General features: G+C 45.5%; 51 protein-coding genes and 1 pseudogene (1 of these 52 running past the window's edge). 34 read left to right on the forward strand and 18 right to left on the reverse strand.

The genetic code is table 11. The features are described from left to right. Positions 1-75: 75 nt before the first annotated feature. From E5342_RS09800 to E5342_RS09810, 4 genes are all read right to left on the reverse strand, one after another. Positions 76-564, reverse strand: a complete 489-nt coding sequence (locus tag E5342_RS09800; RefSeq protein ID WP_349237389.1) for a DinB family protein — start codon at positions 562-564, stop codon at positions 76-78. Continuing rightward, positions 495-758 (reverse strand): hypothetical protein, encoded by a 264-nt coding sequence (locus E5342_RS19690; protein ID WP_246867087.1) that lies wholly within the window; start codon positions 756-758, stop codon positions 495-497. Before E5342_RS19690 ends, E5342_RS09800 begins: the two co-directional genes overlap by 70 nt. An 8-nt stretch (positions 759-766) precedes the next feature. Beyond that, positions 767-1,087 carry a YbjQ family protein gene (locus E5342_RS09805; RefSeq protein WP_005860908.1) on the reverse strand — a complete coding sequence of 107 codons (321 nt, stop codon included), beginning with the start codon at positions 1,085-1,087 and terminating at the stop codon, positions 767-769. 94 nt (positions 1,088-1,181) lie between these two features. Beyond that, positions 1,182-3,440, reverse strand: a complete 2,259-nt coding sequence (locus tag E5342_RS09810; protein ID WP_121735495.1) for a GH92 family glycosyl hydrolase — start codon at positions 3,438-3,440, stop codon at positions 1,182-1,184. Between the two features lie 139 nt (positions 3,441-3,579). Between E5342_RS09810 and E5342_RS09815 the strand changes: the two genes are divergently transcribed. From E5342_RS09815 to E5342_RS09830, 4 genes are read left to right on the forward strand one after another with little or no spacing between them, the layout of a single operon-like run. Beyond that, positions 3,580-3,837, forward strand: coding sequence for an RNA polymerase sigma factor (locus E5342_RS09815; RefSeq protein ID WP_121735494.1), 258 nt, complete (start codon positions 3,580-3,582; stop codon positions 3,835-3,837). Positions 3,838-3,855: 18 nt separating this feature from the next. Then, positions 3,856-4,518 (forward strand): hypothetical protein, encoded by a 663-nt coding sequence (locus E5342_RS09820; protein WP_121735493.1) that lies wholly within the window; start codon positions 3,856-3,858, stop codon positions 4,516-4,518. A gap of 54 nt (positions 4,519-4,572) precedes the next feature. Further along, positions 4,573-4,851 (forward strand): LysO family transporter, encoded by a 279-nt coding sequence (locus tag E5342_RS09825; protein ID WP_121735492.1) that lies wholly within the window; start codon positions 4,573-4,575, stop codon positions 4,849-4,851. Continuing rightward, positions 4,848-5,474, forward strand: a complete 627-nt coding sequence (locus tag E5342_RS09830; RefSeq protein WP_121735491.1) for a lysine exporter LysO family protein — start codon at positions 4,848-4,850, stop codon at positions 5,472-5,474. Before E5342_RS09825 ends, E5342_RS09830 begins: the two co-directional genes overlap by 4 nt. 68 nt (positions 5,475-5,542) lie before the next feature. Here the strand turns inward: E5342_RS09830 and E5342_RS09835 are convergent, their stop codons facing one another. Next, a complete protein-coding gene (locus tag E5342_RS09835) occupies positions 5,543-8,734 on the reverse strand; it encodes a S41 family peptidase (RefSeq protein ID WP_121735490.1) in 3,192 nt (1,063 codons plus the stop codon). A 762-nt stretch (positions 8,735-9,496) separates the two neighbouring features. Between E5342_RS09835 and E5342_RS09840 the strand changes: the two genes are divergently transcribed. Continuing rightward, positions 9,497-12,925 carry a DUF6383 domain-containing protein gene (locus E5342_RS09840; RefSeq protein ID WP_135959306.1) on the forward strand — a complete coding sequence of 1,143 codons (3,429 nt, stop codon included), beginning with the start codon at positions 9,497-9,499 and terminating at the stop codon, positions 12,923-12,925. Positions 12,926-13,158: 233 nt separating this feature from the next. Here E5342_RS09840 and E5342_RS09845 read toward each other — a convergent pair whose 3' ends face one another. After that, complete coding sequence (locus tag E5342_RS09845; protein ID WP_121735488.1) at positions 13,159-13,782, reverse strand: lysine exporter LysO family protein; 624 nt, start codon at positions 13,780-13,782, stop codon at positions 13,159-13,161. Next, positions 13,772-14,056 carry a LysO family transporter gene (locus E5342_RS09850; protein WP_135959307.1) on the reverse strand — a complete coding sequence of 95 codons (285 nt, stop codon included), beginning with the start codon at positions 14,054-14,056 and terminating at the stop codon, positions 13,772-13,774. Before E5342_RS09850 ends, E5342_RS09845 begins: the two co-directional genes overlap by 11 nt. Positions 14,057-14,456: 400 nt before the next feature. Here E5342_RS09850 and E5342_RS09855 point away from each other — a divergent pair, with 400 nt between their 5' ends. From E5342_RS09855 to E5342_RS09865, 3 genes are all read left to right on the forward strand, one after another. Beyond that, positions 14,457-15,365, forward strand: coding sequence for an Rpn family recombination-promoting nuclease/putative transposase (locus tag E5342_RS09855; protein ID WP_135959308.1), 909 nt, complete (start codon positions 14,457-14,459; stop codon positions 15,363-15,365). A 19-nt stretch (positions 15,366-15,384) separates the two neighbouring features. After that, positions 15,385-18,618, forward strand: a complete 3,234-nt coding sequence (locus tag E5342_RS09860) for a S41 family peptidase (RefSeq protein ID WP_121735485.1) — start codon at positions 15,385-15,387, stop codon at positions 18,616-18,618. Positions 18,619-18,698: 80 nt separating this feature from the next. Next, entirely contained in the window at positions 18,699-19,244 is a 546-nt protein-coding gene (locus tag E5342_RS09865; protein ID WP_121735484.1) for a 3'-5' exonuclease, read from the forward strand. Here the strand turns inward: E5342_RS09865 and E5342_RS09870 are convergent, their stop codons facing one another. The 3 genes from E5342_RS09870 to E5342_RS09880 form a co-directional block, all read right to left on the reverse strand. Continuing rightward, positions 19,245-20,417 (reverse strand): dicarboxylate/amino acid:cation symporter, encoded by a 1,173-nt coding sequence (locus E5342_RS09870; protein WP_121735483.1) that lies wholly within the window; start codon positions 20,415-20,417, stop codon positions 19,245-19,247. It abuts the gene before it with no gap. Beyond that, a complete protein-coding gene (gene nhaC, locus E5342_RS09875) occupies positions 20,386-21,852 on the reverse strand; it encodes a Na+/H+ antiporter NhaC (protein WP_036611667.1) in 1,467 nt (488 codons plus the stop codon). Before nhaC ends, E5342_RS09870 begins: the two co-directional genes overlap by 32 nt. Before the next feature lie 83 nt (positions 21,853-21,935). Further along, positions 21,936-23,378 (reverse strand): Na+/H+ antiporter NhaC family protein, encoded by a 1,443-nt coding sequence (locus tag E5342_RS09880; RefSeq protein WP_135959309.1) that lies wholly within the window; start codon positions 23,376-23,378, stop codon positions 21,936-21,938. Positions 23,379-23,510: 132 nt separating this feature from the next. Here E5342_RS09880 and E5342_RS09885 point away from each other — a divergent pair, with 132 nt between their 5' ends. Continuing rightward, positions 23,511-24,470, forward strand: a complete 960-nt coding sequence (locus E5342_RS09885) for a PCMD domain-containing protein (RefSeq protein ID WP_121735481.1) — start codon at positions 23,511-23,513, stop codon at positions 24,468-24,470. Positions 24,471-24,622: 152 nt separating this feature from the next. Here the strand turns inward: E5342_RS09885 and E5342_RS09890 are convergent, their stop codons facing one another. Beyond that, on the reverse strand, positions 24,623-25,312 hold the full coding sequence (locus tag E5342_RS09890; protein ID WP_121735480.1) for an SIR2 family NAD-dependent protein deacylase: 690 nt from the start codon (positions 25,310-25,312) through the stop codon (positions 24,623-24,625). Positions 25,313-25,478: 166 nt separating this feature from the next. Here E5342_RS09890 and E5342_RS09895 point away from each other — a divergent pair, with 166 nt between their 5' ends. The 20 genes from E5342_RS09895 to E5342_RS09990 all read left to right on the forward strand — a co-directional run bounded on the left by E5342_RS09895 (position 25,479) and on the right by E5342_RS09990 (position 44,773). Beyond that, on the forward strand, positions 25,479-26,066 hold the full coding sequence (locus tag E5342_RS09895) for an FKBP-type peptidyl-prolyl cis-trans isomerase (protein WP_135959310.1): 588 nt from the start codon (positions 25,479-25,481) through the stop codon (positions 26,064-26,066). Between the two features lie 20 nt (positions 26,067-26,086). Then, positions 26,087-26,797, forward strand: a complete 711-nt coding sequence (locus E5342_RS09900; protein ID WP_121735478.1) for an FKBP-type peptidyl-prolyl cis-trans isomerase — start codon at positions 26,087-26,089, stop codon at positions 26,795-26,797. A 184-nt stretch (positions 26,798-26,981) separates the two neighbouring features. Beyond that, positions 26,982-27,449 (forward strand): Lrp/AsnC family transcriptional regulator, encoded by a 468-nt coding sequence (locus tag E5342_RS09905; protein ID WP_005860962.1) that lies wholly within the window; start codon positions 26,982-26,984, stop codon positions 27,447-27,449. 63 nt (positions 27,450-27,512) lie between these two features. Next, positions 27,513-28,895, forward strand: coding sequence for a S8 family serine peptidase (locus tag E5342_RS09910; protein WP_135959311.1), 1,383 nt, complete (start codon positions 27,513-27,515; stop codon positions 28,893-28,895). Then, complete coding sequence (gene xseA / locus E5342_RS09915; protein WP_121735476.1) at positions 28,876-30,222, forward strand: exodeoxyribonuclease VII large subunit; 1,347 nt, start codon at positions 28,876-28,878, stop codon at positions 30,220-30,222. Before E5342_RS09910 ends, xseA begins: the two co-directional genes overlap by 20 nt. Before the next feature lie 108 nt (positions 30,223-30,330). Continuing rightward, positions 30,331-30,528, forward strand: a complete 198-nt coding sequence (gene xseB / locus E5342_RS09920; protein ID WP_121735475.1) for an exodeoxyribonuclease VII small subunit — start codon at positions 30,331-30,333, stop codon at positions 30,526-30,528. Beyond that, positions 30,528-31,229 carry a 2-C-methyl-D-erythritol 4-phosphate cytidylyltransferase gene (locus tag E5342_RS09925; RefSeq protein WP_121735474.1) on the forward strand — a complete coding sequence of 234 codons (702 nt, stop codon included), beginning with the start codon at positions 30,528-30,530 and terminating at the stop codon, positions 31,227-31,229. Before xseB ends, E5342_RS09925 begins: the two co-directional genes overlap by 1 nt. Before the next feature lie 109 nt (positions 31,230-31,338). Next, positions 31,339-32,907, forward strand: a complete 1,569-nt coding sequence (locus E5342_RS09930) for an ATP-binding protein (RefSeq protein ID WP_121735473.1) — start codon at positions 31,339-31,341, stop codon at positions 32,905-32,907. A gap of 875 nt (positions 32,908-33,782) precedes the next feature. Further along, a complete protein-coding gene (locus E5342_RS09935) occupies positions 33,783-34,016 on the forward strand; it encodes a hypothetical protein (protein ID WP_121735500.1) in 234 nt (77 codons plus the stop codon). Between the two features lie 4 nt (positions 34,017-34,020). Beyond that, positions 34,021-35,154 carry a 6-bladed beta-propeller gene (locus E5342_RS09940; protein WP_121735472.1) on the forward strand — a complete coding sequence of 378 codons (1,134 nt, stop codon included), beginning with the start codon at positions 34,021-34,023 and terminating at the stop codon, positions 35,152-35,154. After that, positions 35,151-35,744 carry a hypothetical protein gene (locus E5342_RS09945; RefSeq protein ID WP_121735471.1) on the forward strand — a complete coding sequence of 198 codons (594 nt, stop codon included), beginning with the start codon at positions 35,151-35,153 and terminating at the stop codon, positions 35,742-35,744. The genes E5342_RS09940 and E5342_RS09945 overlap by 4 nt, the downstream gene beginning before the upstream one ends. 174 nt (positions 35,745-35,918) lie before the next feature. Further along, positions 35,919-38,015, forward strand: a complete 2,097-nt coding sequence (recG, locus tag E5342_RS09950) for an ATP-dependent DNA helicase RecG (protein WP_135959312.1) — start codon at positions 35,919-35,921, stop codon at positions 38,013-38,015. A gap of 208 nt (positions 38,016-38,223) precedes the next feature. Further along, a complete protein-coding gene (locus E5342_RS09955; protein ID WP_135959313.1) occupies positions 38,224-39,471 on the forward strand; it encodes a M23 family metallopeptidase in 1,248 nt (415 codons plus the stop codon). A gap of 158 nt (positions 39,472-39,629) precedes the next feature. Continuing rightward, a complete protein-coding gene (locus E5342_RS09960) occupies positions 39,630-40,175 on the forward strand; it encodes a DUF1599 domain-containing protein (RefSeq protein ID WP_121735469.1) in 546 nt (181 codons plus the stop codon). 5 nt (positions 40,176-40,180) lie between these two features. Then, positions 40,181-41,464 (forward strand): BT_3928 family protein, encoded by a 1,284-nt coding sequence (locus E5342_RS09965; protein ID WP_135959314.1) that lies wholly within the window; start codon positions 40,181-40,183, stop codon positions 41,462-41,464. A 36-nt stretch (positions 41,465-41,500) separates the two neighbouring features. Next, positions 41,501-42,256, forward strand: coding sequence for a triose-phosphate isomerase (gene tpiA / locus E5342_RS09970; RefSeq protein WP_121735467.1), 756 nt, complete (start codon positions 41,501-41,503; stop codon positions 42,254-42,256). A 71-nt stretch (positions 42,257-42,327) separates the two neighbouring features. Then, positions 42,328-42,834 (forward strand): SPOR domain-containing protein, encoded by a 507-nt coding sequence (locus E5342_RS09975; RefSeq protein WP_121735466.1) that lies wholly within the window; start codon positions 42,328-42,330, stop codon positions 42,832-42,834. Between the two features lie 5 nt (positions 42,835-42,839). Continuing rightward, the gene (gene folE / locus E5342_RS09980) at positions 42,840-43,430 is read left to right on the forward strand and encodes a GTP cyclohydrolase I FolE (RefSeq protein WP_183128537.1); all 591 of its coding nucleotides are present in this window, start codon (positions 42,840-42,842) and stop codon (positions 43,428-43,430) included. 390 nt (positions 43,431-43,820) lie between these two features. Beyond that, positions 43,821-43,964, forward strand: a complete 144-nt coding sequence (locus tag E5342_RS19695) for a hypothetical protein (RefSeq protein ID WP_236651379.1) — start codon at positions 43,821-43,823, stop codon at positions 43,962-43,964. A 611-nt stretch (positions 43,965-44,575) separates the two neighbouring features. Then, entirely contained in the window at positions 44,576-44,773 is a 198-nt protein-coding gene (locus E5342_RS09990; protein WP_236651378.1) for a hypothetical protein, read from the forward strand. A 47-nt stretch (positions 44,774-44,820) separates the two neighbouring features. Here the strand turns inward: E5342_RS09990 and E5342_RS09995 are convergent, their stop codons facing one another. From E5342_RS09995 to E5342_RS10020, 6 genes are all read right to left on the reverse strand, one after another. Further along, on the reverse strand, positions 44,821-46,014 hold the full coding sequence (locus E5342_RS09995) for an esterase (protein WP_121735464.1): 1,194 nt from the start codon (positions 46,012-46,014) through the stop codon (positions 44,821-44,823). 64 nt (positions 46,015-46,078) lie between these two features. Continuing rightward, the gene (locus E5342_RS10000; RefSeq protein WP_121735463.1) at positions 46,079-47,287 is read right to left on the reverse strand and encodes a hypothetical protein; all 1,209 of its coding nucleotides are present in this window, start codon (positions 47,285-47,287) and stop codon (positions 46,079-46,081) included. 63 nt (positions 47,288-47,350) lie between these two features. After that, the gene (locus E5342_RS10005; RefSeq protein ID WP_121735462.1) at positions 47,351-49,204 is read right to left on the reverse strand and encodes a DUF349 domain-containing protein; all 1,854 of its coding nucleotides are present in this window, start codon (positions 49,202-49,204) and stop codon (positions 47,351-47,353) included. A gap of 218 nt (positions 49,205-49,422) precedes the next feature. Then, a complete protein-coding gene (locus E5342_RS10010; protein ID WP_121735461.1) occupies positions 49,423-50,658 on the reverse strand; it encodes a sodium ion-translocating decarboxylase subunit beta in 1,236 nt (411 codons plus the stop codon). Further along, positions 50,658-52,583 carry a biotin/lipoyl-containing protein gene (locus E5342_RS10015; protein WP_121735460.1) on the reverse strand — a complete coding sequence of 642 codons (1,926 nt, stop codon included), beginning with the start codon at positions 52,581-52,583 and terminating at the stop codon, positions 50,658-50,660. The genes E5342_RS10010 and E5342_RS10015 overlap by 1 nt, the downstream gene beginning before the upstream one ends. 19 nt (positions 52,584-52,602) lie before the next feature. Continuing rightward, positions 52,603-52,899, reverse strand: coding sequence for an OadG family protein (locus E5342_RS10020; protein ID WP_121735459.1), 297 nt, complete (start codon positions 52,897-52,899; stop codon positions 52,603-52,605). A 333-nt stretch (positions 52,900-53,232) separates the two neighbouring features. Between E5342_RS10020 and E5342_RS10025 the strand changes: the two genes are divergently transcribed. Beyond that, on the forward strand, positions 53,233-54,198 hold the full coding sequence (locus E5342_RS10025; RefSeq protein WP_121735457.1) for a tetratricopeptide repeat protein: 966 nt from the start codon (positions 53,233-53,235) through the stop codon (positions 54,196-54,198). Between the two features lie 74 nt (positions 54,199-54,272). Here the strand turns inward: E5342_RS10025 and E5342_RS10030 are convergent. Next, positions 54,273-54,591 (reverse strand): annotated as a pseudogene (locus tag E5342_RS10030) (PD-(D/E)XK nuclease family transposase); the annotation flags it as partial. 167 nt (positions 54,592-54,758) lie between these two features. Between E5342_RS10030 and E5342_RS10035 the strand changes: the two are divergent. The 4 genes from E5342_RS10035 to E5342_RS10050 form a co-directional block, all read left to right on the forward strand. Further along, the gene (locus E5342_RS10035) at positions 54,759-56,048 is read left to right on the forward strand and encodes a hypothetical protein (protein WP_121735455.1); all 1,290 of its coding nucleotides are present in this window, start codon (positions 54,759-54,761) and stop codon (positions 56,046-56,048) included. Positions 56,049-56,162: 114 nt separating this feature from the next. Beyond that, a complete protein-coding gene (rpmH, locus tag E5342_RS10040) occupies positions 56,163-56,315 on the forward strand; it encodes a 50S ribosomal protein L34 (RefSeq protein WP_005633099.1) in 153 nt (50 codons plus the stop codon). Positions 56,316-56,465: 150 nt separating this feature from the next. Continuing rightward, positions 56,466-57,092 (forward strand): PASTA domain-containing protein, encoded by a 627-nt coding sequence (locus E5342_RS10045; RefSeq protein WP_121735454.1) that lies wholly within the window; start codon positions 56,466-56,468, stop codon positions 57,090-57,092. Between the two features lie 4 nt (positions 57,093-57,096). Then, positions 57,097-57,671: the 5' portion of an RluA family pseudouridine synthase gene (locus E5342_RS10050; protein ID WP_121735453.1), read on the forward strand. The gene runs 505 nt beyond the window's last position; 575 of the gene's 1,080 nt are visible here — the first part of the coding sequence; it begins with the start codon at positions 57,097-57,099; the stop codon falls past the right edge of the window.

Raw genomic sequence — 57,671 nt, forward strand, 5'->3', positions numbered from 1 at the left:
AGCCGCCGTCTTAGGTGAAGGAGCCAGTCGAAAGAGTGGCTCCTTTTTTTGTTATATACACCGGCCGTTTAATCTTCAATGATGTCTGCCTCTTATAGCTAGCTTCCATTTACAACAGCCATTTAGATGTAACATGACATGTCTGGTAGGAGGCATTAATAAAATACCGGCTATATCTTTTTTAGCCCAGAAATCAAGCAACCAAATCGAATCTTCATGATTTGTGGTTCCACCTTCTTCTAATATCCGGCTTATTCTTTGAGCTGGGATTTTGCGGCGTATGTCATCGGGAGATAAGGTTCGGATGATTTCTCTGCTTTTTCGTCCTACTTTATTCCTGTATTCTAAGAGTTCTTGAATACGTAGACTTTTGCTTAGCTGAATAATCTGGTTATCAGATAAGGCATTTCCTGTGTCTCTGATAGGGGAATTCATTCGGGTTTGCCAGTCTTCATTGAAGATCTGCTTTTCCCCGTTAACTAATATATTCATGGTCAGATCCTCAATTCTGCTGATATGCCATAATACCCAAGCGATGGTTTCATCTTTCGCTGTAGGTATAATGGCATATTCATCTTCCTTAAATCTCCGACAAGCTCATCGACCTCGTTTCTCTCATTACCGGACACCACAGAGAGGTGTAATTTCCCATGAATCTCAAGAAAGAGCTCCTTGGTATGCTCTATTAATTCCGGTTTACGGATAATGCGGTTTAATTCTTTATGTGATTCGCTTAATCCGGCTCCAAAGTATTTCATATTGGAGATTATTGGTAGCGTACGGCTGTCCCGGCGGCGGTAACCATCAGCATGCTTCCACTTCCTCCTACGGTCTCGTAGTCCAGATCCACGGCGATTACTGCATTTGCGCCCATTCGTGCCGCATGATCGCTCATTTCTTTCAAGGCCGTTTCTTTCGCTTCGCGTAAGACGCTCTCGTAAGAACCTGCACGTCCTCCGACAATATCCCGTATGCCTGCGAAGAAATCTTTGAATACATTCGCTCCGATGATCGTTTCACCGGATACGATTCCGAAGTACTGGGTAATTTCTTTTCCTTCGATCGTGTTAGTTGTTGTGAGTAACATAGCTTTTCAATTTAATCGTTTGAGGGCAAATATAAGATAAAGGGCGAACCAGTGTACTGATTCGCCCTTTGTTTTTATGTTTCTTTATATGAATTTATTTTACCGGTTGATCGGTCATGATAAACTCAAGCTTACCTCCATTTATGATATCGGAGTGGCTGATGAAAGGAGTTTCTAGGACTTTACCGTTTAGCTTGACTTCTTTAACGTATTTATTAGCGGGACTATTGTTGGTCGCCACGATCTCGAAAATACCGCCTTTTACATACATAGAAGCCTTATTTACCATCGGACGGCCCAATGTGTAAACCGGAATACCCGGACTTACCTGATAGAAACCTAGGGCGCTCATGACATACCAGGCAGACATCTGTCCGCAATCCTCATTACCGATGATACCATCCGGTTCATTCGTGTAGAAATTCTGCATGATATAATCTAAATACCCTTGGCCTTTCCATGGAGAATCTGTCCAGTTATAAAGATAGGCCATATGGTGGCTCGGCTCGTTTCCATGAGCGTATTGGCCGATCAATCCGGTAATATCTCCGGAGGCTTCCGCTCCGTCAATCTGCGAAGAGGTGGTGAATAGGGTGTCCAAACGTGTTTCCAGCTCTTTCTTGCCACCGATAGCAGTGATGAAGTTATCCATATCATGTGGTGCGAAGAAACTCCATTGGAAGGCATTTCCTTCGGTATAGTCGCTCTTCATATGTGAAGAATAGCGGGGATTGAATGGGATGCGGAAAGAACCGTCGCCCATTACCGGACGCATCATCTTCGTCTCGGGATCTAAATAGCGTTTGTAGTATTCAGCTTTCTTGGCATACTCATTCGCCAATTCCATGTTGCCTGCCTTCTTGGCGATTTGGGAGATACACCAATCCTCGTATGCCATCTCCAATCCCCACGATACGGATTCGGGAACAGAGTCGGCGGGGACGAAACCATATTTCTCCTTATAGTAAGGGTGCATCGTGATTAGATCCAGCTCACGGGTTCCTTTGAACTTCTCGGCAAGATCCTCACGGTAAACGGAAGAACGTGCGCCGGCTTCCGCCCACGTGCTCATATCACCTTCCGCTAAATCTTTCGCTACAAGGTCGGCGAGGACCGAGACGGCCGGGTATCCTACCATACAACCTGTATAACTAGAGGCTAAAGGCCATTTGGGTAATATTCCACCTTCTTTATAACCTTGCACGAGTACCTTGCCCCAATCTGTCGCTAAGTCCGGATTAATGATCGTCATTAACGGATGAAGCGCACGGAACGTATCCCATAAGGAGAATACGGAATAATTTACGTAACCCGGTTCGGCGGTATGTACTTTCTTGTCCATGCCCAGATAACGTCCGTCCACGTCTTGATAAGCGAAGGGGGCGATCATGGTATGGTAGAGTGCCGTATAGAAATTGACCATGACTTTCGGATCCGCCTCGATCTGGATCAAGTTTAACGCCTCGTTCCAAATATGCGTTGATTCCTCACGGGTCTTATCGAAATCCCATCCGGGCAATTCTGCCTCGAGATTCTTCTCGGCACCTTCCGGATCGATTACGGACAAGGCTACTTTTACGTAAAGCGGTTGTGCCTTTTCCGCAAATTTGTAATGGAACTTCAAATCTTCTGCCGTATTCAAGCGCAAGAACAAGGAGTCTTTACGTAATTTCCCGTCCATGTATTGGTATACGGTCTCGATCGGTTCCGAGAAAGTAATCCGATATGACATGGAATGGAAATGTGCCCAACCTTGTGTCTTCACGGTTCCTTCCACGGTGGAGTCATTTACGAGTAAATATTGGTTACCGACCAACTTATGTCCCCAGTTCGGTTGAAGGATATGCCCTAAGTCAAGCAGGACACGACGTTCTTTGGGATTGTCGTATGTATATTTATGGAAACCTACACGATCCGTAGAAGTCAATTCCACGTTGATACCAAAGTTATCTAAGCGTACGGCATAATACCCCGGTGTCGCTTTCTCGGTCTCTTTCTTGAAGGTAGCTACCGGTTTGATGGAATCTCCACCAGAGAAAGGCAATAAAGCTACGTCACCCAGATCGCCGATACCCGTACCGGAAAGATGCGTGTGGCTGAATCCATAGATATGGTCGTCGTCATAATGGTAGCCGCTGCTCGCGTCCCATCCCAAGATATGGGTATCCGGGCTTAGTTGTATCATCGCGTACGGACGGGTAGCTCCGGGGAATGTGTGTCCATGGAATCCGGTTCCGATGAATGGGTCTACATACCTCACCTCGTCTTGTAGTTGCGGCGACTCCGGCGCTTGCTTGCATCCTACCAGCAGGCAGGCAAGAGCGGCCTGAAAAAATAAGATCGTTCTTTTCACTGTTATTATTGATTTAGTTTGTAATAAGCGAATTATCAATCATCTGTCACAAAGATAATGGCTTTGGGGGAATATTGGAAATTTCCTTTTAAAATCTGCAACCTTTTTCGGGGTTGGCTCGTCTTATAGATAAAAAAGTATGGGAACAAACGAATTTACAACAAAGATATTGCCGCTGAAGAATAACCTTTTCCGGGTTGTTTTCCGGATTACCGGAGACGTGGAGCAGTCTGAGCAGATCGTTCAGGAAGCCCTGCTTAAGGTTTGGGAAGACCGGGATAGCTGGATTGTCATTGAGAGCTTACCTTCCTATTGCATGATGGTAGCACGTAATCTGGCATTGAGGGAAACGTATTCCGGAGATAAGGAAAGGATGGAGCGGTATGCGGTAAGGTAATCTGTTTATGGAGCGTGTATGGACTATCAACGAATAAATAAGTTGCTGGATAAATATTGGGAATGTGCCACATCCGTGGAGGAAGAGCGGGAATTACGCCAGTTTTTCTCCTCAGCGGTGGTACCTCCCGACTTATTACCTTATAAGGCTTGGTTCGTATCTCATGAGGCCGAGGCATTACCCCCTTTGGGGAAAGAATTTGATGCTCGTATATTAGAACATATCTCGGAAGATCGAAAATTAATCACTACATTTGGAACGTTATTTAAATCTATTACTCATTTAATACATAAGACTATGGGAACGAACATGAAGAAAGCCTTTACCACCCTTTTATGCCTTTTGTTTTGTATCACGATCTCGGCACAGGATAAAGCCGCAGATCTCAGTAAGCTCGTAGGCGATTGGTCCTTCTCTGCCCCCGACGCTCCGTATGGATATCAAGATGGCAGTTTTCAGATAAAGCAAGAGAACGGTAAGTTGACCGCTAAAGTGAATATACAAGGTAATACATTGGAGATAAATGATGTCAAGGCGAAAGGAGATACCTATACCAGTTCTTTTTATGTGGATGGAACGCCTGTAGACTTAACTATGACCCAGAGAGGGAATAAGTTAGAGGGAATGGCCGACGCCGGAGGTATGCGGATTCCCGTGAAATTCAAGAAAACGAAGAAGTAGCCGCTTTGTGGTGCTCTGAGTTTCTGTTAACTTTGCGGCAAAAACTACAAAAGGATGTTTACAGTAATCGGAATCATGTTCTGCGGCATTGCCCTCGGATATCTCTTTCGTAAAGTAGAATGGCTGCAAAAGATCGGTAAGCCTATTTCTTATACGATTCTGCTTCTTCTGTTCCTGCTGGGAATTTCGGTAGGGGCCAATGAGTCTATCGTGAATAATCTTACGACGTTGGGCGGGCAAGCCTTGTTGATCGCCTCGGCCGGTACGTTGGGAAGTGTCTTGGCGGCGTGGGGAGTTTATCATTTCTTTTTTAAGGAAAGGAGCCGGGGATGAAAGGGAGTTTGATCGTCGTGGGCTTCTTTGCCTTGGGATGCTTGTTGGGATGGAGCGGCTATCTGCCCGGGATTATTATTGAGAATGATATAACGGTTTATGTACTTTACCTCTTGATGTTTCAAGTAGGGATTAGCATTGGAAGTGATAAGAAACTGAAAGAGATTTTGTCGAGTATACGGCCTAAATTGCTGCTGGTGCCGTTGGCTACGATTGTCGGGACGTTGACATTCTCCGCTTTGATTAGCCTTGCGCTTACGAAATGGAGCGTATTCGATTGTTTGGCGGTCGGAAGCGGTTTCGCTTATTATTCATTATCATCCATCTTGATAACAGAGCTAAAAGAACCTACGTTGGGGGCGCAATTGGCGGCGGAGTTAGGAACGATCGCCTTGATCGCTAATATTATCCGTGAGATATTCACTTTGCTGGGCGCTCCGTTGTTCGTTAGATATTTCGGAAGGCTATCTCCGATCTGTGCGGGAGGAGCCACTACGATGGATACGACATTACCGATCATCACTCGTTATTGCGGAAAGGATTTGGTCTTTGTCTCCATTTTTCATGGGATCTTGGTTGACTTCACGGTTCCGTTTTTCGTATCTTTCTTCTGTTCGATGTAAAAAACAGCCTTGCGAGGGTTTGCAAGGCTGTTTTCAAGGGTACGAGGCCGTTTGCGAAGATTTATAGGCTATCGTATGCTTTGCAGCATCACTTCTACCGCTTTTCTTAATTGCGCGTCCTCACCGCTTAACTGCGCCTCGGGTGTATTGTACACCTCGACATCCGGTTGCAGTTGTTGGTTTTCCAGATAATTGCCTTGCATATCTTTCACGCCTACTTGCGGGATACCGAATACCAAGGTCGGATCGATTTGTGTTTCCCACCATACGGCTGTCATGGTTCCCGGAACCGGGGCACCGATCAGCTTGCCGATACCTAAGGTCTTGTAAACCCAAGGGAAGCCATGAGCGTTCGAGTAATTATCCTCGCACATCAAGACACAGGACGGTTTGGTCCACTTATTGTAAGGATCGCTACCGATGTATTGCCCGCGAGGCTCGAAGCGCTGATACTCCTTGCCGCTTAATAAGGTTGCCAGATCATCATGCAACCAGCCACCTCCGTTATGGCGGGTATCCACGATCACGGCTTTCTTATTCCGGCAACGGCCTAATAAGGCGGAATAAACCTCACGGAAACTTTCGCTATTCATACCTCTCACATGTACGTACCCGATTTGCCCGTTCGATAATTTATCGACGGTTTCTTGGCAATTCTCGATCCATCTTTTGTAGAGAAGGTTTGATTGCTCCCCGTTACTGATCGCTTTTACCTGTTCCTCGAAACGTTGTTTGCTGATAGGATCATAGACAGAAAGCATTACTTTCTTACCGACTTTACCGCTTAGCAGCGGATAATAATCGGCGTCTTTCTTTATCGGTGTTCCGTCTATTTTCTCGATGATACAGCCTTTCTTTATCTGGCTGTCGGCCAATGTCAGCGGGCCCTTGGCTATGATTTCCTCGATCTTCAATCCGTCTCCCGTGTATGCGTTATCGAAGAAAGCACCTAGGCTGGCGGTTTCCGGCCCGGTTAGTCCCGGATTATAGCGAGCGCCCGTATGGGAGCCGTTCAACTCGCCCAATAGCTCGGAAAGCATCTCTTGGAAGTCAAAATTATTGTTGATATGCGGAAGGAAACGGGCGTAAGCGGTCTCATACCCTTTCCAATCCATGCTTCGGAGTGTCGGATCATAGAACTTATCCAAGACTTGACGCCAAGCGTGATGGAAGATATAAGCACGCTCCTCTGCTGGGCGATAAGCGAACTCGGCCTTGAAAGCGATCGGCTTTTCCTTGCTATCCTTCAACTCTATCTTTTTCAGTTTACCGCCGGCGGTAAGATAGAGGTTCTCTACTTTCTTATCGGCGAATAAAGTGCCTCGACCGACATTCTTGAGCAGTAATTTAGTGGACTTTTCCTTCAAGTCGTGTTCCCATAAATCAAAGCCTTTCTCGAAAGCGGCGCAATAATATAGTTTATCTCCTTTCGGGGCGAGTACGGCGTCTCCCAACGAGGATGAATGAGCGGTCAGGCGAATAATCCGGTCCTTGCGGTTCTCCAAATCAAACTTCAAGGGGGCTACAGGCTTATCCTTATCCTCGTCCTTATCTTTGTTCTCATCCGTTTCTACCAAGGCCAGTTCTTCTTTACTGAGGCGGAATTTATCGTAAGCCTCACCGTCGAAGAACATGATGTACACGTCCCGTTCGGCTCCCCAGCTACCGTGGCTGCGGAAACCGGCACGGTCGGAAGACCAGATCATGGCCTTGCCGTCTAATACCCATTTTGCGTCGCCATCCGAATAACCGCTTTCCGTCAGGTTCGTTACCTCGCCGCTACCGTCCGCTTTCACGAGGGCGATATCCGTATTGTTCCATCCTCCGACGGAGATGTAATCTACCAAGAACCATTTGCTGTCTGGCGACCATTGGAAATGCTGGTCTCCATCGCTATACGAGTAGAGATATTTCCCGTCTAATACAGTACGGACCTGCTTGGTCTTTCGGTTGATAACACGTAAGGTGGTGCGGTTCTCAAGGAAAGCCACCTCGTTACCATCCGGAGAGTATAAGGGTTGGAACGAGGTTTGTCCGGATACGACAAGAGGCTCCTCTTTCAATTCCGGGGCGTACGTGAATTGCTTATCTTCGTCACGTGTAAGTTTACTTTCGTAGATTCCCCATGTTCCTTCCCGTTCGGCGGAATATACCAATGAACGTCCGTCGGGGCTGAAATCTATATTGCGCTCTTGTTGCGGCGTGTTCGTGATTTGACGGGTCGTCTCGTATTCAATAGAAGTTACGTAGACATCGCCACGAGTAATAAACGCTACCTCTTTCCCATTCGGGGAAACGGCGATATCCGTAGCTCCAGCGGTCAAGAGACGCTGGATCACGTCGTTTTCGATCTTATCGGCGACGATCTGGATATTCACCTTGGCAGGTTTCTGTCCCTCCTTAACGGTATAGATCTCGCCGTCGTAGCTATAGCATAGAGTCCCGGAATTATCGGAGGTAAGGAAACGCACGGGGTGGGTGGTATGCGTCGTGATTTGTTTCTCGCTGTTACCTGCCAAATCCTTCTTGAAGATGTTAAAGCTTCCTTTCTCCTCGCTGAGGTAATAGAAGGACGTTCCGTCCGCGGCCCATACAGGATTGCGATCCTCACCGCCAAAAGTGGTTACTTTCCGGAAAGAGCGGTCTTTGCCAAGCGTACATAACCATATATCACGGGTGATAGAAGACTGATGATGCTTGCGCCAAGGGTCCTCGTAACCTTTATAGTCATTGTATAATAACTTACTGCCATCCTTGCTGAGGGCTATATTCTCCATGTATAACGAAGAATACAAATCCGGCCTTCCTCCATCCGTGCTTATCTCATAGACTTGCATAAAGCGGGTGCCGGGGAATTGGATATCCTTAGCGTCTTGCAGTATGTTGGCCAGATACAAGATGTGTCCGTTATCTTTAAAGGTCGTGGGATATTCGTTCGTGGAGTGGGTGGTGAGCCGCCTGGGTTCCCCTCCCTCCTTATTCATGAGGAATACATCGAAGTTACCGTTACGGTTGGAGGCAAAGGCTATTTTCTGTCCGTCGGGCGACCAGACCGGACGGGTGTCATGCGCCGGATGTGTTGTCAACTGCCGGGCTTTCCCTCCGGAAGAAGGAACCGTGTAGATATCCCCTTGGTAAGAAAATGCGATCGTCTGCCCATCCGGGGAGATCGCGCAGTAACGCATCCATAACGGACTGTCGTCTGCTTGCGCCGCCGCCGATAAAAATAACGCCAGCGCAGGAATCATCAAGTTTTTCATGTGTACTCTAATTTTAGATTTACAAATGTAATCAGACTCGTGGATATATGAAAGTAATGTAGTCGTTTTACTATACATAGAAAATACGATTAGTATTATATAGTATAGTCAAGCTTCACATGTTCTGATCTTTTCACACCCGTGAAGAGATCTTTTCACCCAGGTGATACAATCGTTTCATGTATGTGAAAAGATTGTATCACAGACGTGAAACGATCTTTACATGTAGATGGATAAGCTACTGCCGATACTACTTTTATCTAATAGAAAGGCTCGCCCGTAACAGATCCTCGTAAGTGTCTCCGCACTTCCTTTCACAATCCTTACGGCATATCGCTGACATAAAGCTGGTTGGTCGACATGAAACGTGCGATAAATAAATTATGTGTAGATAAATGTATATTGTATTATGCGGTTATGGATGGATGCTATTTTAATAATGTACGTTCGTACATTATATATAATAAGTATAAACGGCTAGTTAAAACGATCGTTATAATTCGTCATTTGCAAAGGTACGCGTTTCTTTGATACCTGCAACCCTTCTTTGGTATTTTTTTTGCCCCTTATTCGCTTTCTTATCAACAGGATAGCCTAACGCTAACGAAAGGCTTGTTTCCTCTTACGAACCCTCCCGTTTCACATCTTAAAAACGCAAGATCTAAACGATCGTTTAGACTAGTCGTTTTCGTGTAAAACGTGGGTGCTAAACGACAGGGTGGACTTTAATTAACACTATTATTAATATTAAATTTTTGATTTATGAACAAGAAGTTTTCTACACTTTTGACAGGTATGGCACTGCTGGGTGGTGTTATGTCTGTTAATGCGCAAGATGCTACAGTTTCTCAGCGTGTAGATCCGGAAAATGCCTTGGGTAAGGAATGGAACCTAGGTGGTTTGAAGGAAGGGGCTAATGCCGGCCTTTATCAATTGAAGGCTACAATTGAAGAGAATGGTACTGCTACTGATGTTTATCTTGCGATGGTATTGGATCGCCAAACGGGAGATTATAAACTACGTACTTACAATGCGGCAGAAGCTAAGGCTAATTTGGAAGCTACCCTATGGTGTGTTTCTGTTTCTAGTTATAACCAAGGCCAGGCTCCTATCTATGACTTCCAGAATAAGTTGTCTGGAACCATGTTGGATATAACAATGGCCGGTCATGAAAAAACTGAGGCCGGTCTGAAGGGTGCTTGGAATCCTGTTTTAGGGGGTGAGATCGCAGGTTGGGCATTCTCTCGTTCATACAAGAAATTGGAAGTGGAAAGACCTTTGTATTCTTATTTCTCAACAGACTCAATTGTTGGTTTGAAAGCATATGCTGATGGTAAAGTTCAGGTAGCTAAATGGGGTGCTAATCAAGTAGGCGGTACAGCCGACATGTCTAATTTTACTTTGGTAGGTGCTGGCCAAATCGCATTGAGTGCTGATCAAGTAAATACGAAGTTAGGTCTTCTTCAAGATAAAAAGGCGGGTGTGCAATTGACTTTCAATCCGGATGTGAAAGGTACTAGCTTGAAGAATCCGTTCAATGAGCAAAAGTTTGTCGCAGAGGATAAGGATAACGACAAATGGCTTTTCATCAAGCAAAAGGACAAAGACGCTTATTTGAAAGTTGATACGGGTTATACGAATAAGACAGGCGCTAAGTTCTTGGCTTACGGTTGGACAGAGAAATTAGAAGGTAAAGCTAATGCTTACAGCTCTATTGACAGTGCAATACGTGATCAACACAAGTTTAAGTTTATCTATTCTCCGAGTGGTGATAGCTTGTACATCTATGTGAAAAAAGTTACTTGGAATAATGATGGCAAGTATTGGAATACCCATCTTTCGGAAATTGCGGTTAATGAGTATGAATACTGGCGTGTTTCTTTGCAAGACTTGATTAAAGATGAAACTTGTATCTTGACAGTCGATCCTGAGAATCAGAATACTCATATTTCTTTAGGTCTTAGCGGATGCGAGGAAAAGGGTTCATTCAAGACTTCTGTTGATGATGGCGTTTATTTCATCAAGAACAAGAAAGGACAGTATTTAGCTTCTCCGATCTACGCAGATGGAAATATCCGTTGGACAACGGTGAATGGGGATGAGCAGAGTGTCGCTCATATGCCGGCTTACCAATGGGTTGTATTGAAGAAAAATACAAGCAATGATAAAGTGAAGGCTGTGTCTCCGGTTACTATCTCTAACCGTGAATATGCGGATAATGTTATTCTAAGTGATCTTGATGGTGATGGTCAATTGGAGCAATATAAGACAGCTGTTTATTCTACTGTCCAATTAAGAAAAGCAGAGGGTGGTTCTTATATGTTTGTATATGGAAATGAGCTTCAAGCGGAGTGGGGCTCTGTTGGTGTAGACTCTTTGTTCTTCGAGAAAGTTCCGGCAGCTTCTATTTCTGATCCATATTTAGGTTACAGAAAGTTAGAGGAGGATTCTTTGTTGGTTAACAAATATACGTTTAACTACTGGCACCCATATGCTACGGATAAATACATCGCTAAATCATCAGACTCTACATTGACCGTGCTGGTCGGTAAAGATGGTTTCGTAATTGAGACATTGCCTGAGACATGGAATGCGGATAAGTCGGAGAAGACCTTTGCGACAATAGATATCCCTTATGGTTATAAGGTTAGCGAGGACGTGGCTAAGAATCGTATTAAGGGCTTGAAGACTCTTGTGAGAACGGCTTATAAGGTTTCTTATAAGGATAACAAGGGTGATCTTAGCCAATGGAAAGTGAATAAGGAGGATAAGTTCAACGTAGGTTCTTCAGCTAACGGTCATCAGCAAGATGCTACGACTTATTATGCGTTCTTCAAGGAAAACAATCATATCGGTGGAAAGCATTATTATGCGATCGTAAATGTTGTATCTAATAATACAAAATATGTATTAGGCTATAAGAAAGCTGGCGTATCCGATTATGACGGTGCCGCTACTTTGAAGGATCAAGTATTGAGCGAGACTCGTACTTCCGCTTTCGCTATCGAACCGGACAACACTCCGCTTTACCGTCGTTTCAACTCTCTCGAGCTTGAGGGTAACGAAGGCGACAAGGCTGATACTTTGCGTTTCATCGAGAAATATCGTAAAGAGTACTTGCAGGTTGAGAACAATCCTAACTTCATGAAGGAAGGTATCGACTTCTTGGGTATCTATACTCCGGAGAAGACAGAGGATGGCTTGTCATTCATCGTTGATACGGCTTGGGTAAAACGTGGTGCCGGCAACATTAAACCTCAGTATTTGATCTCTATCGAGCGTAACGATTTCGAAGGTGTTGAAGGTGTCGCTTGTACGGAGGATGATCATCACTTTACAGCGGAAGGTGAACCGACTGATAAATGGCATTGTGTTCATGCGAAACCGGCTGTTCCGGGCTTTGAAAGAGGTAAGTATTTGATTAACTTCCATGATTTCGCAGTGAAACATAATGAGGGTATTGCTGAAGCGAAGAAAGACGCCGCTTATATGTGGAAGAAATATGATCGTGCAGGTTTCGTTGAAGCTATCCGTGTAGCTGATACTCTGTATATCTTGAGAGATGAGTTCAAGAACTTACCTAATGAGAAGATCAATTTCGCTGACTTGAACAAGGCTGAGGAAGCAGCTTGGGCTGCCGCTAAGAAAGCTGGTGTAAGCAAGGAAAACTTTGTATCTTACAAATACATCTTGTCTGGTGACAACCACAAGTATGTAACTTGGTCAATGCGTTTCGTTAACAAGGAAATCGCCGCTAACGAGGTTGAGGAGGATAGAGCGTTCTTGTTTGAGTCTATGGCTGCAAATAGGGAAAGTGCGATCGCTCCTAAAAAAGCGGCTTGGTTGAAGATGCAGAATGGTTGCTTGGTATTGTCTGACGCTACTAGCTCAAGCTTTGATGAAACCGTTACAGGTGGTGATGACGCTTTGATCTTCAACGTAGAGCAGGGTGATGACATCGCTACGGACAACGAGACAATCGAGGCTGTAGAAGGCGTATCCGTGGTAGCTGGCAACGGTACTGTAACCGTTCAGGGTGCCGCTGGTAAGTCTGTAGTTATCACGAATATCTTAGGTAAGGTTGTCGCTGAGACTGTTCTTACTTCCGATAACGCTACAATCGCTGTACCTGCCGGTATCGTAGCCGTGGCCGTAGACGGTGAGGAAGCTGTTAAGGCTATCGTAAAATAAGAATTTAACAAAATAAGATAATCATACAATTCCCGTGCGGGCATCGATCCAAGTAATCCGTGACGGATGAACAGGCGGGAGTTGGATTAATATTAATACTAAAGTAATAAATTAAGAGGTCTGTAAGTACCTCCGTGAGGAGGAAGTACGGATAAAGGAACAAGAGGATGCGTCGATATAATGTACGCATCCTCTTTTGTGCTTATAGCGGGTGTTGAGGATAAATCCTGCTTCTACTTGCAAAAGAACGAGATAAGCAACGGTACGCTGATCTCAAGGATAATCCCGTGAATAATAGCCATAGGTACGATATTCTTTCCGGAATACCGGCTGATAGCCGGAAGGCAGACATCCATGGAATTGATTCCCGCCACGGATACCGGAGCGAATTTACCAAAGAAAGAGGCATACAGCGGTGCCCCGAACAAAGCCAACATTTCCCGGATGATATTAGCCAATAACGCGATAGCCCCAAGTTGCGAAGCGATCTCTATCCCTGCCGATGCCTCTTTCAGTTGTACGATAAGCAAGGAGGATAGGGAATAATAAGCGAATCCGCTTCCTACAGCCATGCAATCATATATGTTCCACGAGGTCAATAGCAAACTCGCCGCCGCAGAGAATAATAACGTACCGATGATCGTAAAGAACGGCAGTAACAAACTGGAAAACCGGATATCCTTTACCATCTTTCCTAATTCGGAGTTTGCTCCCAGGTTCAATCCTACTTGGATAACGAGGGCGTATAGCAAAAACTGCGGTAGTTTTTCGCAATATGTGGAGATGGTCGTGTTGGCGAAGGTTCCGCAAAAGATTCCCGCTGTGAAACATAAGATAACGATTAGGTTATTTTTCATTGAGACCTCCTTTCTTGATAAATAATTTATAAGCGATAAAAGATGCTACCAGACTTCCCAATACTCCGCAGATAGCTAATATGGCCGCTTGTATTCCAAACTCACCAATATTATTCAGCAAAGATTGGTTGGCTCCTATGGTAATACCGAATATGAACAACATTGCGAAAATCGTATAAGAGATGGAATGCTCCAATCCCTTGAAAGCGGGGAAATGCCGGAATAGATAACCGACGCTTGTCCCCAGACCTAATAGACCTAGAATGATAAACATAAGCATATTGTATTTAGAGATGCGCAAAACATTCTTTCCCCCGGAAACGAAGCATACGAATACTCCTTCTTTTTCCGTAGAAGTTAAACTTGAGTGTAACTAAGACCTAAATGTATGTGTAAGAAGAGAATGTGGATTTAAACAAAACCGCTGAACCAATGAACATGCACGATCGTATTGCCCGAGAAAGCCCGGGTATACCATCTTTTTGAGTTGTTCAGAAGCTTCTTGTTCATCTTATTTGTATCAAGATTTGATTTCCGTTACAAAGGTAGTAATAAATTGGAGATTCTAAAACTTTTCGTAGAGTGCGATATATAGGGTTCTTAGCTTGGATTCCGGATCTTTTTTGTACATTTGAAGCCTTACCCGCTATTGGGATGACTAAAACATTGTAACTATGAAAAAGAAAACAGAAAAAGAAGAGATGTATATGAAGGAATTGCAAGATCGATATATCCGTTTTGACTGGGCCATCAAACGTCTGCTTCGCCAGAAAGCGAATTTTGGGGTGTTGGAAGGCTTCCTTACCGTGTTTCTTGGTGAGAAGATCATGATTGAGGAGATATTGGAGAGTGAGGGAAACCAGCAAATGCCCGATGATAAATTCAATCGGGTGGATATCAAGGCTAAGAATACCAAGGGAGATATCATCCTTATCGAGATACAGAATACCCGCGAGCTTTATTATTTGGAACGTGTGCTCTATGGCGTGGCGAAAGCCATCACCGAGCATCTTCATTTGGGACAGGACTATTCCGGGGTGAAAAAGGTCTATTCTATCAGTATCCTTTATTTTGATATAGGCGTGGGAACCGATTATTTGTATCACGGGCAGAACCAATTTGTCGGTGTGCATACCCATGATCATTTACAGGTAAATACCAAGGAGAGGGGTACGATTGTGAAGCGTCTTCCCTCGGAGATCTTTCCTGAGTATATACTAGTCCGGGTGAATGAGTTTGATAAGGTGGCCGTAACCCCCTTGGAAGAATGGGTCCGATACTTGAAAGACGGGATCATAACATCCGGAACGACAGCACCCGGTTTGGAAGAGGCACGAGAGAAATTGCGCTATTACTCAATGTCTCCCGAGGAACGTCATGCTTATGATGAGCACCTAAATGCGATCATGATACAGAACGATGTTTTAGGTACGGCAAGATTGGAAGGTCGTGAGGAAGGTCGTGAGGAAGGCCGTATCGAACAAAATAAAGAGAATGCGCGCTCTATGAAAGCCCTAGGCTTATCCCCGGAGGTGATTCGGCAAGTGACGGGCTTATCGTTAGAGGAGATAGAACGGATATGATTAAAAGATAAGATTGGTTATGAGGAAAAGAAAGATTTTAACAGCATTGGCGACTGTCGCTATCCCTATGTTTTTGATGGCGGTGGATGAGGCGAGGTTGATGCGCTTCCCGGCTACAAATGGTTCAGAGATTGTTTTCTCGTATGCCGGGGATTTATATAAGGTCCCGGCTACAGGTGGTGAGGCACAGCGATTGACATCGTATGTGGGGTATGAGATGTTTCCCCGTTTCTCCCCGGATGGTAAGACGATCGCTTTTACGGGACAGTACGACGGTAACACGGAAGTGTACACGATGCCCTCTTCCGGCGGTGAGCCATTGCGTATCACTTACACGGCTACGAATAGCCGTGATGATTTGGGCGATCGCATGGGCCCGAATAATATCGTGATGACTTGGACACCAGACGGTAATGGTATTGTTTACCGCAACCGCATCAGTGATGGGTTCTCCGGTAAGTTATATACGGTAAATAAAGAAGGTGGCCTTTCCGAGGTGGTTCCCTTGCCCGAGGGCGGCTTTTGTAGCTATTCGCCCGATGGAAAACAATTGGCTTACAACCGGGTAATGCGTGAGTTCCGTACATGGAAATATTATAAGGGTGGTATGGCCGATGATATCTGGGTTTATAATCCGGAGAAGAAAAGTGTAGAGAATATCACGAACAATGAGGCGCAAGATATCTTTCCGATGTGGATTGGTGATGAGATCTATTTCCTTTCAGATCGGGATTACACGATGAACTTGTTTGTTTACAATACGAAGACGAAACAAACAAGTAAGGTGACGAACTTCACCGAGTACGATGTGAAATTCCCTAGCAGTTTCGGCAATACGATCGTTTTCGAAAATGGAGGCTATATTTATAAGATGGATGCCGTGTCGAAAAAAACGGAGAAAGTGAATGTAACCCTTGCCTCCGATAATGTATACGCACGTAGCGAGATCAAGGATGGCTCCAAATATATCACGAGTGCCAGCCTCTCCCCAAAAGGTGAGCGTATGGTGGTGACGGCTCGCGGCGAGGTATTCAATATTCCGGTAGATAAAGGGGTTACGAAAAATATCACCCGTACCCCGGGAGCGCACGAACGTGACGCTCAATGGTCACCGGACGGAAAGCATATAGCCTATATTTCTGACGCTACCGGCGAGACCGAGCTGTATCTCCAAGATTCCGAGGGGGGAGAGCCTATCCAGTTGACCAAGAATAACGATACGTATATCCGTACTTTCCATTGGAGTCCGGATTCTAAGAAGATTGTTTATACGGATCGTAAGAATCGTATCAATCTTTTGGACGTATCTAACAAACAGCTAACAAATGTCTCACAAAGTCTGTTAGGTGAAGCCCGCAACGTAAGTTTCTCTCCGGATAATAACTGGTTGACTTATTCACGTGTGTCTGATAATAATTTCTCGATCGTCTATGTCTATGATATCGCAGGTAAGAAAGAATATCCTGTGACCGATAAATGGTACGAGTCTTATTCTCCGGTATTCAGTACGGATGGCAAATATTTGGTATTCACTTCTGCCCGTGATTTCAATCCTACGTATAGCCAAACGGAATGGAATCATGTATATACTAATATGGGGGGCGTATATTTGGCATTATTGTCTAAGGATACCGCTTCCCCGTTTATGGAAACGGATGCGGAGGTAGCCATTGAATCTACCCCGGCGAAAGCGGATGCCTCTAAAAAGGACGAGACAAAGAATGAGGCTTCTACTCCGGTCGTAAAGATTGATATAGAGGGTATCACGGATCGAATCGTTAAGCTCCCCTTGCCGGGATCGAATTACTACGATCTTTATTCTGATGGAACGAACGTGTATTATTTCACGAAAGGCGGTATGAAGATGTTTGACTTGAAGAAACAGAAAGAGGAAACCGTTAGCGATGCCGCTATGATAGTTGATCCGGCTGGCAAGAAAGCTGTTTTCTTTAAGGACGATCAACTATTCGTAACCGATATACCGAAAGGTAAAGCGGATTTAAGCAAGCCGGTTAATCTGGCAAATATGAAGATCACGGTAGACTATACGAAGGAATGGGCGCAAATCTTCGATGAGGCTTGGCGTGCTTTCCGGGATGGTTTCTATCTGGAGAATATGCATGGCAAGGATTGGAAGGCGATCAAGGAGAAATATGCAGTCCTCCTTCCTTACGTGAAAACACGTTTGGACTTGAATTATATTATTGGTGAGATGATCGGCGAGCTGGGAGTAGGGCATGCTTATGTGAATCCCGGTGAGGTGGAAAGCCCTAAACGGATATCGATGGGGTTGCTAGGAGCTGAGGTTTCTCGGGATAAGAGTGGTTTCTTCCGCTTGGAGAAGATCCTGCCGGGGGCTTCTTGGAGTAAGGAATTACGTTCTCCATTGACAGAACCGGGTGTTGAGGCGAAGGCCGGAGAGTATATCGTCGCTATAGACGGGGTTCCTACGAATAGCGTGAACGATATGTATAAGTTGTTGATCGGAAAAGCGAACGTTCCGACCGAGTTGTCCTTGAATAGCAAGCCTCAGTTGGCGGGAGCTCGTAAGATCGTGGTCAGTCCGTTGGCGGAAGAATATTCTTTGTATCACTATAATTGGATCCAAGATAATATCAAGAAGGTAGATAAGGCGACGAACGGTAAGGTCGGTTATATCTATATCCCGGATATGGGGCCGGAAGGCTTGAATGAGTTCTCCCGCTATTTCTATCCGCAATTGGATAAGGAAGGTTTGATTATCGATGATCGTGCGAATGGCGGTGGAAATGTCTCCCCGATGATTCTGGAACGTCTGTCTCGTGAGCCGTATCGTTTGACGATGCGCCGGGGTTCTTCTTTGATCGGGACCGTGCCGGATGCCGTACAGGTTGGCCCGAAAGTTTGCTTAATCAATAAGTATTCTGCTTCCGATGGCGATTTATTCCCGTGGGGCTTCCGTGCGCTTGGCTTAGGTAAATTGATCGGAACCCGTACTTGGGGCGGTATCATCGGTATTAGCGGCCCGCTTCCTTATATGGACGGTACGGATATCCGTGTGCCTTTCTTCACGAGCTATGATCCGAAGACGGGTAACTGGATTATCGAGAACCATGGTGTGGATCCGGATATCTTGATCGATAACGACCCCATCAAGGAATGGAACGGTGAGGATCAACAATTAGACCGTGCTATCGAGGAAGTCATGAAACAATTAAAAGAACGCAAACCGCTAGTCCCTATCCCCGCACCAAGGGACTGGAGCCATAAATAATGAGAGGCTATTTGTAGAGACGGGGCACGCCACGTCTCTACAAATAAATAGTAAACGGATTAAAAACGAGTAATCTATCTATGGAACGATTCGCAGCCATTGACTTTGAGACCGCTAATGGAAAGCGGAGCAGTATTTGCAGTATAGGTATCGCCATATTGGAGGATGACTGGGTAGTAGATAGCATTTATACCTTGGTACGTCCTACCCCTAATTTCTATACCCGTTGGACTACGGCCATACATGGATTGACTGCTGAGGATACGAATGATGCGTTATGTTTCGAGGAGGCTTGGGAAAGCATCGCCCCGAAACTAAAGGATCTCCCCCTTGTTGCCCATAACAGTCCGTTTGATGAGGGATGCCTGAAAGCCGCCCACGAGGTGTATGACTTAGCCTATCCGAAATATCCCTTCTATTGCACTTGCCGTCTCTCCCGGAAGATGTATCCTTTTCTGGTAAATCATCAGTTGCAGACAGTAGCCGCCCACTGCGGTTACGACCTTACCCGACATCATAACGCCATGGCCGACGCTTACGCCTGTGCCCATATCGCCCTTACGATGATGCGGGAAAAAGAGGTCGATAGCTTGGAGGCGCTTATGGCTTCCTGCTACTCTAGGTAACTATGGGGTGTTTTTCCCGGCTATTTTATCCACCACGACAGCGATAGCGCCATCCCCCGTCACGTTGCAAGCGGTGCCAAAACTATCCATGGCAATATAAAGGGCGATCATTAACGCTTGCAGTGTCTCATTGAATCCCAGCATACTTTGCAAGATACCCAAAGCGGCCATAATAGCCCCTCCCGGAACCCCCGGAGCCGCTACCATCGTAATTCCCAACATCATGATAAATCCGCTGAAGTTGGAGAAGGTAATCGGTTCTCCCGCCATGATCATGATAGCCATAGCGCAAGCTACGATTTTCATAGTGCTACCTGCCAGATGGATCGTGGCGCAAAGCGGTACGGTAAAGATCGCTATATTCTCCCGTACGCCATTCTTGACAGCCTGCGCCAGTGTCACGGGAATCGTGGCGGCGGAGGATTGGGTCCCCAGAGCCGTAGCGTAGGCCGGTAACATATTCTTCAAGAGGCGGAGCGGATTCTTCCCGGCTATGGCTCCGGCTATCGTGAATTGGATCAATAACAATAATACATGTAAGACAAAGATGACTATGATAACCTTGAGGAACATCGTGATAATACTCATGACTTGTCCGCTCACGGTCATGTTCAGGAAGATACCGAAAATATGGAGCGGTAATAACGGGATGATAACCACCTCGATTAGCTTAATGATAATTTCCTTGAAATCCGTGAAAGAGTCACGCAGGGTGGTTCCCGCTATATTAGAAAGCCCTAGGCCAATCGTAAAGGATAGCAGCAGGGCTGTCATGACATCCATTAAAGGCGGCATATTTACCGTGAAGTAAGGTGTCAGCATGAAATCTTCCGGATTCTCCATCGCCGTCAATTCCGTGTTGGTCGGTAGTATGTGCGGGAATATAGCCGATCCGCTCAGGAACGTGAAGAAACCCGAGAAGACTGTTGAACCGTAAGCGATCAAGGCGGTTATCAATAATAGCTTTCCGGCTCCTTTGCCCAGATCTCCGATAGCGGGAGTCACCAGCCCCAATATGATTAGAGGGATGGAAAACGATAGGAAGTTGCCGAACAATGAATTGAAGGTTACAAAGATACGTGCGATTCCTCCCGGTAAAAACTGGCCGAACAATACGCCAGCGGCGATAGCGATAACGACTTTAGTTAACAATGATACTCTGATCTTCTTCATGGTGTTGCTTTATTTTGAAGCCAATGGCGGCCATCGTAATACTCATCAACGGACTGATCAGATTAAAGAAGCAATAAGGAAGATACGTTAGGGTCGCTACGCCTAATATCGTGGCTTGCGTCATGCCGCAGGTGTTCCACGGTACCAGCACGGACGTTACGGTTACGGAATCTTCCGTCGTACGGCTTAACAGGCGACTCTCATATCCTTTTTTCTTGTAGATATCCTTGAACATATTTCCGGTAAGGATAATGGATATGTATTGGTCGGCCGTAACGATATTCAAGAATAAACCGGAGAATACGGTAGACGCCACCATGCCGACCCTCCGTTTCATAAAGCGCAGGAATACGGACGTAAGGCTTTCCAGCATACCGCTGGCCGTCATGGAGCCGCCGAAGCACATGGCGCAGATGATCAGCCAGATCGTATTCATCATACCCGCCATACCCCGGGTAGCGACCAAGCTGTTCAATGCCTCGTTACCCGTATCGATCTGGGTACTCCCGTAGAATGTCATGAATAATCCCTTAAACAGGGAGGAGGCATCCGCTACCGATGCTCCCGCTACCTCTTGCAATAAATGAGGCTGGAAAAAGATTGCGAACACCCCGGCCATCGCCGTCGAGATAAACAAGGTGATCAAAGACGGTACTTTTTTGGCGATTAATATACCCGTTACCACTGGTACGATCAGTAGCCAGAGCGAGATATTAAAACTTTCATTCAACGAGGCGGCGAACTCGGCTATTTGCCCGGATGCGTTCGAGGTATGCGTAAAACCCGCTATGGTAAAAATAATCAACGTGATCACCATAGACGGTATTGTCGTAAGCATCATATACCGGATATGGGAGAACAAAGGGGTATGCGTTACGGAAGAGGCTAATACCGTCGTGTCCGAGAGCGGTGAGATCTTATCCCCGAAATAAGCGCCCGAGATGATCGCCCCAGCTACCCACCCCGTAGCGAAACCTTGTGCCTCGCCGATACCCATCAAGGCGATACCGATCGTGGCGATGGTAGTCCACGAGCTACCAGTCATAACGGATACGACAGCGCAGATCACGCAACAAGAGGCCAGAAAGAAACTCGGATGGATAATTTGCATCCCATAATAAATCAAGGTCGGGACGATACCGCTGATCATCCAGCTACCGGATAAGGCGCCAATCAACAATAGGATAATTATAGCTGTGGCCACTCCCAATATGTTTTTACATATCGCCTCTTCGATATCACGCCATTTGACTTTACAGAAGATCATGGCTAAAAGGGAGGCGACCGCCGTGGTGGTAAGTAATACGACTTGGCTTCCGCCGCTTAATGCGTCGCTGCCGAAAGTGCGTATGGTTACAAACAAAAGAGCTACTAGTACGAGGATAGGCACTAGTGAAAGTAGAGGGGAGGGCATCTTCTTAAGATGATTTTCCATTGTTCATTTAGTCGCTTAAATAATAATGGTGCGAAAATACTAAAAATACTTTGAATAACGCTATGAATTATAGATTGATTTCCTTATTTCATAGTCTTTTGGACGATCTTATAACCGGTTGCCGCTATAAGAATGCTCATAAACGGGCTGACGATATTAAAGATGCAATAAGGGAAATAAGTCCAAGTAGATACGCCAAGGATTGTAGATTGTGTCATGCCGCAAGTGGTCCATGGGATCAGTACGGAGGTGACGGTGACGGAGTCTTCCGTTGTCCGGCTAAGCAGGCGGCTCTCGAATCCACGTTGCTTATATACTTCTTTAAACATTTCGCTGTTCAGGATGATGGCGATAAACTGGTCCGCCGTGCAGATATTCAAGGATAATCCGGACACGACGGTAGAGGCGACCATGCTGGTACGGCCTCGCATGAAATGCAAGAAGATACGTGTGATACTTTCTAGCATGCCGCTAGCGGACATGGCCCCGCCGAAACACATGGCGCAAATGATCAGCCAAATCGTGTTCATCATCCCGGCCATTCCCTGGGTGGAGACTAGAGAGTTCAAGGTCTCGTTGCCGGTCTGTATCTGCGTGCTGTCATAGAAAGTCATCAGCAGGCCTTTGATATAGGCGATAATCCCGCTATCGGTGATCCCGGAAATCTCCAATAAGGCGTTTGGCTGGAAAATCAAGGCGAATATTCCGGCGAGTATGGAGGAGGCGAAAAGCACCACGATCGAAGGTGTCTTCTTGGCGATCATGATTCCGGTAACGATCGGTACGATCATAAGCCAAGGCGTGATATGGAACGAGCTTTTCAAGGCTTCGGAGAAAGCGGCTATCTGGGATGCGTCTGCTGTCTCTCTCGAGAATCCGGCGATGCTGAATACGGTCAGTGTGACGATCATAGAGGGAACGGTCGTATAAAGCATATACCGGATATGTGTGAAAAGGGGTGTGTCCGTTACGGAGGCCGCCAATACCGTAGTGTCTGATAACGGCGACATCTTATCCCCGAAATAAGCGCCCGATATAATCGCTCCCGCTACCCACCCCGTACTGAAGCCTTGCGCCTCGCCAATCCCGATCAAGGCGATCCCGATGGTGGCGATGGTAGTCCACGAGCTACCCGTCATGACCGATATGATACTGCATAGCAGGCAACAGGCCACGAGGAAGAAATCCGTTTGCATGACTTGCAACCCATAATAGATCAAGGACGGCACGATCCCGCTTACCATCCAACTGCCCGATAGGGTTCCGATCAATAAAAGGATGATGACAGACGGTGCGATCCCATAGATGTTACGGGCGATTTGCCCCTCGATATCTTCCCACTTGATCTTGCAATGAAAGACGGCGATCAAAGAGCAGATCGAGGTGGCTATCAATAATACGATTTGGCTGGCTCCTCCAAGGGAATCGCCCCGGAAAATATAGATGGCTACGGCCAGCATGATGACTAATGTCACTACGGGTAGTAAAGAGATTGCGATGGAGGGTGTCCGGGGTTTTTCTGCCATGGGTTTATTCACGTCGTTTGTTATTTATCATGGATAATCCGAATAAATTCTTTATACGGACCTTCCTTGTGTTATCGATTCTAATTAATTTCACTGCAAAAATAAAAAAGGATTTGGATAGGGGGGTAACTTATGGTAGTAAATAATCGGTTAGGCTATTTATTTGTCTTTTTGGGGATGAGTATGGCGCTATATGCCCAGCGAAAGACGGAAGCGATCCGTTATGGCGATCTGGATCAGTGGGTGGTACGTAAGATCACGGAATCGGCTATTATTGGGAAGGAGACAAAGACACTTTACTGCGTTGGCCCTATGGATACGATTATCGGAAATAGACCTTTTGAGTCGAAAGTTTCGCCTTGGGGCAGTTCTAACGTGATGGCAAGGGTGAGCGGGATTACGAAAGCTAGCGTCAGTGTCTACCCCGAAAGACGGGATGAGGGGTATTGCGCACGGCTGGAGACGGGTATAGAATCGATCTCGGCGATGGGTATCATGAACGTGAAGGTGTTGGTCGGGGGATGCCTCTATCTCGGCCGTTTTCTGGAACCGGCGAAGAATTCTTCGGAGACGTGGGGACAGATCGTTTGCGGTATCCCGTTTCACCAAAAACCTACGTCCTTGTTATTCGATTATAAGGTGAAGCTCTCCGGTGATCCCAATCGTATTAAATTGAGTGGTTTTAGCAAGAGATCGGAGGTCGATGGCATTGATATGCCTTTGGTGAATCTCTTTCTTCAGAAGCGTTGGGAGGATAAGGACGGGAACATATATGCCAAGCGTATCGGTACGCTGGTGATCCGGATGGACAAAAATACGGATTGGGTAAGCGATGCCAACTTCCCAATCTTATACGGCGATATCATGGAACGTAGCGATTATAAAGAATATATGGGTTTTCAAATCGGAGAGTCTGCCCGTTATAGCTTGAACAGCAAAGGCAAGAACGTCCCTATCCAAGAAATCGGCTGGGGAACGGAGGACGATGAGGTAACCCATATGATCTTAGAGTTCTGTTCCAGTCACGGAGGCTCGTACGTAGGTTCTCCGGGAAATACCTTTTGGGTGGATAATATCCGGTTGGGATATTGAGCCTATTATTGTTTGGAAAAAACACGTACATGCTTTTGGAGACTGAATGAAATACCCCCATGCTCCGGGTTCTTTCTTTACCTGCTACGGCTGCTTCCTAGAACTTCGTGTTTATACTTGCCTCCGTCAGACCTAATGAGTGTATGAATTGTTTAATTCTGCTTAAGCAACTCCGTCAGCCTCTTGACCCCTTCCGAGGCTCCAGCCTGTATATGCTTGATATCGTTGCGATAAGTGCGTACGTCTTTTGGGTCGATCAAGTAGATCGGTTGGCCCCGGCGCACGTAGTTCAGCAAGCCGGCGGCAGGATAGACGTTTAAGGAGGTGCCGATAATCACGAAGATATCACAATCTTCCACCAGTTTGATGGAAGGCTCTATCATGGGTACCGCCTCACCAAACCATACGACGAAAGGACGTAGCTGATTTCCGTAAGGGTCTTTGTCTCCCAGATGAATATCCGGGTTCTCTGGTGATAGATCGTAGGTCGTGTCCAGGTCCCTTACGGAACATGCCTTCATCAACTCCCCATGCAGATGGATTACGTGGCTGCTATCCGCACGTTCATGTAAATTGTCGATATTCTGGGTAATGATCCGTACATCGAAATCTTTCTCCAAAGCTGCTAACCCGAGGTGACCAGCGTTAGGTTTCGTACTCAATAATTCTCTTCTGCGCTGGTTGTAGAAGTCGAGAACCAATTTCGGGTTGGCGGTGAAGCCTTCCGGCGTGGCGACATCTTCCACCCGGTATTTCTCCCATAACCCGTCCGAGTTACGGAAAGTGGAGATACCGCTTTCTGCGCTCATACCCGCTCCGGTAAGTATGACTAACTTTTTCATCTGTTACTTGCTTTTAATGTAAATGTATAGGTGTACATAATATATTTACGAAGTTACGACTTTATTTCGTAAAAAACTTTGGATGAAATAAAAAGTTCTTACAAAATGCTGTTATACGATTAAAAGCATTACTTTTGTGGCTTATAATTAGTTGAACAAAAAAAGAATGGATAAAGTAAGTTATGCGCTTGGCTTAAGTATCGGAAATAATTTCCAAAACTCAGGCATCAAGGATCTTCAGGTAGAAGATTTTGTACAGGGATTGAAAGACGTCTTAACAGAGGCAAAACCTGCTCTTAGTTATGATGAGGCAAAACAAGTGATCAATGATTATTTCATGAAGCTTCAACAAGAGAAACTGGAGATCAATAAGAAAGCCGGTGAGGAGTTCCTTTCTATCAATAAGCATAAGGCGGGTGTGGTAGAGTTGCCTAGCGGTTTGCAATATGAGGTGCTGAAGAATGGTACGGGCGCTAGACCTACGGCGAACGATAAAGTGAAATGCCACTATCACGGTACGTTAATCAACGGTCAGGTGTTTGATAGCTCCGTACAGAGAGGTGAGCCCGCCGTATTCGGTGTTTCACAGGTAATCCCGGGATGGGTAGAGGCCTTGCAGTTGATGCCGGTCGGTTCTAAATGGAGATTGTTTATCCCGTCTAACCTTGCTTATGGCGAACGTGGGGCAGGTGAGGCTATCGAGCCGAATAGTACGTTGATCTTCGACGTTGAGTTATTAGATATCGAAAAATAATATATAAGAGTTAAAGAAAAATGAAAAAGTTAAGTGTATTAGTCGCTACAGTGATTGTAGCAATGGGCGCATCTTTCACCTCTTGCGGTGATTCTCACAAGAGTGCGAGCTTGAAGACTTCTATCGATAGCGCAAGCTACGCTATTGGTATCAGTACAGGTGCCGGTTATAAGGAGAACTTAAAGACTTTGCCTGGTGGTGAGGCTAACGTAGATGATTTGATCGCTGGTTTTATCCAGGCTATCAAGGGCGATTCCTCCGCTATGAAGATGACTCCGCAAGAAGCTCAACAATATTTGCAGACCTATTTCGTAGAGGCTCAGGCTCGCGAGGCCCAGAAGACAAAAGAAGAGGGCGAGAAGTTCTTGGCCGAGAATAAGACAAAAGAAGGTGTTATCACGACTGAGAGCGGCTTACAATATAAGGTAGAGAAAGAAGGTACAGGTGCGAAGCCGACCGCTACTGATAAGGTAAAAGTTCATTATACCGGAACGCTGTTGGACGGTACTAAGTTTGATAGCTCTGTGGATCGTGGCGAGCCGGCTGAGTTCGGTGTTGGCCAAGTAATCAAGGGTTGGACTGAGGGCTTGCAGATTATGCCGGTTGGTTCTAAATATATCTTTTGGATCCCGGCTGAGTTGGCTTATGGCGAACGTGGCGCAGGACAAGACATCAAACCGAACAGTGTGTTGAAGTTCGAGGTTGAGTTGCTTGACATCATAAAAGAATAAGTAGCGAAAAAATAGAAACAGAACGTTTGTAAGATAATAAGCGGGCAAATTATGCTAAAAAGCATTTTTTGCCCGCTTTTATTATTTATTGATTACTTTTTTCTTTCACAATGATATGGGATTCAAATTTATTATATACTTTTGATACATTAAATCTGAATGCATATAATAAAGCGAATTTAAAATGGAGAAGATAGACAAACTGGACCGGCAGATATTGAACATTATTTCAAAGAATGCTAGGATTCCTTTTAAAGATGTTGCCGAGGAGTGCGGCGTATCTCGTGCAGCTATTCATCAGCGGGTTCAACGCATGATTGATATGAATGTGATCGTTGGCTCAGGGTATCACATCAATCCTAAAATATTAGGGTATAATACATGTACCTATATCGGCGTGAAACTGGAGCGTGGATCTATGTACAAGGATGTTGTCCCGGAATTCGAGAAAATACCCGAAGTGGTAGAATGCCATTTCACTACGGGGCCGTATACGATGCTGATCAAGCTGTATGCCCGTGATAACGAGCATTTGATGGAACTTTTGAACTCCAAGATTCAAGAGATACCGGGTGTTACGGCTACAGAGACTTTGATTTCTTTACGCCAAAGTGTTAAACGTGAGATTCCTATCTGTAATATCAATGAATAAGACGAAGAATTATACATGAGCCCGGCCTATTCCAGTGCCGGGTTTTTTGGTTTGTGAGGTTCTATGAGTAAATATATTGCAATATTCGTTTTCGTATTCAGTTTGTTTTCTTTGGGAGTACATGCGGGGGAAAGTTTTCGTTTTCGGGTGTATTTGAAAGATAAAGGGGATTCCGGTTATACGCTGGATAACCCGGAGGAATATCTTTCCAAGGAGTCTCTCGAGCGACGGAACCGGCAAGGTATATCGGTGTCGGAATCGGATTTGCCGATCGCTCAAGCTTATCTGGATACCTTGTCCGCCAATGGAGGAAAACCGGTGCTGGAGAGTAAATGGTTCTCTACGGTCGTGGTGTCCAGTCCGGATAGCTTGGTCGCTGAGCGTCTCTTGCGCCTCCCGATCGTGGATTCCGTGAAATGGGTCTGGAAAGGTGACGAGGAAATCGATATTCCTAGGGAGGAGAATGATACGACACGGTTTATGCCAATAGATAAACCGGAGAAATCGCCTTACGGTTATGCCGAGGAGCAGATCAAGATGCTGAACGGTATCAAATTGCATGAGGCGGGCTTTAAGGGTAAGGGTATGCGTGTGGCCGTGGTCGATGCCGGTTTCATGAACGTGGATCGGATCAGCGTATTTGATTCCTTGCGGTTATTAGGAACGCATAACGTGGTTTTCCCCGGCCGAAGCGTTTTCATCGGGGATGATCATGGGACGAAGGTCTTATCTTGCTTGGCCGCTGATGCGCCGGGTTTGATGGTCGGTACGGCTCCCCAAGCCGAATATTGGCTGATAAAGAGCGAGGATAGCCGTTCGGAGTTTCCCATCGAGGAGGATTATTGGACGGCAGCTATGGAATTTGCCGATAGCGTGGGAGTGGATGTGGTCTCTTCTTCGTTGGGGTATTTCTCTTTTGATGTAGAGGCCCTGAACTATCATCAAGATCAATTGGACGGGAAGACTTCCTTGATCAGTCGTGCCGCTAAGATGGCTTCATCAAAAGGGATCTTGTTGTTTAGTAGCGCCGGCAACGAGGGGGGCGGTAGCTGGGGAAAGATAACCTTTCCTGCGGATGCCCCGGATATATTGACAGTGGGTGCTATCACGGATCGTAAGAAGAAAAGTAATTTCAGTTCTGTCGGCTTTACGGCGGATTACCGAGTGAAGCCGGATGTGGTTGCCTTGGGTACGGGCTGTTGCGTGATAGATCCTACGGGGAATATCCGTTACGCGAACGGTACCTCTTTCGCTACGCCGATCTTAGCGGGGTTGGGTGTTTGTCTATGGCAAGCGTTTCCCGGTCTGACGAATAAGGATATAATCTCTCTTTTGCAGCGTTTCGGCAGTAAGTTTGAGCAACCGGACGCTGAGTTGGGATATGGCATCCCGGATGTGTACAAAGCTTATAAACAAGAGCGTAAATATGCGGCCGAATCTAAATAACTTATCGGGTGAGAAAGAGGCTTTATCTTTGTTAGAGCTGAATACTCGCATACGGGGTGCGCTGTCGAGGGCTTTCCCGGAGACTTGCTGGGTGCGTGCGGAGATGAGCGATGTGCGGGTGAATACCGCTTCCGGCCATTGCTACCTGGAGTTCGTGGAGAAGAATTTGCGGACCGGGCAGATGGTCGCCAAGGTGCGAGGCTCTATCTGGGCGAAGACATTCCGTATGTTGAGGCCCTATTTCGAGATGGAGACTGGTCAGCTGTTCGCCTCAGGCTTGAAGGTGCTGGTAAAGGTATCGGTCGAGTTTCACGAGCTATATGGATTGAGTCTTACGGTATTGGATATAGATCCCGCCTATACGTTAGGCGATATGGTGCGCAAGCGTATGGAGATCATCCGCCAATTGCAGGAGGAGGGCGTCTTTACGCTGAACAAGGAATTGCCTTTCCCTAAGCTTCCTAAGCGGATCGCCCTCATTACCTCTCCGACGGCCGCCGGTTATGAGGATTTCATGAATCAACTGATACATAATAAGGCGGGATACCCGTTTTATGTGAAGCTATTCCCCGCCTTGATGCAGGGAGATCGGACGGAGGCTTCTGTTATAGCCGCTTTGGACAAGATTTATCAACACCAAGATCTCTTCGATGTGGTCGTGATGATCCGGGGAGGCGGGGCAACTTCCGACTTGAACAGCTTCGACTCCTATCTGTTGGCGGCGAATTGTGCGCAATTCCCTTTGCCGATTATCACGGGCATCGGACACGAGCGGGATGATACGGTCGTGGATCTGGTAGCGCATACCCGGATGAAGACACCGACCGCTGTCGCTGAGTTCCTGATTTCCAGGATGGACAGCGTTGCCGAGGAGTTGGAAGCGTTGCGGCAAGCAGTCCGTTTATCGACGATGGATATCCTATCCCGCCGGAAGAACGAGTTGCAGTTGCTCGCCACCCGTTTCCCTTCTGTCGTGACCAACCGGATCGAGCGGAATCGTTCGGGACTGCAGACGATCGCAAGTCGTTTGCCTGCGATGGCATCGGGCTTGTTATCCCGCCGCCAGTCGCTGCTTGAGAATACGGAGCTGCGTTTACGGAACGGCGTTACTTCCAGTCTCTCCGAAGGTGCACGTTTCATCCAGCTTACGGAGCAGTTCATCAAGATGGCTTCTCCCGATTATATCTTGAAGCGAGGTTATAGCCTGACCCTGAAAGAGGGCAAGATCATCAAACATGCCTCCGATCTGCGAGTCGGCGATAAACTGACGACTCGCTTTATCGATAGCGAAATAAACGTCATAGTTGACGGTTTAGTTGACAGTTGACAAGTGACAGTTGACAGTTGTTTTGCGCATGTATGAACTGTCAACTGTCACTTATCAACTATCAACTAACCTGTCAACTGTCAACTATCAACTGTCAATTAACGAAATATGGCAAAGAAAGAAGAAACTTATAACGAGGCGATCGAGAAGCTACGTAAGATCGTGGCAGAGATCGAGCATGGAGACTTGGATGTCGATATCCTCTCCGAGAAGGTAAAGGAGGCCACCCGCCTGATCAAGCTCTGCAAGGAGAAGCTCTATAAAGTGGACGAGGAGGTTAAAAAAGTATTGGAGGAACTGGAGTGATGGATCGATATGTCTTGATTGTCGCCGGAGGAAAGGGGCTTCGTATGGGCGGAGATCTGCCGAAACAATTTATCCCGATGCAGGGGAAACCGCTGTTGATGCACACGTTGGAGGTCTTTCACCGTTGGGACGCTTCCGCAAGGATCATCCTTGTGCTTCCGGAGGATCATCAGCCCTATTGGAAGATGCTTTGCGAGGAAATCGGCTGCAAGGTGCCCCATGCGATCGTGAAGGGGGGAACGACTCGCTTCTTCTCTGTCAAGAACGGATTGGATTGGCTCTTGGCGGAGCGGCATCGGGAGGGAATGGAGGATAGTGATTTGAGCTTGGTCGCCGTACACGATGGTGTCCGTCCTTTCGTCTCTCCGGAGGTGATCGGTGCCTGCTTCGAGAAGGCAGCTACCGCAGGAGCCGTGATCCCGGTCGTCCCGATGATCGATTCCCTGCGGGAGGTGGACGCGAACGGAAGTCATCCAGTAGATCGTTCCCGCTATATGGCCGTGCAGACCCCGCAGGTCTTCCACTTGGCACTCTTGGCAAAGGCCTACGAGCAACCCTATTCGTCCCTCTTTACGGACGACGCCTCCGTGGTAGAGGCGATGGGCCATGCGATCGATACGGTGCCCGGCGATCGGGAGAATATCAAGATCACCACCCCCTTTGATCTCTTGATTGCGGAAGCGATCGGGTTCCGAACGTAGGGGGGCGGATCACTGTGAGGAAGGGACTCTGAAAATTCACAATTCACAATTCATAATTCACAATTTTTTGCCTACTTTTGTTCATCAGTCACATCAAACACGGCGTATCATGAGTCAGACACTCTATCCCATCGGCATACAGAACTTCGAGAGCCTTCGCAAGGACGGTTATCTTTATATTGATAAGACGGCTTTGGTTTACCAATTAGCGAATACCGGACGCTATTATTTCCTGAGCCGTCCCCGCCGCTTCGGGAAGAGCTTGTTGCTTTCCACATTGGAGGCCTATTTCCAAGGGAAGAGAGAGTTGTTCGAGGGATTGGCGATCGAGCGGTTGGAGAAGGAGTGGGCTGAACATCCCGTGCTGCATCTTGATCTGAATATTGCGCGATACGCTTCCACGACAGATCTGGAAGACCTTTTGAACCGCAACCTCGTCGCATGGGAAAAACTTTATGAGGCGGATCCTGCGGAAAGAAGTCTGCCTTTACGCTTCGCCGGAGTGATCGATCGGGCTTACCGAAAGACCGGCCAGCGTGTCGTGATCTTGATTGATGAATACGACAAGCCCTTGTTGCAGAACTTGCACGACGAGGAGATGCAAACGCGACTACGAGACATGCTCAAGCCCTTTTATGGCGTATTGAAGACGATGGATCGGGCCATCCGCTTCGCCCTGCTGACCGGTGTGACCAAGTTCGGCAAGGTGAGCGTGTTCAGCGACCTCAACAATCTCCGGGACATTTCGATGCTCAATCAGTATATCGAGATTTGTGGCATTTCCGAACAAGAGATCCACACCTATATGGAAGAGGAATTGAAGGCGTTGGCCAACACGCAGGGCATGACTTATGAGGAGACCTGCCGGAAACTCAAACGATGTTATGACGGATACCATTTTACCGCTAATTCCGAGGGCTTATACAATCCCTTCAGCCTGCTGAACACCTTTGCCAACAAGGAGTTTGGAGACTACTGGTTCGAGACCGGTACGCCCTCCTACCTTGTGGAACTGCTCAAACGCACGCATTATGATTTGTATGAGATGGCCAACAACGAGACCGACGCCGACACGCTCAACAGCATCGACGCCGCCTCGAACAATCCCATACCGGTCATCTACCAAAGCGGATACCTGACCATCAAGGACTATGAGCCCCGCTTTGGTATCTATAAATTGGGCTTTCCCAACCAAGAGGTGGAGGAAGGGTTCGTCAAGTATCTTTTACCTTTTTATGCTAACATACAGGCTCAAAAGACTCCTTTCGAGATCGGACGATTCGTTAGGGAGGTGGAGAGTGGCGACTACGACGCCTTCTTCCGCCGTCTGCAAAGCTTCTTCGCAGATACTTCCTACGAGGCGATCATCGGCCGGAACCCGGAACGGGATACGGAACTGCATTACCGAAACGTGCTCTTCATCGTCTTCCGTCTTGTCGGGCTATACACACAAGTGGAGTACCACACCGCGAACGGGCGTATCGACCTCGTCTTGCAGACCGACCAATACATCTATATCATGGAGTTCAAGCTGAACGGCACCGCCGAGGAGGCCTTGCGGCAGATCGAGGAGAAAGGCTACGCCCTTCCCTTCGCCCATGATGAGCGCGAGCTTTTCAAGATCGGCGTGAACTTCTCTGCGGCAACAAGGAATATCGAGCGGTGGCTGGTAGGTTGAATAAAGAGAACGGAAAGGATACTTTAGTGTGATTCGTCACAGAGCCTTACTTTTTCAAAGAAGTATATCTTCTCCGCCGGAGAGGATATACTTCAAGTGGCATCGCAGTATATCTTCTCTGAAAAAGGGCTTCTCATGTGAGTAACTAATCACTCCCCAACTCGTAAGTTATTCACTTGGCAAACCACAAGTTGTTCATTTGACAAGCCCTAAGTAGAGGGTTTATATCTGGTGCGATCGACAAAATATCAAAATGACACTTTGTAATCTAAACCTCCGGAGAATCGATTATTTCGGGGCAAAGTACGGCTTGTTCTCAAAAACGAGAAAGTTTTTTTACAATGTTCTATCTGACAGTGTATTGTTGTTTTTCGCCGGTTTATTCTAGCGAAGAATATCGCCTCAGTAGGCCTTCGGCGGACAAACAACAGGCTTTTGATCCGAATGCAATAGGTTTTTCACCCGAAAACAACTGGTTTTTTGGTCGGAAACACCACGGATCGCAGTCGAAAGGAGCTAACAACGCCGTCGTAAACACCTTACTCTTGGATCATAAACGCCTTACAATGCCCATTCACACACCGAGAAAAAGGGGAAACAGGCTGTTTTTGTCTCCTTTTCCGCTCTATTTTCGCATTTCTGAAAAAGAGGGTTGTTAGATAAAGGCCTCCATTTCTTATAAAACGATGGAAAGAAGTCTGTTTTAGTGACATCCGGGATTTGGTGATTTCCGTCTTCATGCGGTTCCTTTAGAGTAAGTCGTACTATTATGGCGAGAGATCTGGCATTATTCCTATCCATTTATTTGGTGTGGATGATATATATATATATATATTTTTTTTTTTATAGAGTTAATTTTAAATTTTAGTATAGTTATGAAAAAGAAAATCTTAAAATTTACAGCATTAATCGGTTTGATTATTTTTGCTTTGTGTGCAGACATGTCTGCAGATAATACGGATGATAGTGCATGTCCCGATGATGGTGGTGTTGTAATCACTTGTGGAAGATACGAAGGTGCTTGCTGGGCATTGGATTGGATAAGTCCAATTATTTATATCCATTGCTATTTTTCTGGCATGCAAAAAGATCATTGTATTCCTGATTAAGATTATGAACTATAAGGATATTGCTCGTCTTTTCACCTTGTCGATCTTGTTTCTCCTTCTTTCTTGCCATAGAGAGAAGGGGGGAGAAGATCAAGCCCTGGAAACTATCTCGGTAGACTTGAATATGAGGAACCACGTATATTCAAGTGAGTTGTTTGCGGACATTCAAGTTATTCCGTTGGAAACTACTCCGGAATCGTTAATTCGTCAGATCACTCAGATCAAATATTTTGAGGAACGCTTTTACATCCATGATTATTCAAGATCCTGCCTTTTGGTTTTTGATTCAAAAGGACATTTTTTGTTTGCCCTCAATGAAAAAGGAAATGCTCCTGGCCAGTATTTGAATCTGACAGATTTCGAAATCGACAAGATTCACAAGAATATCGTGATTCTTTGTGCCGTTAGTAATTCATTGTATTTTTATGATTTGGAGGGAAAGTTTATTAAGAATCAAAAACTACCAAATATTATTGGTGCATATAACTCCTTCCAATTCCAAAATGAAGATACGATTGCGTTTTTTACTTACGATTATAATAGTCGTTTAAAATTCTATTCTTTGTCTGAAGGAAAAATTTTCCGGGAAGAGTATCCGGAGGACCGAAAAGATATATTTTGTAGGGGAGTATTTCCTTTTCCGAATGCTTTTCGTCGGGCTTTAATCGGTACGGTCTATTCTTTGTCTGATGCATGTATCTCGGAACTTTACCGATGGGATTTTGGAGATTTGAATAACGATCTTGCGCAGTTAGATTTTCGTCCCAACATGAACCGACAAGAGCAAATTCAATATGTGCGAGATGCCTATTCCTCCAAAAGCGTTAATTACGTAATAGATCAGCAAGGACAGAACAGCAGATATCGATATGCGATGGTTGTACGAAAAGACAAATATCTACACCTGTTTTATGATCGGAGAAAAAATGTATTACTTCAATTCGAGCATACGCAGGAAGGACTTGGACTCTTTCCTATTTATTTCGGAGAAGAATTTATGCTTTGTACGCCAGAAGGAGGCCTTCCTGTTGATGAATTATTTCCTGAGAAATTGAGAAATGAGGAACAGCAGAGAATGATTCAATCTCTCTCAGATGAGGAAAATCCGATATTAATTCAATATGATTTTAAAAAATGAAAATTAATGAAAATACTATATCTGTTTTCTTACTTGGAATATTGATAGGTATAGTTTTTGTCCGGTATGTGAATTATTTCAAGAAACCGATTCAAGATATAGATATAGACAATTTTGAATATGAAAAAGAAAGTCTATATACAATTAAAAGAGAAGAACTAAAAAATAACTATTATCAATGTCTTGATCAAAAAGTATATTGGGGTACGGATTCCTTACAGACTTCAACATTAAGGGAGTTGTGTAGTGATGAAAAATTGTTTTTTTGTTTTTCTGAGACTGCTTGTCCTCCTTGTATAGAAACTGTTATTGATATGCTAAACGGTGCATTTTCTAAGGAGGAAATAGATAAAAGGGTGATTTTTGTATCACCGGATTATCCCATTCGTTTAAGGAATGACTGTTATGGAAGAAAACTATTGAATCTGCAAAATAAGATATTTGGACTTCCTTTGGAAAGACAGGAATCTTTTCCTCCATTTTTGTTTGTTTTGGATAATAAGTTACGTGTTAAATATCTGCATATATATAATAAAGTTTTTCCACAATTAACCTCCATTTATTTGGAGGAGATAAAATTTAGTGATTAGAAATCCTCGTTCCCTACATAGACTTGGAAGACCTTTCTGACTAGGTCATTTTTGGCATTTGCTAATCACACTTGAATGTTCGTAAGCTTTGGAGATTCGCTTTATCATAGCGAGAAGTCCGGCATTTTGTGTATTTTCGCGGGAGAAGAATCATCAAGCTAATATCGTGCGCCTATGCTGGACCTTGATAAACGATCGATTACCTATTTGCCGGGAGTAGGACCCAAGAAGGCGGATATCCTGCAAAAGGAAGCGGGGATATCGTCGTATGAGGACTTGCTCTTTTATTTTCCTTATAAATATATAGATCGCAGCCGGTTTTATAAAGTAGCGGAGATCAGTGGGAATATGCCTTATATCCAGTTGAAAGGCCAGATTCTCTATTTCGATACGCTAGGCGAGGGGCGGAGTAAACGGCTGGTCGGTAAGTTCTCGGATGGTACGGGCACGATCGATTTGGTCTGGTTCAAGGGCTTGAATTATGTGACAGATAAGTATCGTCCCAATACCGAGTATATAGTTTTCGGAAAGCCTACAGAGTTCGGGCATACCTATAACATACCGCATCCGGATATCGACTCAATGGAGCAAGCTGATCAAGTGGCGAATGGCTTGACTCCTTTCTATAATACCTCGGAGAAAATGAAGAAATCTTTCTTGAATTCCCGGGCGATCCAGAACCTCCAATATACGTTGTTAAGCTGGCTGAACTGGGAACTTCCGGAGACGCTTTCCCCCGATGTATTGAAACGGATCCATATGATGTCTATGACAGAGGCGATGCGGAATATCCATTTCCCGGAATCTGCCGCTAAGTTGCGTGACGCCCAGTTACGTTTGAAGTTTGACGAACTTTTCTTCATACAATTAAATATATTACGCACTGCTAGTGTTCGGAAACTGAAACTAAAAGGGATCGTATTCCCTACGGTCGGCCATTATTTCAATACGTTCTATAAAGAGTATCTTCCTTTTGAGTTGACGAACGCCCAGAAGCGGGTAGTCCGTGAGATCCGGATCGATGTGGGTAGTGGGCGGCAGATGAATCGCCTGCTGCAAGGTGATGTGGGGAGTGGCAAGACTTTGGTAGGCTTATTGTCTATGCTATTGGCGATAGATAATCATTGCCAAGCTTGTATGATGGCTCCTACCGAGATATTGGCGACCCAGCATTATGCGACGATCATGGGATTCCTGAAAGATATGGACGTTAAGGTTGCTCTTTTGACCGGATCTACCAAGAAGAAAGAGCGGAATAAGATATTACCGGCTATCGCCAGTGGTGAGATCCAGATCGTGATCGGGACGCACGCACTGATTGAGGAAACGGTGGTTTTCTCTTCGTTGGGATTAGCGATTATCGATGAGCAGCACCGTTTTGGTGTGGAGCAACGCTCACGCCTTTGGACAAAGAACGCGATCGTGCCGCATGTGTTGGTGATGACGGCTACCCCGATTCCCCGTACTTTGGCGATGACTTTGTATGGGGATCTGGATGTATCGGTGATTGATGAGTTACCTCCGGGACGTAAACCGATACAAACGCTTCATCGCTATGATAATAAAAAGGCGCAATTGTATGAGTTCCTTCGGAAAGAGATACAAAAGGGGCGTCAGGTTTATGTGGTATATCCCTTGATTGAAGGAAATGAGAAACTGGATTATAAAGACTTAGAGGCCGGTTTTGAGACGTTCAAGGAGGTCTTCCCTGAATATAAGGTGTGTATGGTACATGGCCGCATGAAAGCGGCGGATAAGGATACCGAGATGCAGAAGTTTATCTCCGGCGAGGCGCAAATCTTGATGGCTACTACGGTTATAGAGGTTGGTGTGAACGTGCCGAACGCATCCGTCATGGTGATCGAGAGTGCTGAACGTTTCGGCCTCTCTCAACTTCATCAGCTTCGTGGCCGGGTAGGACGTGGTGCTGAACAATCTTATTGTATCTTGGTCTCTTCCTATAAACTAAGTAATGACACTCGTAAGCGACTGGAGATTATGGTGAACAGTACGAATGGCTTTGAGATCGCTGAGGCGGATCTCCGTCTCCGGGGACATGGAGATCTGGAAGGTACCCGGCAAAGTGGCGAGGGGATAGACCTTAAAATAGCGGACTTGGCGGTCGATGGACAAATACTTCAGTATGCGCGGGATATCGCTCAAGGAGTTCTTGACGAAGACCCCGAATTATTGTCCGAACAGCACCGGATATTGAGTGAAAGGCTCAAAACTCTTTTTGCGAAGAAGATAAATTGGGGAATGATTAGCTAATATGTTGTGAAACATATTTTTTGTAAGATATTGATTTGTAATTTGTTTGTTATACTATCTTACGCCCCTTTAGGCTTATTATAGAAAATTTTCGTTAATCAGTTTTGTTAGTTTGTTCAAATTTCCGAACTTTGACAAGTTGATAATCAGGCTGGATGCCGGATATTGCTGTTTTATCCAGAATTATAAGAATGAAAGTTATCATAAAATGAGTATAAAGACATTTCTATTCATTTGTTGTGCCGCTGTGATGGTATCGACTGCAAATGCGGAGAACCCGGTAAAACCGGAAACTCCGGAGACTCCCAATCATCCAACCCACAAGTTTATGGACAAGCGTGTATCTGAGTTAATGGCCGACCGTGTTGGCTTTAAGAAAGATATGGCTTTGAAGGAGCTTGCGGAGATTAATGAGAAAGCGGAGTTGGAGGCAAGAGAGAACTTGATGTTTCCTGCCGATGAATTATATGGCGAGTGGACAAATGAATGGGTGAATCCTTTCCGGGGTAAGAAGGTTGATCTTCCGGATTCTTGCGTAATCGATTGTTCTACTTTTGTCTTGCCTATGGACTCTATGACAAGGGTCACTTCAAAGTATGGCCCTCGCCGCAGACGGATGCATAAGGGGATCGACTTGAAAGTGCAAATTGGCGATACGATCCGTGCGGCGTTTGACGGTAAGGTGCGTATCAAGAATTTCGAGCGTAGGGGATATGGTTATTATCTTGTGATTCGTCATCCGAATGGTTTAGAGACTGTATATGGTCATTTATCTAAATTTTTAGTAGGTGTGAACGATATCGTACGGGCAGGCGATCCGATCGCTTTAGGGGGAAATACAGGACGCTCTACGGGGTCTCATTTGCATTTTGAGACTCGTTTCCTTGGACAGGCTATTAACCCGGCTGATATTATTGACTTCGATAACTCAATACCTCATCAGGATCAATATGTGTTTCGTAATGTTAAGATTAATGGACGTAAGAGCAATATCTATACATCTTCCAATAGTCAGATGGTGTACCATCGTGTAAAATCCGGTGATACCTTAGGTAAAATCGCACGTATATATGGTACGACAGTGAATGAGCTTTGTCGTTTAAATGGATTGAAATCTACTTCTATGTTACGTATCGGCCAGTCCATTCGTTGTAGTGCCGACGAAACTGCTGTTAAAGCGACTCCAAAAGCTCAAACTCAAAAGAAATCTGCTACTTCCGGATCTTCTAAGAAAATCACAGTACAGGCAAGTTCTTCCGCTACTGCTTCTTTAGGAGAAAACACGAATACAATGAATGATACGGAGGCTACTCCGGTTTATCATCGTATTAAATCCGGTGATACGCTTGGTGCTATCGCTAAAAGATACGGTACTTCTGTTAGTAAGCTTTGCGAATTGAACGGTATCACAAAGACTACCGTGTTGCGTTTAGGACGTTCATTACGCTGTTCATAACGATGTATAAGATGTTAGAAAACGAAAAGGAGCCGCTTATCAAGTGGCTCCTTTTCGTTGTGACCTCTTTTCATTTATTTTATTAGCTTTTGTTGTCTTGAATATTCGGGAACATCTACGTCTTTTTTCCTATATTCGCGGGTATAATCTAGGATCATATGCCAAATACAAAGGAACAATTCGAGCAAGTGATCTCCCTGTGTCGGGATTTGTTCGAGAAGAAGTTGAAAGATTACGGGCCCTCATGGAGGATTATGCGCCCTCAATCGGTTACCGACCAGCTGTTTATTAAGGCGAACCGTATCCGTAGCTTAGAGATCAAGGGGATGAGTATGATAGACGAGGGAATCCGTCCGGAGTTTATCGCCATCGTTAATTATGGCGTGATCGGTTTGATCCAGTTGGCGTTGGGATTTGCTGATACGACCGATATCACGATAGAAAAAGCCTTGGAATTATACGATAAATACATCACGGAGACGAAGGAACTGATGTATGCCAAAAATCATGACTATGATGAGGCGTGGCGCAGCATGCGTATCAGCTCGTACACGGATCTTATCTTGATGAAAATTTATCGGACCAAGCAAATCGAGAGTCATGGCGGTAAGACACTCGTCTCCGAGGGGGTGGACGCTAACTATATGGATATGATCAATTATGCCCTCTTCGGCTTGATTAAGCTGGAGTTTGGCGAGGAGTGAGCAACATGAAATATAAGGAAACCGTAAAGAAAGTGATCGCAGAGGCTTGCCGTCTGTTATTGGGAGTTGTCTTTATCTTCTCTGGGACAGTGAAGGCTGTTGATCCCATGGGAGGGGCCATTAAGATTGGCGACTATCTGACTTCCTTTCGGTTGGGTAAGCTGCAACCTTTTACGGTATTGATCTCCTTCAACCTGTCCGCTCTGGAATTCATGCTGGGTGTCTGTATGCTATTGGGGGTGTACCGGCGGTATACGACTTTCTTGACCTTGCTGATGATGTCTTTCATGACACCGCTGACGCTGTATCTGGCGATCTTCAATCCCGTATCGGATTGCGGTTGTTTCGGGGATGCCTTGGTGATTAGTAATTGGCAGACCTTCTATAAGAATGTCGTACTTTTGGCCGCCGCTATTTACGTGTTCATCCATAATCAACGGCTTTTACAAAGCTATACCTACCATGTCTATTGGTTCGTGGCTTTGTGGGCATATGTCTTCGCTATCGGTTTCGCTTACCGGAATTATAATCATTTGCCGATATTGGATTTCCGTCCTTACAAGTTGGGTGCGAATATCCCCGCTTTGATGTCGATACCGGAAGGTGCGCCCGAGGATGAGTATGCGTATTCTTTCATTTACGAGAAGGAGGGCGTACAGAAAGAATTTTCTTTGGAGAACGCTCCAGCTGGTGATAGCACGTGGACTTTCGTGGATTCAAAGACCGAACTGATCAAACAAGGATATATTCCCCCCGCTACCACGTTCCATATCTATAATGAGAATGACGCAGACGTGACCGACGAGTTGCTGAACGATCCGAAAGGTCTCTTCCTTTTGATCGCTCCCCGTTTGGAGAATGCGGATGATGAGCGTATCGACGAGATTAATAATGTATACGATTACGCCTTGGAGAATGGCTTGGGCTTTTATTGCGTGACGGGTTCTTCCGCCGAGGTTATCGCCACGTGGAGCGATAATACCGGAGCCGAGTATCCGTTCCTGATGGCCGATGATGTCCTTTTGAAAACGATCATTCGCTCCAATCCGGGATTGGTCTTGCTAAAAAGAGGTACGATTTTGATGAAGTGGCATTATAACGATATCCCGCAGGAGGAAGAGCTGAAAACGATCGTAAACGGTTATCTGGAAGGAAATACCGACTGGAAAGCGAAAGAAGATGCTCGGCTAATAACCAACCTATTAAGTTTTACCGTACCTTTGTTGCTGGTTTGGGGATACGATGCCTTGCGCAATCGCCGTCGCCGGAGAGGAAAAGAATCTGAATAGAGATCTATTTGTATTACATATTTAAATTATTAAGTTATGAGAAAGAATATTGTTGCAGGAAACTGGAAAATGAACACTACTCTTGCTGAAGGTCTTGCTTTGGCTAAAGGTTTGGACGAGGCTTTGAAGGGTAAGACTCCGAATTGCGATGTGATTATCGGTACTCCGTTCACTCACTTGGCAAGCGTTGCCGCAGCTATCGATACGAACAAGATCGGTGTTGCCGCTGAGAACTGCGCTGATAAGGAAAAAGGTGCTTATACAGGTGAGGTTTCTGCTGCTATGGTAGCCTCTACTGGCGCTAAATATGTGATTTTAGGCCACTCTGAGAGACGTGCTTATTATCATGAGACTCCGGAGATCTTGAAGACGAAGGTTGAGTTGGCTTTGGCTAACGGTTTGACTCCTATCTTCTGTATCGGTGAGGTTTTGGAAGAGAGAGAAGCCGGTAAGCACTTCGAGGTAGTAGACGCTCAGGTTGCTGGTTCTTTGTTCGACCTTTCCGCTGAGGATTTCGGTAAGATCATCTTGGCTTACGAGCCGGTATGGGCTATTGGTACAGGAAAGACTGCTTCTGCTGAGCAAGCTGAGGAGATCCACGCTCACATCCGCGCTACTTTGGCTGCTAAATATGGCAATGAGGTAGCTGATAATTGCACGATCCTTTACGGTGGTAGCTGCAACGCTGGCAACGCTAAGGAATTGTTCGCTAAACCGAATGTAGACGGTGGTTTGATCGGTGGTGCTTCTTTGGCCGTTGACAAATTCATGCCGATTATCGAGGCTTTTTAATTAATTCATAATAAGAAGGTATCTTTCCTCTCAATGAATGGGGGGAAGATACTCTTTTTAATATTCTATCTATGAAAAGAATTCCTTGTATCTTATTGCTATTCGCTTTTATGATGGCCGGTACTTCATCTTTATTCGCTCAGACGGCGTTGGAAGGTGAGCGTTCAACCATATTCGATGCGTTGCAGAGATCCGGTTTGGGAAAAGGCGAGGTCGTTATCAATCAATCTGCCGCTATCCGCAGGATGGTAGGCGAGCGTATGCGTGGAGCGAATGTGGAGACGACAGATAGCCTTACCTTCTTGAAGGTACAAGGGTATCGTACGCAGGTATTTTCCGGTAATAACCAACGGGTCTCTAAAGATGAGGCTTTTCGTAAGGAGAAGGAGATCAAGGAGCTTTTTCCAGAGATCCCGACGTATGTTACTTACAATGCCCCGTTCTGGAAGTTGCGTGTAGGAGATTTCCGCTCGCATGAAGAGGCTTATCATATGATGCGCTTGCTGATGGGTGCTTTCCCGAAATACGGAAAGGAAATGTATATCGTACGAGAAGAGATAAAAATTCCCCTAAATTAAAGATGATGTCAGAAGTAAACGAAGAGACGCTACGTGCCCGGGAAGTTTTGGCCGGCCATTATAAGGAAGTATTGGGTTTGCTGGGTGAGGATGCTGGGCGTGAGGGGCTGCTTAAGACGCCGGAACGTGTGGCGAAAGCCATGCAGTTTTTAACCAAGGGATATCATGAGGACCCGGAAGCGGTGCTCCGTTCCGCCATGTTTCAGGAAGAGGATTACAAACAGATGGTTATCGTGAAAGATATTGATTTCTTTTCCCTTTGTGAGCATCATATGTTGCCTTTCTTCGGCAAGGCCCACGTGGCTTATATCCCCAAGAAGTATATCACGGGCTTAAGCAAGATCCCTAGGGTAGTGGATATCTTCGCCCGTCGCCTTCAGATACAGGAGCGTATGACGATGCAGATCAAGGATTGTATCCAGAGGACTTTGGACCCGCTGGGCGTGATGGTTGTAATCGAGGCGCAACATATGTGTATGCAGATGCGTGGTGTGGAGAAACAAAATTCCTTGACGACTACCTCTGATTTCACTGGCTTCTTCCAACAAGCCAAGACACGCGAGGAGTTCATGAACTTGATCAAGCATAATCGCTGATCATCTCCTGTCATAGCTTACTCAGGTTTAGCCGTATAACTGATCCGCAGTGATACGGCTTTTATTATATCCCTACGTTTCCATTCATTGAGCCACAGTCGTGAAATGTATAGGTGGAATGCAACTTTTACGGAGACCTATTCATCAATTTTCCAGAGAACCTTTCGGAACCGATACTAAGCGATATGATATTCCTTTGGATGCTAAATCGCTAGAGGGCAGAAGTTCGCTTTTAATTTTTATAAGGAAATGGCTGGCAAGGAGGAGTCGAATTTTTGTATCTCTCCTTTAAGCGGCTCCTTTTGTTTGGTATGGTATTGAATGGGGCGAATGGCAATACGTATACAGAGCTACAAGAAGCTATAATGCCGAGGTTTATAACGATTCAATATGGAGACAGTAGACAAGATGAACCATTGGTGTGCCAATAAGACGAAAACCTCGTTGGATGAGTTGATCTCGGACTTAGATGCGGATCGTTGGAACCAGTGGATGAGTAACCTGAGTTCCTATTATTTCTTGAAACTTGAGTGATTTCGAGAAAGACGATCGAAGGATATGACAATTTGTTAGGATTGACAATTTGTATTCGGAAGTCCCGGAGAATCGTTTTTTCCGGACTAAGGTACGTCTTGTGCTTGAATTTGAAAAAATAAATCAGCAATCGGTTCATTGATAGAGTAATGCTGAAAAATAGCCTTTTGTTCTAGCGAAAATAATTCATCGTAATTCATATCCAATGGAGTAAAAGGAGGGAAAAACGGTGTTATGATAGGGCTATAAGGAGGTAAGAATGCCCATTCACGACTACTTATAACCCTATTTGCGACTACTTATAATGCCCAATGGCACTACTGGCGTTGCTTAACGCGACCGTATGTGTAGGCTTTTATCGCCTAATGTGTATCAAAAACGGTCTTTTTCATTGGAAAAGCACTGTTTATCGTTATCTCCCCTTCTTTATCTTGTGATTCTCGTGAAAATGAGATGTCACGGAAAAAACTCTAATACTAATCAAAAAGATAGGAAAGCCTCTTTGTGGATGACTTTATGAAAATGATGATTTTGCTTGATCAACAGCTAGAAAAAGCCTTTATAAGTGAATAACTAATCATTTTATCTCTCTTATTCTTATTTGCGGAAGAATGATTACGATGATCTGTATGTGGAGAGAAGCTATCTGGAAAGCTGGCGGCCGGAAAGGGGAGACCGGACAGATGACGCAATCTTCCTACCGAATTTGGAAGAATACATCAAACTATTATCGTTTCGGGGTCGATTATCAAATGTCGGATAAGACTACGATCGGGTTTTCGACGGATGGTAATCTGGCGAATAGCTAGGTTATAGAGACGCAGCACACGCTACGTCTCTATAACTGGGTATTTTGTTATTTGAATAGCATCGGGGCGAATTTTGTGAGGTAGATACGCCAGTTTTTCCAGATATGGCCGCCGTCGCTCTCATAGTATTCGTATTTGTAGCCGTTATCGTCTAGTTTCTTACGATAGTCTACGTTGTTTTTGTATAAGAAGTCGGTTTTACCGATAGCGATCCAGTATAATTTCGGGTGCTTGCCGAATTGTACTTTCAGTTTCTCATCCATATTCTGGTAGATGGGAGATTCGGAGCCTTCACGGGGGAGGATAGCGGCAGAGAACAATCCTACGTAATCGAACATATCCGGGTATTGCTTAGATATATGCAAAGAATGGAAACCACCCATGGAAAGCCCGGCTATCGCACGGCTGGATTTCTTTTTTTCCACACGATAGTTACTCTCGATAAACTTAATAACATCCGGGAAGCTGCTTTCCATGCTACCCTCCATGGTTTTAGGCAGTTGCATATTCGGTTTGACTAAACCAAGGCTGGATTCTCCCGGAGCGGCCTCTTGATCTGCGTTTCCGTTTGTCATAACCACGATCATCGGTTTTGCTTTACCTTGGGCGATCAAATTGTCTAAGATCTGGGCCGTACGTCCTAAGGCGATCCAAGCTTCCTCATCGCCCCCCATGCCGTGTAAGAGGTAGAATACCGGATATTTTTTGCCGCTTGTTTCATAACCGGCCGGCGTATAAACGGTAATACGGCGGGTTTTCCCCAATGTCGGGCTCTCATACCAACGGCGAGCGACCGTTCCGTGAGGAACATCATTAACGCTGTATAAATCGCCCTGCCCACCTTTGATAATAAAAATATTCGTAACGGATGCCACGTCACGGTTTAGATAGACATTGTTCGGATCTGTAACCTTTAATCCGTCGACAATAAAAGAGTAGCTATATAATTCGGAGGGAAGAGGCTCCGGCGTAGTATATTCCCAAACACCTTCTTTACTTTCCTTTAAATCAACGGTACCGGGTACATCCACTAAACCGAACTGAGTCTCCATCTTCTGTGTGGGAAGGAAATCTCCTGTTACCTGCACCTTGATCGCTTTGGGTGCCAGGAACCGGAAGGTAACGGTATTATCCGGATGAATCTCCGGGGAGATGATGTTTTGACTACCCCAAAGGGCTTGTTGGGCGAACGTGATCACGCTAATCAACATGAATACGGCCAAGATTGATAATCTTTTCATAATGATAAATTTTTAATGGTATTACTAGGGGCTAAAGATTTTTGCAAATGTAATGAATAATTTGTTACATTATCAATAAATAGGCTCGATAATGTGTCTCTTTTGTGACGGGACATAGTGAGAGGTAACCTTCTTGAATCCTTCCATTGGCAAGGCGAAGTGGATAAGTCTCTGACATGAAACGGTGTTTGTCAAGGGCCTCCCCGGATTCCTTATCGTAGGAAACCCTGTATTCGCCAACAGCTTCGGGCACTACATAATGCTGGAATAGACGTAAAGCGACCATTCCCATCGTGTACCGCATATTGATCTCAATGCAGGGATGAATAGCGAAAGATCCATCCTTTTGTTTATAGACCAGCATGTCCACACCTATACAGCCCGTATAAATAGATCCATACACTTCTTGTAATACAGCGCATACCGCCTCTTGGATGCGGGAATAGGTTCCTTCGCCCGTGAATTGGGTGATGCGAGAGAGCATGGTGGATTGTCCCTCCAAAATGTTACCTGTATAGGAACCTCGTTCCTCGGTATTGAAAACGGATAATCCCTCGTAACGGACATTACCTTGCCCGTCGGAATAAAATTCCATGGCGAAATCCTGTACCTTGTCTAATCCACTTTCGATGCTGATCATTCTTTGTTTGTTGAATGCGCCCTCTATCCAGTTCTTTGTCTTTGTATCCGGTTTTCGTTTCTCTACCCATAACAATCCCCGCCCGGAAGAGGAATAGGGCGTTTTTAATACGAAGGGAGCGTTGCATAAGAGCATGTATCTCTCTACCTCCCGGATTTTCGTGCAGAAACGAGGTGCCATTGGAATAGGGAGATCGGGTAGGAGGGCCTGTATCTTTTCCAGACATTCCGCCGCTGTTTGCCTACCAGTGAGGCGAAAATAATCCTCTTTCCAAACCGGGACGGATAACCGGACTTTTGCCTTGGCCCTCAACTGCTCGAATAAATGAAGACTATGAGGGGAAAGTCCCCACGGGGCCGCATCTATAGGAGAGAGGTAAGGAGCGTTTTTCGCTAGTATCGCTTTTGTTACAGGTCTAGGAGTAGGGTGTAGGTCTTTGGGTAAATGGGCGAAAAACGGAGGGGCTGCTTTACTATCTTCCAGATAGACAAAATCATCCTCTTCCGCATACCAAACCGGCAGCAGTGCCAAGTCTTTTTGCATTTTACGGACGTTTATCGGTGCCGTGTAATTCCGTGTCCCTAAAAGTACGGCCGTCTCGTGGCCGGGATTGAAATAATGTATCTGTGACATAAAAGCGTAAAAACAACAAAGCCGTCTTTTTAAGGGACGGCTTCGCTCGGGTTTATGAGATTGTTATTCCAGATTCTCATCGATGGCATCGATCTTCTTGATCGCTAAAGCCATATCCTCTTTTAGTTTTTCAATCTTACGTTCCATCTCTTTCAGTAAGCCGCCGCCGCCTTTTGAGGAAATGCTTAGGAAGCCGATGTTGTTCTCGTAAGTCTGAAGCTCGTTCTTCATGCGCTCGTACATACGCATCAACTTATCACGTTCACTGAACAAACGACCTTTACCTCTTTCGCCATTGGTCATCTCGTTTAGGTTATTGCGGAACGACTGCATCTTGCGATCGTTTTGGTCTACCTTCAAACGATCGAATTGTAGGTCAACCGCCTCGTGATATTCCTTGTAGATCTTATCTTTCTCCTTGAATGGTACAAAACCGATCGTATTCCATTCCGCCATATAAGACTTTAAGGTTGCGATAGCCTCATCATGCCCAAGGCTCTCGTCCATGCCCTTGATCTTAGCGATCAGCTCTTTCTTAGTGGCTAAGTTGGTCTGCTCTATGCTCTTTTGGGAAACGACGTTCTTATTCTTTTGCTCGAAGAAATAGTCACAAGCCGAGATAAAACGTTTCCAGACAGTGTCGGAATGCTTACGGGTTACCGGTCCGATCGTCTTCCATTCTTTCTGCAAAGCGATCATTTTATCCGTCGTATCCTTCCAGTCCGTACTATCCTTCAAAGCCTCGGCTTTCTCACATAACGCACGTTTAGCGTCGAGGTTTTTCTCCATATCGCTCTTGATCGCCTTGTAGAACTCGCTTTTCTTCTCGAAGTAGACATCGCAAGCGGCACGGAAACGTTCGAATATCTTTACATTATATTTTTTCGGAGCGAAACCAATCGTCTTCCATTTCTCTTGCAAGCCGATTACCTCCTTATTCTTTTCTTCCCAGTCCTTAAACGATTTCAGTGCGCTGAAATCGATCGCCTCGATTTGTTCGCAAATCACGGTCTTCGCATCTAGATTCTCCTGCTCTTTCGCTTTCAGTTTCTCAAAGTGCTCTTGGTGACGCTTGTTGATCACGGTTGAGGCTGCTTTGAAGCGAGCCCATAAATCCTCACGTAACTCTTTCGCTACTGGCCCGATCTCACGCCATTGCTGGTGCAGTTTCTGAAGCTGGTGGAAAGCGGAGATAACATCCGGCTCCTTGCCTAGTTTCTCTACAGTTTCGCACAAAGCGGTCTTCAATTCCAGATTTTTTTTGAAGTCGTAATCACGGAATTGATTATTTATCTTGATAATATCATAGAATTTCTCAGTATAGATCTGATAGTTCTTCCAAAGCTCGTTCACGTGCTCTTGGGGAACGGCCTTCACCTCTTTCCATCTTTGTTGGATGTCCTTGAAAGAGTTGTATAACTTATTGAAATCATCTTGGCTTTCGCAAAGCTCTTTCAATTGGTCGATCAACTGCAATTTCAAAGCGTAGTTAGCGGCCTTTACACGCTCTTCCTCGGCAAGGATAGCGGCTCTTTTCTCTTTATAAGAAGTGAGCAAATCCTTGATCTTGTTCTCGGTTTCGTCAGCGGGGGCTATAAAATCCTTTTCTTCGCCACCATCAGCGATGAATTTCTTCTTAAGCTCTTCCACCTCGTTACGACGGATCTTGTAGTAAGCCTGTTTCAAAGCCTCTACTTCTCCACGGGAAGTCTCTACGGAAGCCTCAATAAGTTCGGTTAACTTAGCGAGAATTTCTTCTTGGGTTAATTTACCTGCGGCAATAGCAGCATCAGCCTCCGCTGTGTCGTTGGCTTCAACGTCTGCGGTAGCATCGATTTCCGGCGTCTCAACCGGTTTTTTAGTTTCTTCTAATTTCCCGGCTTCTTCCGGCAAATTAGTCTCAAGAGTGTCCTTCATATACAATCGCTTTTAAGAAAAGGATAAATACATTCCTAATATCAAGTCACAAATTAAACTAAATATTTTTGGATTACAGCATTTCGGGGAAATTATTTATCTAAAAAGTCATTTTGGATACTAATAGATGCTAAGGTCGGCCTATTTCTCTTGATTCCGGTTGTAGAGACGGGGCATGCCCCGTCTCTACAACGTCTACTTATACTAATTAATCTCATTTATCCCAAGAAGGAAATCAATACGCCGGCAGCTACCGCCGAGCCGATCACTCCCGAGATATTACTAGCCATGCAATATTGCAAGACATGGTTCTTCGGATCATATTGCAACGCAATCTCATTCGCCACACGAGAGGCCATTGGCACGGCACTTAAACCCGTGGCTCCAATAAGCGGATTGATTTTCTTCTTAGTGAACAAATTGAAAATCTTAACGAAGAATATACCTCCGGCGATAGACAAGGCGAATGCCAAGAAACCGCCGATTACGATACCAATCGTTGTCAGGTTCAAGAACGCCTCTGATGTCATGGTAGCTCCGACAGATAATCCAAGGAAGATCGTTGCAGCGTTCATGATGCTGTTGGAAGCCGCATCGAACAGTCGGAACGTATTTGTCCCGATCTCCTTTATTAAGTTACCGAACATCAGCATACCGATCAATGGAACTGAGCTGGGGACGAATAAGGCGACTATCGTGGTTACCACGATCGGGAATATGATCTTCAATACACGCAAGTTCTTGATCTCCGTGTCGGAAGGAAATTTCTTCTCTTGCTCTTTCATGTTGATCCGTAACTCATCCTTCGTACACAATAGTTTAACTACCAAAGGAATGATAACTGGAACTAAAGCCATGTAAGAATAAGCTGCGATAGCGATCGGACCTAATAAATGAGGCGCCAACTTAATGGTCGTGAAGATAGCCGTCGGGCCATCGGCACCTCCGATGATTCCAAGAGATCCGGCTTCTTTCGGTGTGAATCCCATCAAGATCGCTACCAAAAGCACCGTGAAGATTCCCAATTGGGCTGCGGCGCCGAAAATGGATAGGCGAAGGTTGCGGAGCATCGGGCCGAAGTCGGTCAACGCACCGACACCCATGAAGATAATCGGCGGCAAGAAGCCCGTCTTGATCAACATATAATAGATGAAGTTCATCAAGCCAAGCTCGTGTGCGATATCATGCAGCGGCATTTCCCAAATGTTTCTCATCACGCCGTGTACATTAATCAACCCATTCTCATCCGCTTGAATCACTCCCATATCGCCTCCGGGGAAATTGGCGAGCAATACGCCGAACGCGATAGGCACGAGCAATAGCGGCTCGTATTGTTTCTTGATACCGAGGTAGAGCAATACGAACGCTATGGCATACATGATCAAGAACTGCGGTTCAGCAATGATATTGCTGAACGCAGTCATCTCATATAAGTTTTGAAATATCTCGTTCATTATCGAATCGTCATTAATACATCATCCTCAGATACGGCATCACCGGAAGACAGGCAGATCGCCGTGATCGTTCCCCCGAACTCGGCACGTACGGCATTGTATGTTTTCATGGCCTCCACGTAGCAAAGGACATCACCTTCTTTCACTACGTCGCCCACCTTCACCGGTGTATCGGAAGCGTTCTTTACAAGGAAAAATTTACCTTCCAGCGGAGAAAGCACCTCTTTTCCAGCGCCTGCGGGAGCGTTTGTTGTCTCCGGGGCTGTCGGGGCGGGAGCCGCTGTCGGTTTAACTTCCGGAGTCGCACTGTTGGTATCACCAAAAGCGACGGTCACACGGTAAGCTTGCCCGTTTACATCTACGGTCATGACTTGCGGAGTAGTCGGCATTGTTAATGTAGCGGCAGGTGCCGGAGCCGGTGCGGCTGGAGTGGCGGGTACCGTCGGTTTACCGGCGTTCGCTTTCTCTGCCTTACGTTTTGCCACGTCTGCCTTAAACTCAACCTTGGCCTTTCCGGAGCGATATGCCTCGTATTGAGCGGGGTGCATGGCGTATTCGAAGAGTTCTTCCTCATCTTCGCCAACTTCCCATTGCTTCTCGTTCATCAACTTTCGATACTTATCCAATGCGTCCGGATAATTGTCTTGAGGATTGCCCTCGAAGAACTGGCGGCCTTCGGCCTTCGCCTTCTCAACGATCTCGGGAGCCAACGGGCCCGGAAGACGTCCGGCCTTTCCGAGGATCATATCCCAAATATCGTCGGCGATCATGCTCCAGCGGGCTTTCCCCTTCTCCATCTGCATGACGTTCATCAAGGCTAGGTTCTTCACGTATTGGCTGAATGGAGTTACCAATGGAGGATAACCGACACGTGGCCATACGTAAGCTACCTCGTCGAACAACTTGATCAATAACTGGTCTTGAGACATCAGCGGTTTGTTGTTCTTTATATTGCTCTTGTTGATCGTCTCTAGGTTCTTCTCAAGGTCTGCCATCAAGCTACCCATCATACCGCCCGGAAGTCCCGGTCCGATCAGCAAGGAATTCATCAACCGGTTCTTCGGGCTGATATACAATCCCAAGAAATCATCCATGAATTCTTGAACCAAGGCACGAACCTTCATATAAGCCTCCATATTGATCTCGGGCACCTTATAACCGGCGTCCTTCAACATCGCCTGTACGGTCAGCAAGTCCGCATGTCCTGTACCCCAAGAAAGCGGCTCCATACCTACGTCGATATAGTCGCAACCCGCGTTACAAACCTCCATGATGGAAGCTACGTTAAAGCCGGGACCTGCATGGCTATGATATTGGATCGGGATCTCCGGATATTTTTCCTTGATATTGGCTACGATACGACCTAATGTGTACGGACGTCCGATACCGGCCATATCCTTGATACAAATCTCATCCGCTCCGAGCTCGATCAACTCGAATGCCATCTTGGTATAATACTCAACTGTATGTACCGGAGAATGCGTGATACACAAGGAGCATTGTGAGATCATACCAGCCTCTTTTGCGTATTTAATAGATGGGGCGATATTCCGTACGTCGTTCAAACCGCAGAACGTGCGGGCGATATCCGTTCCCTGCGCTTTCTTTACCTTATAAAATAGCTGACGTACATCGTCGGGTACCGGGCTCATGCGAAGGCCGTTCAACGCACGGTCCAACATGTGCGTCTGGATACCTGCCGCATGGAAAGGTTTTGTCCATTCACGGACCGCTTTATTAGGATTCTCGCCGAATAATAAGTTGACTTGTTCAAATCCTCCGCCATTCGTTTCCACTCGGGCGAAACAGCCCATCTCGATAATTGCCGGAGCGACTCTGGTTAGTTGGTCTACGGTCGGGACATACTTTCCGGCAGATTGCCACATGTCTCTGAAGACCAAACTGAATTTGATTTCTCTTTTCATGATATTAAATATGTATTATTTATACTTTCTCAATTTTGATAACTTTCCCGTGTCCACGGGTAACGGCGCTGATTGCCGATACGATGGCGGCTGTCTCCTGTCCGGAAAGACTGCCGATTGCGATGGTTTGCGTTGGAGTGGCCGTTTGTACCCGAACGGCTGCCGCTATCGGCTTTTTCGCTATGATCTCTTCCGGTGCGTATTTATTCACCAAGACGATAAGTCCTTTTCCCAGATTGATAACGATCAAAAGGATAGCAAAAACGGTGGTCATTCCAACTACCATTAACAAAAGTCCTGTCTCTATATTCTCCATATTCTATATTTGTGGCTAGCTTAAAAGGTTTCTACAAAGGATTGAGCAACTTTCAGCCAAATTAAAAACAATCGCAAAATTATAAAATACTGGAAAACGATCTGTCGCATTTTAATTAAAAAAATGAAAATAAATAAGCGAAACGGCCTTTTCGGTGAATGATTGTCAGCTTGAAAAAACACGTACGTGTTTTCCGAAAAACATGTGCGACTTTTTCCAAAAACACGTACGTGCTTTTTCCGGCGCTTGTACGGCTGAAAATTCAAATATATTACCGTAACTTTGCGGTGGAACTCTAATAATGTGGAACTATAATAATTAAGGAATAAGACCATGGGAAATTTCTTTACATCTTTATTCTCTTCTTCCAAACCGGCTGAGGCGACGGAGGATAAGGCGAAGAACGAGCAGAAGAACTTTGATATCTTGAAATACGACGGCGTACGTGCTCAGAAGATGGGAAAACTTGTTTATGCGATCAAATGCTTTACGGAGGCACTGAATATACAGGAGGATTTTGAGACGATGAGTTATCTCGTTTCCGCTTATACGATGGCGAATGAGCTGGGGAAAGCCGAAGAGGTGTTGAACCGGATGGTTGAGATGGAGCCGGATCATATCGCTACCCGCTTGACTCGCGTTAACTTATTGTTTATGTTGGATAAGGATGCGGAGGTCATAACCGATTGTTTGCACGTGATCAAGCTAGAGCCTTCTAATCATGTCGCTTATTTCATGATGGCAAAAGCGAAGAAAGCGACGAATGACATATTTGGCACTATCGCCGACCTGACGAGATCGATCTCCTTGAAGGAGGATTTTGCCGATGCTTATTTATTGCGTGCGGAGATTCTTTTAGGACTGGGACAAGTTAAAGAGGCACTGCCCGATGTGGAAAAGACGATCGATCTCGTGCCGGAGGAGGAAAGTTCTTATTTATTGAGGGGACGTATTCATCTGGCTTTAGGGGATATTGATGCTGCGAATTCTGATTTCCAGCAGGTCTTGGATCTAAATCCGTTTAATGAGGATGCTTGTATCTTATCTGGTCAGTTATTGATCGAACAAAAGAAATATGACGAGGCGATCGCTTTCTTCGACGAGGCGATCGAGACGAATCCGTCTTTCGCCAAGGCTTATAGTGAGCGTGGGCGAGTCAAGAATCTGAAAGGTGATAAGACCGGTGCGTTCGAGGACTTGAAGAAATCTCTGGAACTGAATCCGGAAGGCGAGGAGGCCCAGAAGATGAACGGGCAGCATTCGAATTTCGATGATATGTATAAAGGGGGAATCTTTTGATTCCCCTTTTTTAAAGTCTGCGCTAACAGTCCGCTATCTCTTCGGGAGGAGAACTCTGTGCAATTCGCTGTGATACCATATTTTTCTCCTTACATGAATATACTCGGAGACTGCCTTGGACGTACTATATAGCATGCGGTGAAAATAACCTAGCTCTCGGTTGTTTTGTACCTCGTTGATTATCAGCTTGCTTTTGTTGTTTTCGGTCAACATATTTATGCGGTTGAACTTGTTCTCGCTATCCTCTTTGTTTCCTTCGCTTTCTAGAATATGCACGATTGCCACGTCCTCTCCGAGAAGAGTGGATAAAAGACCTTCTAGGACTATGCAATTGGATTTGTTTCTTAGGGAGGATGCGATAGTCCTTGCGCCTACGGAAGATAATCCTGATATTTATACGTTAGGAACAATATGGAAGAAGTGAGGAATTTATAAAAAAGTCATACCTTTGTATTCTTGGATATTAATAATTACAACCAATGAAATGATATGAAAAAGATTAATTTGTTTTCTTGTTCAAGGGAGATGCGATTTACGACTTTACCGATGAGTAGTTTGAATTGTTGAACGAGGCGTACGAGTGCAGAGCTATTTTGGCGATCGACCAACCGAAGGAGTTGCAAATCCTGCAATTGGCCTTCAAGATGCAAGATCCAAGTTTTGAGACTGGCTACTCTAATGAAACGCACGATGTTCCTTATGCTGAGTTTTTGGCATACAATTCAAAATTTAAAAAGCAGTATGAGATGACCAGCTTTTTCGAAGATGACCCGGTGGAGGTTGGGACTCTGCAAGTCTCCATGGAGCAAGATGCGGAGAGTGAGTTCCCTATGGTAATAGATTCTACCTTGATTGTTGAGAACATAATCATAGAGGAACAAGAGTTGTCCCCCTATGTAATTGGACTGCATGCCGATGAGATTAGCAAGTGGATGAACACTTATGCGAACGGGCAGGAACTCCTCCGCTCCGGTGTATTCCCATCTGGTATAACGAAGAATGCGACTTTGCAATCTATTTTGGAGGCGCAAGTGAAAACCGTGACGCATAGTGTGTCGTTTGGAGATTTTGATGGCTTTAAGAAATTGAATAGTGATATAAAAGGACGTACCGCTCCTTTTACGCTGAACTATAATATATATGGTGTATATTCGTTTAAAGAAGATGCCGATTATTATTTGATTGATCAAGAGATTCTTGGAAATAGCTCCAATCTATGGAGAGGAACCGGGGACGGAGAAAAAGGAGCTTGCCTAATTGCCGTGGAGTATGATGCCATATTGAGAGACTATGCTACTGATAAGCCATTGTCTCTAAAAGATGGTTGTATACTCTTGCGGCCTTCACCTGAGACCACGTCGGGAACGCAAACCGTTACGACTTCTTGTGAGTTTTCACTAAATGGTTTGATTGGATTGGCTCCGGGTGGGCCGAGTCTCTCTGTAGGAGGAGGAGTTAACTGGGGTACCAGCCATAGTGTCAATTTGCCAGACGTAAAAGTCACATCGAACATAATGGATGATGCTACATTGCAAAATAATGCGAAATGGAGATACGACATTCAATATAATGATCCTGATTTTAAAGGCTTTTTCAAAAAAGCTGCGTTTGGAGATGCTACTACTATCTCGACTTCGGCATTCCATACTTACCATAGTTGGATTTGGAAGGTTGAAAATCCGAAAAGATATAGAAGTGGTTTTGAGGTTCAGGTGAGACGTATTAGGTTTGAGTATAAAGCAGAGCGATTTACGACGAATAACGTATTTGAATGGGCAACTAAGTTTTCAACTAAATACATCGGTTGGAGTGGACCTTTCCGCTTAGATGCGCCGAATCGTGCGCTGTGAACGTGAATAAGATACAAACCGTAAAAAAATTGCGCAACCCTTTGTTTATTAAAAAAAAGGCTCTATCTTTGCAGCCCGAATAAGTATGCGAATAATAATAAATAATATAGAAAGATGAAAAGAACATTCCAACCTTCCAACAGAAAAAGAAAGAACAAGCATGGCTTCCGTTCAAGAATGGCTACCGCTAATGGCCGTAGAGTATTAGCGTCTCGTCGTGCTAAAGGTAGAGCAAAATTGACGGTATCTGACGAATACAACGGATAATTAGTCCCGTTCTAAAGATTTATAAAGAAAGTAGAGGTTTTTTCCTAAAAAGCCTTTACTTTCTTTGTTTTTGTAGTATTGCTCTGGTGGATATTGGTCTATATGCCGTTTTTTTTCTACTTTTGAACCGCCTACAAATACATACGTGAAATGAGTAACTTTTTTGTAAAACTGATAAAGAATCCGTTTGTCATCAATCTCTTGTTGGTGATAGTCATGTCGTGTGGCGTTGCTTATGGCGTGCTGGTGTGGCTGGATTCTTATACCCGCCATAATCAAGCGGTGGTCGTCCCGGACGTGAAAGGAATGAAGTTGGAGGATGCCGCCGAGTTTTTCCGGAATAATAAGCTACGTTATAACGTGATCGATTCCGTGTTCTCGAAAGATGTGGCTCCGGGCTCCATCGTGGAGTTGGTTCCCGGTGTCGGATCGAAGGTGAAAGAGGGACGGATCGTATTTGTCACGATTAACGCGTTGACTTCCCAGATGACCGTGATACCGGAGGTGGAAGACTTATCTTTCCGTCAGGCATATGCCTTGCTGCGGGCTCGTGGTTTTTCGTCGGTTGAGATAGAGTATGTGCCGGGTGATTATAAAGATTTGGCGATGGGGGTGGAGTTAAACGGGCGTACCTTGCTCAAAGGGGAACATGTACCGTTGACCGCTCATCTCGTATTGAAAGTAAGCAGTGGCGATCCGAATATGCTTCCCGACTCGTTGGCTTTGGATAGTATTCCGGTAGAACCATTGGATAGTGATATCGAAAACTGGTTTTAAGGGAATGGACGAGTTTTTAGACGATATGGATGATGAACAGGTGGATGACCTGTTGATGCCGGAAGAAGACGGAACATCGTCGAACCAGATGTATGAGCACTTCCGCTTCGTGGCGGACAAGGGGCAATCCCTGCTCCGGGTGGATAAGTTTTTGGTAGACCGTATGATGGGCGCTACCCGTAACCGCATCCAATTAGCGGCTGAGGCGGGTTGTATCTTGGTGAACGATAAGCCGGTGAAAAGTAATTACCGGGTGAAACCTTTGGACGTGGTTTCTATCGTGATGGATCGCCCGCGCCGGGAATTGGAGATTATCCCTGAAGATATCCCTTTGAATATAGTATATGAGGACGATGATTTGCTAGTGGTGAATAAGCCGGCAGGCTTGGTCGTACATCCCGGCCACGGTAATTATACCGGTACGTTAGTGAATGCCTTGGCTTATTATTTGAAGGATGATCCCTATTATGATCCTTCCGATCCTCGTTTAGGCCTGGTACACCGTATCGATAAGGATACGTCTGGCTTATTGGTGGTGGCTAAACGCCCGGAGGCCAAGAGTAACTTGAGCCTGCAATT

It is taken from the genome of Parabacteroides distasonis, assembly GCF_004793765.1.
Lineage (GTDB): Bacteria > Bacteroidota > Bacteroidia > Bacteroidales > Tannerellaceae > Parabacteroides > Parabacteroides distasonis_A.

Excerpts from the sequence above, each read along its gene's own strand:
- E5342_RS19690 (WP_246867087.1), bottom strand. The coding sequence starts at position 758 with ATGAAATACTTTGGAGCCGGATTAAGCGAATCACATAAAGAATTAAAC.
- E5342_RS09805 (WP_005860908.1), bottom strand. The coding sequence starts at position 1,087 with ATGTTACTCACAACAACTAACACGATCGAAGGAAAAGAAATTACCCAG.
- E5342_RS09815 (WP_121735494.1), top strand. The coding sequence starts at position 3,580 with ATGGGAACAAACGAATTTACAACAAAGATATTGCCGCTGAAGAATAAC.
- E5342_RS09820 (WP_121735493.1), top strand. The coding sequence starts at position 3,856 with ATGGACTATCAACGAATAAATAAGTTGCTGGATAAATATTGGGAATGT.
- E5342_RS09825 (WP_121735492.1), top strand. The coding sequence starts at position 4,573 with ATGTTTACAGTAATCGGAATCATGTTCTGCGGCATTGCCCTCGGATAT.
- E5342_RS09830 (WP_121735491.1), top strand. The coding sequence starts at position 4,848 with ATGAAAGGGAGTTTGATCGTCGTGGGCTTCTTTGCCTTGGGATGCTTG.
- E5342_RS09835 (WP_121735490.1), bottom strand. The coding sequence starts at position 8,734 with ATGAAAAACTTGATGATTCCTGCGCTGGCGTTATTTTTATCGGCGGCG.
- E5342_RS09840 (WP_135959306.1), top strand. The coding sequence starts at position 9,497 with ATGAACAAGAAGTTTTCTACACTTTTGACAGGTATGGCACTGCTGGGT.
- E5342_RS09845 (WP_121735488.1), bottom strand. The coding sequence starts at position 13,782 with ATGAAAAATAACCTAATCGTTATCTTATGTTTCACAGCGGGAATCTTT.
- E5342_RS09850 (WP_135959307.1), bottom strand. The coding sequence starts at position 14,056 with ATGTTTATCATTCTAGGTCTATTAGGTCTGGGGACAAGCGTCGGTTAT.
- E5342_RS09855 (WP_135959308.1), top strand. The coding sequence starts at position 14,457 with ATGAAAAAGAAAACAGAAAAAGAAGAGATGTATATGAAGGAATTGCAA.
- E5342_RS09860 (WP_121735485.1), top strand. The coding sequence starts at position 15,385 with ATGAGGAAAAGAAAGATTTTAACAGCATTGGCGACTGTCGCTATCCCT.
- E5342_RS09865 (WP_121735484.1), top strand. The coding sequence starts at position 18,699 with ATGGAACGATTCGCAGCCATTGACTTTGAGACCGCTAATGGAAAGCGG.
- E5342_RS09870 (WP_121735483.1), bottom strand. The coding sequence starts at position 20,417 with ATGAAGAAGATCAGAGTATCATTGTTAACTAAAGTCGTTATCGCTATC.
- nhaC (WP_036611667.1), bottom strand. The coding sequence starts at position 21,852 with ATGGAAAATCATCTTAAGAAGATGCCCTCCCCTCTACTTTCACTAGTG.
- E5342_RS09880 (WP_135959309.1), bottom strand. The coding sequence starts at position 23,378 with ATGGCAGAAAAACCCCGGACACCCTCCATCGCAATCTCTTTACTACCC.
- E5342_RS09885 (WP_121735481.1), top strand. The coding sequence starts at position 23,511 with ATGGTAGTAAATAATCGGTTAGGCTATTTATTTGTCTTTTTGGGGATG.
- E5342_RS09890 (WP_121735480.1), bottom strand. The coding sequence starts at position 25,312 with ATGAAAAAGTTAGTCATACTTACCGGAGCGGGTATGAGCGCAGAAAGC.
- E5342_RS09895 (WP_135959310.1), top strand. The coding sequence starts at position 25,479 with ATGGATAAAGTAAGTTATGCGCTTGGCTTAAGTATCGGAAATAATTTC.
- E5342_RS09900 (WP_121735478.1), top strand. The coding sequence starts at position 26,087 with ATGAAAAAGTTAAGTGTATTAGTCGCTACAGTGATTGTAGCAATGGGC.
- E5342_RS09905 (WP_005860962.1), top strand. The coding sequence starts at position 26,982 with ATGGAGAAGATAGACAAACTGGACCGGCAGATATTGAACATTATTTCA.
- E5342_RS09910 (WP_135959311.1), top strand. The coding sequence starts at position 27,513 with ATGAGTAAATATATTGCAATATTCGTTTTCGTATTCAGTTTGTTTTCT.
- xseA (WP_121735476.1), top strand. The coding sequence starts at position 28,876 with ATGCGGCCGAATCTAAATAACTTATCGGGTGAGAAAGAGGCTTTATCT.
- xseB (WP_121735475.1), top strand. The coding sequence starts at position 30,331 with ATGGCAAAGAAAGAAGAAACTTATAACGAGGCGATCGAGAAGCTACGT.
- E5342_RS09925 (WP_121735474.1), top strand. The coding sequence starts at position 30,528 with ATGGATCGATATGTCTTGATTGTCGCCGGAGGAAAGGGGCTTCGTATG.
- E5342_RS09930 (WP_121735473.1), top strand. The coding sequence starts at position 31,339 with ATGAGTCAGACACTCTATCCCATCGGCATACAGAACTTCGAGAGCCTT.
- E5342_RS09935 (WP_121735500.1), top strand. The coding sequence starts at position 33,783 with ATGAAAAAGAAAATCTTAAAATTTACAGCATTAATCGGTTTGATTATT.
- E5342_RS09940 (WP_121735472.1), top strand. The coding sequence starts at position 34,021 with ATGAACTATAAGGATATTGCTCGTCTTTTCACCTTGTCGATCTTGTTT.
- E5342_RS09945 (WP_121735471.1), top strand. The coding sequence starts at position 35,151 with ATGAAAATTAATGAAAATACTATATCTGTTTTCTTACTTGGAATATTG.
- recG (WP_135959312.1), top strand. The coding sequence starts at position 35,919 with ATGCTGGACCTTGATAAACGATCGATTACCTATTTGCCGGGAGTAGGA.
- E5342_RS09955 (WP_135959313.1), top strand. The coding sequence starts at position 38,224 with ATGAGTATAAAGACATTTCTATTCATTTGTTGTGCCGCTGTGATGGTA.
- E5342_RS09960 (WP_121735469.1), top strand. The coding sequence starts at position 39,630 with ATGCCAAATACAAAGGAACAATTCGAGCAAGTGATCTCCCTGTGTCGG.
- E5342_RS09965 (WP_135959314.1), top strand. The coding sequence starts at position 40,181 with ATGAAATATAAGGAAACCGTAAAGAAAGTGATCGCAGAGGCTTGCCGT.
- tpiA (WP_121735467.1), top strand. The coding sequence starts at position 41,501 with ATGAGAAAGAATATTGTTGCAGGAAACTGGAAAATGAACACTACTCTT.
- E5342_RS09975 (WP_121735466.1), top strand. The coding sequence starts at position 42,328 with ATGAAAAGAATTCCTTGTATCTTATTGCTATTCGCTTTTATGATGGCC.
- folE (WP_183128537.1), top strand. The coding sequence starts at position 42,840 with ATGTCAGAAGTAAACGAAGAGACGCTACGTGCCCGGGAAGTTTTGGCC.
- E5342_RS19695 (WP_236651379.1), top strand. The coding sequence starts at position 43,821 with ATGGAGACAGTAGACAAGATGAACCATTGGTGTGCCAATAAGACGAAA.
- E5342_RS09990 (WP_236651378.1), top strand. The coding sequence starts at position 44,576 with ATGATTACGATGATCTGTATGTGGAGAGAAGCTATCTGGAAAGCTGGC.
- E5342_RS09995 (WP_121735464.1), bottom strand. The coding sequence starts at position 46,014 with ATGAAAAGATTATCAATCTTGGCCGTATTCATGTTGATTAGCGTGATC.
- E5342_RS10000 (WP_121735463.1), bottom strand. The coding sequence starts at position 47,287 with ATGTCACAGATACATTATTTCAATCCCGGCCACGAGACGGCCGTACTT.
- E5342_RS10005 (WP_121735462.1), bottom strand. The coding sequence starts at position 49,204 with ATGAAGGACACTCTTGAGACTAATTTGCCGGAAGAAGCCGGGAAATTA.
- E5342_RS10010 (WP_121735461.1), bottom strand. The coding sequence starts at position 50,658 with ATGAACGAGATATTTCAAAACTTATATGAGATGACTGCGTTCAGCAAT.
- E5342_RS10015 (WP_121735460.1), bottom strand. The coding sequence starts at position 52,583 with ATGAAAAGAGAAATCAAATTCAGTTTGGTCTTCAGAGACATGTGGCAA.
- E5342_RS10020 (WP_121735459.1), bottom strand. The coding sequence starts at position 52,899 with ATGGAGAATATAGAGACAGGACTTTTGTTAATGGTAGTTGGAATGACC.
- E5342_RS10025 (WP_121735457.1), top strand. The coding sequence starts at position 53,233 with ATGGGAAATTTCTTTACATCTTTATTCTCTTCTTCCAAACCGGCTGAG.
- rpmH (WP_005633099.1), top strand. The coding sequence starts at position 56,163 with ATGAAAAGAACATTCCAACCTTCCAACAGAAAAAGAAAGAACAAGCAT.
- E5342_RS10045 (WP_121735454.1), top strand. The coding sequence starts at position 56,466 with ATGAGTAACTTTTTTGTAAAACTGATAAAGAATCCGTTTGTCATCAAT.